General features: G+C 75.6%; 52 protein-coding genes and 2 tRNA genes (1 of these 54 running past the window's edge). 25 read left to right on the forward strand and 29 right to left on the reverse strand.

Annotation, left to right across the window (positions count from 1 at the left end):
* Window positions 1-484, reverse strand: partial view of a bifunctional UDP-N-acetylglucosamine diphosphorylase/glucosamine-1-phosphate N-acetyltransferase GlmU gene (gene glmU / locus AB0J00_RS17330; protein ID WP_357746951.1) — the 5' portion only. Its footprint begins 1,037 nt before the window's first position; the window shows 484 of its 1,521 coding nt (coding positions 1-484); it begins with the start codon at window positions 482-484; its stop codon lies beyond the left edge, outside the window.
* 33 nt (window positions 485-517) lie between these two features.
* Window positions 518-593 (reverse strand) — tRNA-Gln (locus AB0J00_RS17335).
* A 291-nt stretch (window positions 594-884) separates the two neighbouring features.
* Here AB0J00_RS17335 and AB0J00_RS17340 point away from each other — a divergent pair.
* Entirely contained in the window at window positions 885-1,904 is a 1,020-nt protein-coding gene (locus AB0J00_RS17340; protein WP_357746953.1) for an acyl-CoA desaturase, read from the forward strand.
* A 78-nt stretch (window positions 1,905-1,982) separates the two neighbouring features.
* On the forward strand, window positions 1,983-2,666 hold the full coding sequence (locus AB0J00_RS17345; protein WP_357746956.1) for a TetR/AcrR family transcriptional regulator: 684 nt from the start codon (window positions 1,983-1,985) through the stop codon (window positions 2,664-2,666).
* Window positions 2,667-2,690: 24 nt separating this feature from the next.
* Here the strand turns inward: AB0J00_RS17345 and AB0J00_RS17350 are convergent, their stop codons facing one another.
* From AB0J00_RS17350 to AB0J00_RS17385, 8 genes are all read right to left on the reverse strand, one after another.
* Window positions 2,691-3,656 (reverse strand): 4-(cytidine 5'-diphospho)-2-C-methyl-D-erythritol kinase, encoded by a 966-nt coding sequence (locus AB0J00_RS17350; RefSeq protein WP_357746959.1) that lies wholly within the window; start codon window positions 3,654-3,656, stop codon window positions 2,691-2,693.
* 99 nt (window positions 3,657-3,755) lie between these two features.
* Window positions 3,756-4,619: a 16S rRNA (adenine(1518)-N(6)/adenine(1519)-N(6))-dimethyltransferase RsmA gene (gene rsmA, locus AB0J00_RS17355; RefSeq protein ID WP_357747085.1), complete on the reverse strand. Its 864-nt coding sequence runs from the start codon at window positions 4,617-4,619 to the stop codon at window positions 3,756-3,758.
* A 13-nt stretch (window positions 4,620-4,632) separates the two neighbouring features.
* Complete coding sequence (locus tag AB0J00_RS17360) at window positions 4,633-5,721, reverse strand: ubiquitin-like domain-containing protein (RefSeq protein ID WP_357746961.1); 1,089 nt, start codon at window positions 5,719-5,721, stop codon at window positions 4,633-4,635.
* Between the two features lie 330 nt (window positions 5,722-6,051).
* Window positions 6,052-6,891: a hypothetical protein gene (locus AB0J00_RS17365; RefSeq protein ID WP_357746964.1), complete on the reverse strand. Its 840-nt coding sequence runs from the start codon at window positions 6,889-6,891 to the stop codon at window positions 6,052-6,054.
* A 44-nt stretch (window positions 6,892-6,935) separates the two neighbouring features.
* The gene (locus AB0J00_RS17370; RefSeq protein WP_357746967.1) at window positions 6,936-7,802 is read right to left on the reverse strand and encodes a TatD family hydrolase; all 867 of its coding nucleotides are present in this window, start codon (window positions 7,800-7,802) and stop codon (window positions 6,936-6,938) included.
* Window positions 7,799-9,616 carry a methionine--tRNA ligase gene (gene metG, locus AB0J00_RS17375; RefSeq protein ID WP_357746969.1) on the reverse strand — a complete coding sequence of 606 codons (1,818 nt, stop codon included), beginning with the start codon at window positions 9,614-9,616 and terminating at the stop codon, window positions 7,799-7,801. The genes AB0J00_RS17370 and metG overlap by 4 nt, the downstream gene beginning before the upstream one ends.
* A 45-nt stretch (window positions 9,617-9,661) precedes the next feature.
* Window positions 9,662-10,303, reverse strand: a complete 642-nt coding sequence (locus AB0J00_RS17380; protein ID WP_357746972.1) for a hypothetical protein — start codon at window positions 10,301-10,303, stop codon at window positions 9,662-9,664.
* 104 nt (window positions 10,304-10,407) lie between these two features.
* Window positions 10,408-11,919 carry an amino acid permease gene (locus AB0J00_RS17385; protein ID WP_357746975.1) on the reverse strand — a complete coding sequence of 504 codons (1,512 nt, stop codon included), beginning with the start codon at window positions 11,917-11,919 and terminating at the stop codon, window positions 10,408-10,410.
* Window positions 11,920-12,065: 146 nt separating this feature from the next.
* Between AB0J00_RS17385 and corA the strand changes: the two genes are divergently transcribed.
* Both corA and AB0J00_RS17395 read left to right on the forward strand, forming a co-directional pair.
* Complete coding sequence (corA, locus tag AB0J00_RS17390; RefSeq protein WP_357746978.1) at window positions 12,066-13,190, forward strand: magnesium/cobalt transporter CorA; 1,125 nt, start codon at window positions 12,066-12,068, stop codon at window positions 13,188-13,190.
* Between the two features lie 74 nt (window positions 13,191-13,264).
* Window positions 13,265-14,260: a DUF559 domain-containing protein gene (locus tag AB0J00_RS17395; RefSeq protein WP_357746980.1), complete on the forward strand. Its 996-nt coding sequence runs from the start codon at window positions 13,265-13,267 to the stop codon at window positions 14,258-14,260.
* A gap of 92 nt (window positions 14,261-14,352) precedes the next feature.
* Here the strand turns inward: AB0J00_RS17395 and rsmI are convergent, their stop codons facing one another.
* Complete coding sequence (gene rsmI / locus AB0J00_RS17400) at window positions 14,353-15,186, reverse strand: 16S rRNA (cytidine(1402)-2'-O)-methyltransferase (RefSeq protein ID WP_357746982.1); 834 nt, start codon at window positions 15,184-15,186, stop codon at window positions 14,353-14,355.
* Window positions 15,187-15,240: 54 nt separating this feature from the next.
* Here rsmI and AB0J00_RS17405 point away from each other — a divergent pair, with 54 nt between their 5' ends.
* The 5 genes from AB0J00_RS17405 to AB0J00_RS17425 all read left to right on the forward strand — a co-directional run bounded on the left by AB0J00_RS17405 (window position 15,241) and on the right by AB0J00_RS17425 (window position 20,846).
* Window positions 15,241-16,755, forward strand: coding sequence for a phospholipid carrier-dependent glycosyltransferase (locus AB0J00_RS17405; protein WP_357746985.1), 1,515 nt, complete (start codon window positions 15,241-15,243; stop codon window positions 16,753-16,755).
* A gap of 111 nt (window positions 16,756-16,866) precedes the next feature.
* Entirely contained in the window at window positions 16,867-17,310 is a 444-nt protein-coding gene (locus tag AB0J00_RS17410) for a MarR family transcriptional regulator (RefSeq protein ID WP_357746988.1), read from the forward strand.
* 26 nt (window positions 17,311-17,336) lie between these two features.
* Window positions 17,337-18,596, forward strand: coding sequence for an MFS transporter (locus AB0J00_RS17415; RefSeq protein WP_357746992.1), 1,260 nt, complete (start codon window positions 17,337-17,339; stop codon window positions 18,594-18,596).
* A gap of 82 nt (window positions 18,597-18,678) precedes the next feature.
* Complete coding sequence (locus tag AB0J00_RS17420; RefSeq protein WP_357746995.1) at window positions 18,679-19,473, forward strand: enoyl-CoA hydratase-related protein; 795 nt, start codon at window positions 18,679-18,681, stop codon at window positions 19,471-19,473.
* The gene (locus tag AB0J00_RS17425) at window positions 19,470-20,846 is read left to right on the forward strand and encodes a GH1 family beta-glucosidase (RefSeq protein WP_357746997.1); all 1,377 of its coding nucleotides are present in this window, start codon (window positions 19,470-19,472) and stop codon (window positions 20,844-20,846) included. Before AB0J00_RS17420 ends, AB0J00_RS17425 begins: the two co-directional genes overlap by 4 nt.
* A gap of 48 nt (window positions 20,847-20,894) precedes the next feature.
* Here the strand turns inward: AB0J00_RS17425 and AB0J00_RS17430 are convergent.
* The 5 genes from AB0J00_RS17430 to AB0J00_RS17450 form a co-directional block, all read right to left on the reverse strand.
* A tRNA-Ala gene (locus tag AB0J00_RS17430) sits at window positions 20,895-20,968 on the reverse strand.
* 70 nt (window positions 20,969-21,038) lie between these two features.
* Entirely contained in the window at window positions 21,039-21,788 is a 750-nt protein-coding gene (locus AB0J00_RS17435) for a hypothetical protein (protein WP_357747000.1), read from the reverse strand.
* A 228-nt stretch (window positions 21,789-22,016) separates the two neighbouring features.
* Window positions 22,017-22,634 (reverse strand): GNAT family protein, encoded by a 618-nt coding sequence (locus AB0J00_RS17440; protein ID WP_357747087.1) that lies wholly within the window; start codon window positions 22,632-22,634, stop codon window positions 22,017-22,019.
* A 1-nt stretch (window position 22,635) separates the two neighbouring features.
* Complete coding sequence (glp, locus tag AB0J00_RS17445) at window positions 22,636-24,162, reverse strand: gephyrin-like molybdotransferase Glp (protein WP_357747002.1); 1,527 nt, start codon at window positions 24,160-24,162, stop codon at window positions 22,636-22,638.
* A 133-nt stretch (window positions 24,163-24,295) separates the two neighbouring features.
* Window positions 24,296-25,231 carry a UTP--glucose-1-phosphate uridylyltransferase gene (locus AB0J00_RS17450; protein ID WP_357747005.1) on the reverse strand — a complete coding sequence of 312 codons (936 nt, stop codon included), beginning with the start codon at window positions 25,229-25,231 and terminating at the stop codon, window positions 24,296-24,298.
* Between the two features lie 27 nt (window positions 25,232-25,258).
* On the opposite strand from AB0J00_RS17450, the gene AB0J00_RS17455 reads away from it, so the two are divergent.
* The 5 genes from AB0J00_RS17455 (at window position 25,259) to AB0J00_RS17475 (ending at window position 30,907) form a co-directional block, all read left to right on the forward strand.
* Window positions 25,259-25,852, forward strand: coding sequence for a 5-formyltetrahydrofolate cyclo-ligase (locus tag AB0J00_RS17455; protein ID WP_357747007.1), 594 nt, complete (start codon window positions 25,259-25,261; stop codon window positions 25,850-25,852).
* Window positions 25,853-25,910: 58 nt separating this feature from the next.
* On the forward strand, window positions 25,911-27,242 hold the full coding sequence (locus AB0J00_RS17460) for an SLC13 family permease (protein WP_357747010.1): 1,332 nt from the start codon (window positions 25,911-25,913) through the stop codon (window positions 27,240-27,242).
* A gap of 108 nt (window positions 27,243-27,350) precedes the next feature.
* Window positions 27,351-28,535: a CoA transferase gene (locus AB0J00_RS17465; protein ID WP_357747013.1), complete on the forward strand. Its 1,185-nt coding sequence runs from the start codon at window positions 27,351-27,353 to the stop codon at window positions 28,533-28,535.
* A complete protein-coding gene (locus AB0J00_RS17470; RefSeq protein WP_357747016.1) occupies window positions 28,532-30,052 on the forward strand; it encodes a carboxyl transferase domain-containing protein in 1,521 nt (506 codons plus the stop codon). Before AB0J00_RS17465 ends, AB0J00_RS17470 begins: the two co-directional genes overlap by 4 nt.
* 141 nt (window positions 30,053-30,193) lie before the next feature.
* Entirely contained in the window at window positions 30,194-30,907 is a 714-nt protein-coding gene (locus tag AB0J00_RS17475; protein ID WP_357747019.1) for an AAA family ATPase, read from the forward strand.
* On the opposite strand, the gene AB0J00_RS17480 is transcribed toward AB0J00_RS17475, so the two are convergent.
* The 4 genes from AB0J00_RS17480 to AB0J00_RS17495 are packed head-to-tail and all read right to left on the reverse strand — an operon-like array spanning window position 30,890 to window position 33,852.
* Complete coding sequence (locus AB0J00_RS17480) at window positions 30,890-31,918, reverse strand: LLM class flavin-dependent oxidoreductase (RefSeq protein WP_357747022.1); 1,029 nt, start codon at window positions 31,916-31,918, stop codon at window positions 30,890-30,892. The two genes, AB0J00_RS17475 and AB0J00_RS17480, sit on opposite strands and share 18 nt — an antisense overlap.
* A 44-nt stretch (window positions 31,919-31,962) precedes the next feature.
* Window positions 31,963-32,445 (reverse strand): MarR family winged helix-turn-helix transcriptional regulator, encoded by a 483-nt coding sequence (locus tag AB0J00_RS17485; RefSeq protein WP_357747025.1) that lies wholly within the window; start codon window positions 32,443-32,445, stop codon window positions 31,963-31,965.
* 43 nt (window positions 32,446-32,488) lie between these two features.
* Window positions 32,489-32,938: an NAD(+)--rifampin ADP-ribosyltransferase gene (gene arr, locus AB0J00_RS17490; protein WP_357747028.1), complete on the reverse strand. Its 450-nt coding sequence runs from the start codon at window positions 32,936-32,938 to the stop codon at window positions 32,489-32,491.
* Window positions 32,935-33,852 (reverse strand): helix-turn-helix domain-containing protein, encoded by a 918-nt coding sequence (locus AB0J00_RS17495; protein ID WP_357747031.1) that lies wholly within the window; start codon window positions 33,850-33,852, stop codon window positions 32,935-32,937. Before AB0J00_RS17495 ends, arr begins: the two co-directional genes overlap by 4 nt.
* Before the next feature lie 106 nt (window positions 33,853-33,958).
* Here AB0J00_RS17495 and AB0J00_RS17500 point away from each other — a divergent pair, with 106 nt between their 5' ends.
* The 7 genes from AB0J00_RS17500 (at window position 33,959) to mscL (ending at window position 39,305) form a co-directional block, all read left to right on the forward strand.
* Complete coding sequence (locus AB0J00_RS17500; protein WP_357747033.1) at window positions 33,959-34,807, forward strand: SDR family oxidoreductase; 849 nt, start codon at window positions 33,959-33,961, stop codon at window positions 34,805-34,807.
* A gap of 68 nt (window positions 34,808-34,875) precedes the next feature.
* Window positions 34,876-35,520 carry a GntR family transcriptional regulator gene (locus AB0J00_RS17505; RefSeq protein ID WP_357747036.1) on the forward strand — a complete coding sequence of 215 codons (645 nt, stop codon included), beginning with the start codon at window positions 34,876-34,878 and terminating at the stop codon, window positions 35,518-35,520.
* A gap of 33 nt (window positions 35,521-35,553) precedes the next feature.
* Entirely contained in the window at window positions 35,554-36,834 is a 1,281-nt protein-coding gene (locus tag AB0J00_RS17510; protein ID WP_357747039.1) for an MFS transporter, read from the forward strand.
* Window positions 36,831-37,583, forward strand: coding sequence for a GNAT family N-acetyltransferase (locus AB0J00_RS17515; protein ID WP_357747041.1), 753 nt, complete (start codon window positions 36,831-36,833; stop codon window positions 37,581-37,583). Before AB0J00_RS17510 ends, AB0J00_RS17515 begins: the two co-directional genes overlap by 4 nt.
* A 182-nt stretch (window positions 37,584-37,765) precedes the next feature.
* A complete protein-coding gene (locus AB0J00_RS17520; RefSeq protein ID WP_357747044.1) occupies window positions 37,766-38,092 on the forward strand; it encodes an FmdB family zinc ribbon protein in 327 nt (108 codons plus the stop codon).
* A 106-nt stretch (window positions 38,093-38,198) separates the two neighbouring features.
* Window positions 38,199-38,831 (forward strand): Flp pilus assembly protein CpaB, encoded by a 633-nt coding sequence (gene cpaB, locus AB0J00_RS17525; RefSeq protein ID WP_357747046.1) that lies wholly within the window; start codon window positions 38,199-38,201, stop codon window positions 38,829-38,831.
* A gap of 48 nt (window positions 38,832-38,879) precedes the next feature.
* Window positions 38,880-39,305 (forward strand): large conductance mechanosensitive channel protein MscL, encoded by a 426-nt coding sequence (gene mscL / locus AB0J00_RS17530; RefSeq protein WP_357747049.1) that lies wholly within the window; start codon window positions 38,880-38,882, stop codon window positions 39,303-39,305.
* Between the two features lie 5 nt (window positions 39,306-39,310).
* Here mscL and AB0J00_RS17535 read toward each other — a convergent pair whose 3' ends face one another.
* Complete coding sequence (locus AB0J00_RS17535) at window positions 39,311-39,466, reverse strand: hypothetical protein (RefSeq protein ID WP_357747052.1); 156 nt, start codon at window positions 39,464-39,466, stop codon at window positions 39,311-39,313.
* 24 nt (window positions 39,467-39,490) lie between these two features.
* A complete protein-coding gene (locus tag AB0J00_RS17540) occupies window positions 39,491-40,042 on the reverse strand; it encodes a YbaK/EbsC family protein (protein ID WP_357747056.1) in 552 nt (183 codons plus the stop codon).
* Between the two features lie 105 nt (window positions 40,043-40,147).
* Here AB0J00_RS17540 and AB0J00_RS17545 point away from each other — a divergent pair, with 105 nt between their 5' ends.
* Window positions 40,148-40,522: a VOC family protein gene (locus AB0J00_RS17545; RefSeq protein WP_357747059.1), complete on the forward strand. Its 375-nt coding sequence runs from the start codon at window positions 40,148-40,150 to the stop codon at window positions 40,520-40,522.
* 11 nt (window positions 40,523-40,533) lie between these two features.
* The gene (locus AB0J00_RS17550) at window positions 40,534-41,397 is read left to right on the forward strand and encodes a phosphotransferase (RefSeq protein WP_357747062.1); all 864 of its coding nucleotides are present in this window, start codon (window positions 40,534-40,536) and stop codon (window positions 41,395-41,397) included.
* A gap of 5 nt (window positions 41,398-41,402) precedes the next feature.
* Here AB0J00_RS17550 and AB0J00_RS17555 read toward each other — a convergent pair whose 3' ends face one another.
* The 7 genes from AB0J00_RS17555 to AB0J00_RS17585 all read right to left on the reverse strand — a co-directional run bounded on the left by AB0J00_RS17555 (window position 41,403) and on the right by AB0J00_RS17585 (window position 48,777).
* Entirely contained in the window at window positions 41,403-42,320 is a 918-nt protein-coding gene (locus AB0J00_RS17555) for an MSMEG_6728 family protein (protein ID WP_357747065.1), read from the reverse strand.
* 16 nt (window positions 42,321-42,336) lie between these two features.
* The gene (locus AB0J00_RS17560; RefSeq protein WP_357747068.1) at window positions 42,337-42,636 is read right to left on the reverse strand and encodes a biopolymer transporter Tol; all 300 of its coding nucleotides are present in this window, start codon (window positions 42,634-42,636) and stop codon (window positions 42,337-42,339) included.
* The gene (locus tag AB0J00_RS17565; RefSeq protein ID WP_357747071.1) at window positions 42,633-43,478 is read right to left on the reverse strand and encodes an NAD-dependent protein deacetylase; all 846 of its coding nucleotides are present in this window, start codon (window positions 43,476-43,478) and stop codon (window positions 42,633-42,635) included. The genes AB0J00_RS17560 and AB0J00_RS17565 overlap by 4 nt, the downstream gene beginning before the upstream one ends.
* Before the next feature lie 46 nt (window positions 43,479-43,524).
* The gene (locus AB0J00_RS17570; protein WP_357747072.1) at window positions 43,525-46,248 is read right to left on the reverse strand and encodes an EAL domain-containing protein; all 2,724 of its coding nucleotides are present in this window, start codon (window positions 46,246-46,248) and stop codon (window positions 43,525-43,527) included.
* The gene (locus tag AB0J00_RS17575) at window positions 46,245-47,414 is read right to left on the reverse strand and encodes an FIST N-terminal domain-containing protein (RefSeq protein ID WP_357747074.1); all 1,170 of its coding nucleotides are present in this window, start codon (window positions 47,412-47,414) and stop codon (window positions 46,245-46,247) included. The genes AB0J00_RS17570 and AB0J00_RS17575 overlap by 4 nt, the downstream gene beginning before the upstream one ends.
* A 66-nt stretch (window positions 47,415-47,480) precedes the next feature.
* On the reverse strand, window positions 47,481-47,930 hold the full coding sequence (locus AB0J00_RS17580) for an SRPBCC family protein (RefSeq protein WP_357747076.1): 450 nt from the start codon (window positions 47,928-47,930) through the stop codon (window positions 47,481-47,483).
* A 37-nt stretch (window positions 47,931-47,967) separates the two neighbouring features.
* The gene (locus tag AB0J00_RS17585; RefSeq protein WP_357747078.1) at window positions 47,968-48,777 is read right to left on the reverse strand and encodes a sulfotransferase; all 810 of its coding nucleotides are present in this window, start codon (window positions 48,775-48,777) and stop codon (window positions 47,968-47,970) included.
* A 127-nt stretch (window positions 48,778-48,904) separates the two neighbouring features.
* On the opposite strand from AB0J00_RS17585, the gene AB0J00_RS17590 reads away from it, so the two are divergent.
* A complete protein-coding gene (locus tag AB0J00_RS17590; protein ID WP_357747081.1) occupies window positions 48,905-49,777 on the forward strand; it encodes a DeoR/GlpR family DNA-binding transcription regulator in 873 nt (290 codons plus the stop codon).
* 146 nt (window positions 49,778-49,923) lie between these two features.
* Window positions 49,924-50,737: substrate-binding domain-containing protein (locus tag AB0J00_RS17595; protein WP_357747083.1), on the forward strand; the 814-nt coding region annotated here is incomplete at its 3' end.

The following is a 50,737-nucleotide window of genomic DNA, read 5'->3' on the forward strand; positions in this document are numbered from 1 at the left end:
CGCCCTCGGCGTCCCGGATGATCCGGCCCAGCCCCGTCGGGTCCTCGACGACGGCGGTGAGCACGGTGAGCGTGTTCCCGCGGTGCTGGTGCGACCCGACCAGCCCGGCGAGGGTGGCGGTGGTCAGCAGCGGCGCGTCGCCGTTGACGATGAGCACCGGCCCGGCGACCGCGCCGAGCGCGTCGAGGGCGACGGCGGCGGCGTGGCCGGACCCGTTCTGCTGCTCCTGGACCACCGGCAGCGCGCCCGGCGCGATGACGGCCAGGTGGGCGGTCACCTGCTCCCGGCCCGAGCCGACGACGACGGCGGTCTGCGCGGCGCCCAGCGGGGCGGCCGCGGCGAGCACGTGCCCGAGCATCGACCGCCCGCCCAGCTCGTGCAGCACCTTCGGCCGGCTGGACCGCATCCGGGTGCCCTGCCCGGCGGCCAGCACCACCACCGCCCCCACGGTCGCGGGGTCCGGTGCTGCGTGCTGGCTGCTCATGGGGCTCCTCGTGCTCGGGCGGGCAGGCGGTGCTGGCTGGGGGACTCGGACTCGAACCGAGACTTCCCGGCTCCAAAGGCCGGCGGGCTGCCGATTACCCCATCCCCCACGGGCGGGCCGCGGCGACCGAGGACGCGCGCCGGCCCGCGACCGGGCGGGCGCCGGGGAGCCGGCGACCCGCCCGTGAGCCTAGGGCCCGCACCCGGCACCGAGCACGCGGCTGGGGGTGCGCCCGGGGCTACGGTCGCGTAGGTTACGGCCACGTAGCCCCGGTGCCGGCGTCCTCGCCCGCCGGGACGACGTCCTCTCCCGAACCGACCGTGGACGACTTCGTCCACGAACGACGCTGTCCCACGAGACCGCTCGGCGACGACGACGTCTCGACCGCCCTGGAGGCCCTGTGTCCGCTCCCCCGCTCGACGGCCGTTCGCCGTCCACCCGCCCCGCCCGGCCCACGCGCCCGGCCGTGCTCGCCGAGCCCACGGCCGGCCTGCCGGCCAACGCGCTCGGCCGCACCCGCGGCGGCATCGAGCAGCTGGCCATCTACGCGTTCGTCGTGCTGCCGTTCGTGGCGCTGGCCATCGCGGTGCCCTCGCTGTGGGGCTGGGGCCTGTCGTGGACCGACGTGGTGCTGTTCGGCGTCTTCTACGCGATCACCGGCCTGGGCATCACCGTCGGCTACCACCGGCACTTCACCCACGGCTCGTTCAAGGCGAAGACCCCGCTGCGGGTGGCCCTGGCCATCGCCGGCTGCATGGCCGCGCAGGGCCCGGTCGTGCAGTGGGTCGCCGACCACCGCCGGCACCACGCCTTCAGCGACCGCGAGGGCGACCCGCACTCGCCGTGGCGCTACGGCACCGACCTGCGCGCGCTGACCAAGGGCATGTTCCACGCCCACGTCGGCTGGCTGTTCGACCGCCGCCAGACCAACCCGCAGCGCTACGCCCCCGACCTGCTCAAGGACGCGACGCTCAACCGCACCAGCGACCTGTTCGGCCTGTGGCTGGTGCTGGGCCTGGTGCTGCCGACCGCCATCGGCGGCCTGGTCACCATGAGCTGGACCGGCGCCTGGACGGCGTTCTTCTGGGCCGGCCTGGTGCGCATCGCCCTGCTGCACCACGTCACCTGGTCGGTGAACTCGATCTGCCACACCATCGGCAACCGGCCGTTCGCCGCCCGCGACAAGTCGACCAACTTCTGGCCGCTCGCGCTGCTGAGCTTCGGCGAGTCCTGGCACAACCTGCACCACGCCGACCCGACGTGCGCCCGGCACGGCGCGCTGCGCGGCCAGGTCGACATCAGCGCCCGCACCATCTGGGTGTTCGAGAAGCTGGGCTGGGCCCGCGACGTGAAGTGGCCCGACCCGGTCCGGCTGGCCGCCAAGCGCCGCCGGCCCGGAGCGGCCGAGGCCGCCGCCTGACCATCCCCCCCGACCCGCCCGGGTCACCGCGCCCGCCGCGGTGGCCCGGGCGTCGTCGTCCCAGGGCACGATGAGGGCATGAGCACCGCGGGCAGCCCGACCGACCGCACTGGGTCCACCCGCGCCCGGGTGCGGATGACCGGCGCCCAGCGCCGCCAGCAGCTGCTCGACGTCGGCCGCGAGCTGTTCGCCCAGCGCGGCTACGAGGCGACCTCGATCGAGGAGATCGCGGCGCGGGCCGACGTCTCCAAGCCCGTGGTCTACGAGCACTTCGGCGGCAAGGAGGGGCTGTACGCGGTCGTCGTCGACCGGGAGATGCAGCGGCTGCTGGAGCGCTTCACCTCGGCGTTCTCCATCGGCGGCCACCCGCGGGAGCTCGTCGAGCGGGCTGCGCTGGTGCTGCTGGACTACATCGAGGACTCCACCGACGGCTTCCAGGTGCTGGTCCGCGACTCCCCCGCCACCGGCACCGAGGGCGGGTTCAACTCGCTGATCAGCGAGGTGGCCAGCAAGGTCGAGCACATCCTCGGCGAGCACTTCCGGCTCGCCGGGTACGACCCGCGGATGGCCGAGCTGTACAGCCAGGCGCTGGTCGGCATGGTCGCGCTGGTCGGCCAGTGGTGGCTGGAGACCCGCACCCCCGACAAGCGGACGGTCGCCGCGCACCTGGTGAACCTGGCCTACAACGGCCTGTCGCACCTGGAGAAGCAGCCGGGGCTGGTCGGCCCGGTGCGGCTGTTCCCGCCCACGCCCCCGGCCTGAGACCGGCGCCGGGGCCCCCGCGCGTCAGCCGACGAGCCGGGCCCCCGGCACCGGCCCGTGCACGGCCCGCACCGCCCGGAACACGCCCGTCCCGGTCAGCTCGCCGGCCAGCCGCTGCGCGGTCTCCGCGTCGTCCACCAGCCCGGCCACGGTGGGCCCCGAGCCGCTGACCAGCGCCGCCCGGGCGCCCGCCGCGGTCATCGTCTGCAGCGCGCGGTCCAGGTCGGGCCGCAGCCGCAGCGCGGGCGCCTGCAGGTCGTTGGCCAGCACCGCGGCCAGCGCGGAGGTCTCCCCGGCGGTGAGCGCCGCGATCACCGGCTCGCTGCTGGAGTCCTCACCCGGCGGCAGCAGGCCCGCGCCGCGCATCACGTCGAGCTCGCGGTACACCGACGGGGTCGACAGCCCCTCCCCCGCGATGCCCAGCAGCCAGTCGCTGCGCCGGCGGGCGAGCACCGGCGACAGCTGCTCGCCGCGGCCGGTGCCCAGCGCGACGCCGCCGTGCAGGCTGAACGGCACGTCGCTGCCCAGCCGGGCCGCCAGCGCCGAGAGGTCGCCGCGGGTCGCCCGGGTGCCCCACAGCGCGTCCAGCGCCACCAGCGCGGCGGCCGCGTCGGCGCTGCCGCCGGCCAGACCGGCGGCGGCCGGGATCGACTTGTCGATCTCCAGGTGCGCGTCGGCGGCCACCCCCGCGTGCCGGGCCAGCAGCTCGGCGGCCCGCCACACCAGGTTGCGCTGGTCGGTGGGCACGCTGGCCGGGCCGCGGCCGGCGGCGGCGCCCTCGCCGCGCACCGCGATGGACAGCCCGGACGACGGCCGCACCGTCACCGTGTCGAACAGCGACACCGCGAGGTAGACCGTCTGCAGCTCGTGGAAGCCGTCGTCGCGCAGCGGCCCCACACCCAGGTGGACGTTGACCTTGGCCGGGGCGCGGGCCACCACGGCGCCGTTGCCGGCGATCCGGCCGGGCCCACCCGAGGTCGCGTGTGTCACGTGGCCACACTGCCATTGCGCGACCGCGGAGCCCGGACCGGCCTGCTCGCAGGGGCCCGCCGCGAGCGTGCGAGTGGTGGGGGGCGAGGAGGTCCTTCGTCAGGCCTCCGCGGGAGTCGCCGCCAGCCGCGCGAAGTCGGTGACCGACAGCTGCTCGCCGCGGGCCGTGGGGTCGATGCCGGCCGCGCGCAGGCGCGCCTCGGCGGCGGCCGGGCTGCCGGCCCAGCGGGCCAGCGCCGCCCGCAGCCCCTTGCGGCGGGTGGCGAACGCGGCGTCGACGACGGCGAACGTGGCGACCCGGTCACCGGCCGGCGGCTCGCGCCGGTCGAGCGCGACCAGACCGGAGTCGACGTTGGGCACCGGCCAGAACACCGGCCGCGGCACGTTGCCCGCCCGGCGCACGTCGCCGTACCAGGCGGCCTTGACGCTGGGCACCCCGTACGCCGGGGTGCCGGGGCGCGCGGCCAGCCGGTCGGCCACCTCGGCCTGGACCAGCACCAGGCACCGGCGCACGGTCGGCAGCAGCTCCAGCAGGTGCAGCAGCACCGGGACGGCGATGTTGTAGGGCAGGTTGGCCACCAGCGCGGTCGGCGGCGGACCGGGCAGCTCGGCGACCCGCAGCGCGTCGGCGGTGACCACGGTCAGCCGGTCGGCCAGCCCGGGGGCGCGCTGGGCGACCGTGCGGGGCAGCTGCTCGGCCAGCCGCGGGTCGATCTCCACCGCGGTCACCCGCCGTGCTGCGGGCAGCAGGCCGAGGGTGAGGGAGCCCAGGCCGGGGCCCACCTCGCACACCACGTCGTCCGGGCGCAGCTCCGCCGTCCGGACGATCTTGCGGATGGTGTTCGGGTCGTGCAGGAAGTTCTGACCGAGGGTCTTGGTCGGGCGCAGGTCGAGCTGCTGGGCCAGCTCGCGGATGACCGCGGGGCCCAGCAGCCCGTCGCCCTGCTCGGGGTCGCCGCTCAGTTGAGGCCCCGGATCAGTCGAACAGGTGGGAGCCGCAGCCCCACTGGCCGGCGCCGCTGCGGGCGTACAGCATCTGCGCGCGCATCGTCTGCTCCTCGGCCGAGGCCGCCGCCGGGTCGCCGCTGCCGCCGACCGAGGCCCAGGTGGACCGGGAGAACTGGTACATGCCGCGGTAGGTGCCGCTGGAGCTGACCGCGTTCGGCCGGCCACCGGACTCGCACTTGGCGAGTGCACCCCAGTTGAGGCCGTCGGCGGCGACGGTGGCGGCCGGCTTCGGCTTGGTGCCGACGCTGACCTGCTCGTCGACCGGCGCCTTGGTGACCGCCTGGCCGAGCTTCTCCCGGGCGGTCTCGACGCCGTCGGTGACGGTCACCCGGTAGGTGACGGTCTGCTGGCCCTTCACGCCCTTGGTGGTCACCGTGCGCGTGCCCTCGGTCGCGGCGTCGTCCTTGGTCTCCACCGACGCGTAGTCGATCGGCTCGGTGACCGTGACCTCGGAGACCTGCACCCGGTGCACCTGCAGCGTCATCGCGTTCATCAGCGGCTGGGTCAGCGCCAGGCTGGTCGTGTCGGTCGGCGCCAGGGTCACCTGCTGCTCGGCGAGCAGGTCGGCCGCGGTGGCCGCGGTGGTGCTCACGACCCGGGTCTGGCCGTCGACGAGGAGCGTGACGTTCTTCGGGGTGTCGATCGACAGGTCCATGCCCTGCAGCGGCAGGCGCTCGCTGCGGCTGGCCGACAGCACCAGGTCCTGGCCGCGGTAGCCGAGCTGGTCGAGCGCGTCGTCCACGGACCGCGCGGTCGTGTACAGGTCGCGCCGGACGCCGTCCACGGTCAGCGAGAGCGGCCGGGCGCGGTTGAGCACGATCGTGTCGCCGTCGGCGACCTCCGCGGAGGTGCCGGGCAGGACGACGTCGTGCGCGGCCGGGGTCAGCCCCTCGTCAGCGAGCACCTCGCCGGTGGTGCCGGCGTAGGTGTGCACGTCGCGGGACTGGCCGTCGACGGTGAGGGTCACCGTCTTCTGGGCGACGAAGTAGGCGGCGCAGCCGCCCACCAGGCCCAGCAGGACCAGGGCGAACAGGCTGACTCGAAGCGATCGGCGCACAACACATCCAAGGTCACAGGACCCGAGCAGGGGAACCGGGCAGCCGCGACCGGACCCCACCCCTCGGTGGCGCCCGTTCTGCTGCGACCCGCCGTCGCCGGACCAGGGGTCACCTGGACCGGACGAGCGCCTGGGTGTTCCCCACCCCGGCCGTCGGTCACGACACGATAACGAACGAGTTCCTTGAGACAACCGTGCTGGGACAGCAGATCACCACGTCGACAAGTCGCTGCGCAGGCGCGCCGGCACCGAGGGTGAGGACTGGACGGCGTGTCGGCGCGTCGTCCAACCGTGCCGGCGTGCGCAAGCCCACAGGGTGAACCGGTTTCCTCAGGCGAGGGCGCTGACCCCCGACCGCACCGGCCGCAGCCAGGTGAGCAGGAAGACCGCGACCGCCAGCCCCGCGGCCAGCGACGCGAAGCCGCCCGCCACCAGCGCCACCGGCAGCAGCCCGGCGCCGTCCCGGGTCACCTCGTCGCCCAGGTCGATGCCGGCCACCAGCAGCAGCACGCCCAGCGGCAGCAGCGCCAGCACGGTGCCCGCAGCGGCCACCAGGTGCGCCGTCCAGGTGCGCTGCGCCTCGTCGACGGGCACGTCCGCGCCGTCCGCCGGCACGGGGCGCAGCCAGGTGCGCAGCAGCGCCGCCTCGGCGAGCAGCCAGCCCACGGCCGGCACCACGACCAGCGCACCGGTCGCCGTCCCGCCCAGGTCACCCGCGGTGCCCAGCACCAGCGCGGTCACCAGCTGCCCGGCCATCGCGGCGCGCATCGTCCACAGCAGCGGCAGCGCGATCTGCTCCGCCCGGCGCGGCCGCCGGTACGGCCGGCCCGCCGCCCAGCGGGGCCGCGGCCGGGTCGCCTCGGCCAGCAGCACCCCGGCCAGCAGCCCGGCGCCCAGCGCCGGCACCCAGAGGAACACCGACCGCTCCGCGAACAGCACCACGGTGGTCACCACCGCCGCGATGCCCAGCAGCAGCCCCAGCCGGCGCAGCCGGCGCCCGTGGGCGCCCTGCCGGACCAGCTCGGCGCCCGCGACCGGGGTCAGCTCGACGAACTGCACGGCCGCCGCGGCGACCGCACGCCGGGCCGACGCGTGCGACCAGGCGCGCACGAGCAGCACCGCGGGCACCATCAGGGCGAGGAAGAGCACGACGGCGATGAGGCGGCCCACGCAGCCAGTGTCCCCCGTCCGGCCGTGGATGTGTCGTGCCCCAGCTACCAGCTGCCGAAGACCCGCTCCGCGTTGGCGGTCAGGGTGGCGCAGAGCTGGTCGAGCTCGGTGCCGGTGACCTCCGCGAGCGCGCGCACCGTCAGCGGCACCAGGCGGGCGGCGTTCGGCCGGCCGCGGTGCGGCATGGGCGTCAGGAACGGCGCGTCGGTCTCGGTCAGCAGCTGGTCCAGCGGCGTGATCGCCGCGGCCTCCCGCAGGTAGGCGGCGTTGGCGAACGTCAGCGTGCCGGCGAACGACAGCACGTAGCCCCGGTCGATGCACTGCCGGGCGAACGCCGCGTCACCGGAGAAGCAGTGGAAGACGACGTGCTCCGGCGCCCCCTCCTCCTCGAGCACGCGCAGGATCTCCTGGTGGGCGTCCCGGTCGTGGACCTGCAGCGCCAGCCCGTGCCGCTTGGCGATGTCGATGTGCGCCCGGAACGACGCCTCCTGCGCCGCCCAGCCGTCCTCGCCGGTGCGGTACCGGTCCAGGCCGGTCTCCCCCACCGCCCGGACCCGCGGCAGCGCCGCCAGCCGGTCGATCTCGGCCAGCGCCGCCTCGCTCGCCGCGCCCGCCCCCGCGTCGTTCGGGTGCAGCGCGACGGCGGCGAGCACCTCGGGACGCCGCTCGGCGAGCGCCGCCGACCACTGCGAGGAGGCGACGTCGACACCGGTCTGCACCAACCGCGGGACGCCCACCGCCACCGCGGCGTCGATGGCCGCGTCCACGTCGGCGTCCTCGGGCCGGCGGTCCTCCCCGCCGACGGCGAAGTCGAAGTGGGTGTGGCTGTCGACCGCCGGCGCCGGCAGCGGCTCCGGCGACGGGACCGGCTCGCCCCGCCGGTTGGCCCGCGCGGACGACGACCGGCTCATGCCTCCCCGTTCGACGGCTTCGTGCCGCTCTCCAGCCGGGCCAGCTCCTCGTCGACGATCGACTCGTCGAGCTTGCTGAACACCGGCTTCGGCGGCGCCAGCGGCGTGCCCGGCGGCGGCAGCGGCGTCGACGCCCACACGGCCTGGCCCTGGTCGTAGTCGCCGGTGATGATCGGGTAGGGCGAACCGTCGTCCAGGTCCGCGGTCTCCACGATCTCCGGCCGCGGCGACCACACCCCGGTGCCGCCCAGCAGCTCGTGCACGGTCTGCGACGAGTGCGGGAGGAACGGCGTCAGCAGCGCGTTGCAGTCCTTGATCGCCTGCAGCGCGGTGTGCAGCACGGTGTCCCGGCGGGCCGGGTCCTCCTTGAGCTTCCACGGCGCCTGGTCGGACAGGTACTTGTTCGCCTCGCCGACGATCCGCATGGCCTCGGTGGCCGCGGCCTTCTGCCGGTTGCGGCCCAGCAGCTCGCCGATCGGCCCGAATGCGCCGCTGGTCGTCGCCAGCAGCGCGCGGTCGGCGTCGGTCAGCTCACCGGGGGTCGGGACGGCGCCGACGTTCTTCGCCGCCATCGACACCGACCGGTTGACCAGGTTGCCCCAGCCGGCGACCAGCTCGTCGTTGTTGCGCCGGCGGAACTCCGACCAGGTGAAGTCGGTGTCCTGGGTCTCCGGGCCGGCGACCGCGATGAAGTAGCGCAGCGCGTCGGCGTCGTAGCGGGACAGGAAGTCGCGCACGTAGATGACCACGTTGCGGGAGGAGGAGAACTTCCGCCCCTCCATGGTCAGGAACTCGCTGGAGACGACCTCGGTGGGGAGGTTCAGCCGGCCGTAGGAGCCCGGCGTGCCGCCCTTGTCACCCTCGCCGTTGTAGCCCTGCAGCTGCGCAGGCCAGATCTCGGCGTGGAAGACGATGTTGTCCTTGCCCATGAAGTAGTAGGCGTCGGAGTCCGGCGCCTGCCACCACTGCCGCCACGCCTCCGGGTCACCGGACCGGCGGGCCCACTCGATGGACGCCGACAGGTAGCCGACCACCGCGTCGAACCAGACGTAGATCCGCTTGTCCGGCCGGTCCCGCCAGCCGTCGAGCGGGATCGGCACGCCCCAGTCGATGTCGCGGGTGTAGCTGCGCGGCTTGAGGTCCTCGAGCAGGTTGGTGGCGAAGTTGTGCACGTTCGGCCGCCACCCCTTGCGGCCGGCCAGCCAGTCGCCGAGCGACCGGGTGAACGCCGGCAGGTCGAGGAAGTAGTGCTCGCTCTCGACGAACTTCGGCGTCTCGCCGTTGATCCGGCTGACCGGGTTGATCAGGTCGGTGGGGTCGAGCTGGTTGCCGCAGTTGTCGCACTGGTCGCCGCGGGCGCCGTCGTAGCCGCAGATCGGGCAGGTGCCCTCGATGTAGCGGTCGGGCAGGGTGCGGCCGGTCGACGGGCTGATCGCGCCGAGCGTCGTCTGCGGGAAGACGTACCCGTTCTTCAGCAGGCCGAGGAAGATCTCCTGGCTGACCTGGGCGTGGTTGACCGTGGTGGTGCGGGTGAACAGGTCGTAGGACAGCCCGAGGCTGGCCAGGTCGTCCACGATCACCCGGTTGTTGCGGTCGGCGATCTCCCGGGGCGTGATCCCCTCGGCGTCCGCGGCGACCGTGATCGGGGTGCCGTGCTCGTCGGTGCCGCTGACCATCAGCACCTTGTCGCCGCTCATCCGGTGGAACCGGCTGAACACGTCCGAGGGGACACCGAAGCCGGAGACGTGGCCGATGTGCCGCGGGCCGTTGGCGTAGGGCCACGCGACGGCGGTCAGGATGTGGCGATCACTCACGGTGCGAGGGTACGGAGCCGCGTCCAGCGGCTTCCGGCGAGCCGGTCAGGGGACGTCGCTGACCGGCGCGGTGTCCGTCGGGACGCCGGCCGGCGCGGGCGCGCCGAACGCGGCCAGCGCGGTGAGCGCCAGGCCGATGCCTGCCACCGTGGCCAGCCGCAGCCGGCGCCGCTCGGGGGCGACGGTGGGGGCCGGCCGGGCGGGCGCGGGGCCCGCGGCGAGCCAGGCCGCCGCGGCCGGCGAGCCGGCCAGCAGCAGCTTCCCCGCCGGGACGGCGAGGCACAGCAGCGCGAGCGCGGGCAGCGGGACCGCGCCCACGGAGCCGACCGGCACCAGCGCGACGCCGGACGGGGCCAGCAGCCCGGCGCCGCCCAGGACCAGCAGCAGCACGATCTCCCCCACCGCCACGGTGACCAGCAGCAGCCGGCCCGCGCCGTCCACCAGGCTGGCGCCGCCGCCGGCGCAGCAGACCACCCACGCCGCGAGCAGCAGCAGCCCGACCGCGAGCAGCGCACCCGACGGCCGGGCGGCGGAGCCGAGCAGCCCGTCCAGCCCGGTCAGCGCCAGCGCGAGCAGCGCCAGGGACTCCAGCACCGCGATCCCCGCCGCCGCGACCACCGGGAACGGTGCCCGGCGTCGCGGCGGACGCGCCAGGGCCGGCGCTGCGGGTAGGACGGTGCTGGACACGGAGGACTCCCTGACCGGTGGTGGCTGTCACCGGTTCCGTCGTCCTGCCGCGTCTCCCTCTCCAGGGTGGGCGGCCCCGGGTCACCCCAAGGGGGTGCGGGAGGTCAGCGGGTGCCGCCGGCCGCCTGCCCGGCCTCCCTGCGCTCGGCGGCGCCCTTGGTGCCGAACCGCGACCGCGAGCGGGAGTAGCCGAAGTAGATGACCACCCCGAGCGCCATCCAGACCGCGAACCGGATCCACGTCTCGGTGGGCAGGTTGAGCATCAGGTACAGGCTGGCCAGGGCCGACAGCACCGGGATCAACGGGACCAGCGGCACGCGGAAGGACCGCTCCAGCTCCGGCCGGGTGCGGCGCAGCACGATCACCGCGATCGAGACGAGCACGAAGGCGAACAGCGTGCCGATGTTGACCAGCTCGGCCAGCGTGCTCAGCGGGATGAACCCGGCCAGCACGGCCGTGACCACGCCGGTGATGATCGTGATCTTGTACGGGGTGCCGTACTTCGGGTGCACCGTGCCGAGCGCCGGCGGCAGCAGGTGGTCGCGGCTCATCGCGAACAGCACGCGCGACTGGCCGAGCATCAGGATCATCACCACGGAGGTGAGCCCGGCCAGCGCGCCGACCGAGATGATGCTGGACATGAACGACAGGCCGACCGACTTGAACGCGCCGGCCAGCGGGGCGTCGGTCGACAGGTCGGTGTAGTGCTGCATGCCCACGACGACCAGCGAGACCAGCACGTAGAGCACGGTGCAGATGATCAGCGAGCCGAAGATCCCTCGCGGCAGGTCGCGCTGCGGCTCCTTGGTCTCCTCCGCGGCGGTCGCCACGATGTCGAAGCCGATGAACGCGAAGAACACGATCGAGGCGCCGGCGATGATGCCGCCCCAGCCGAAGTCGCTGAAGGTCAGGCCGAACAGCACCTGGACGAACGGCGCGGACAGCCCGCTGCCCGCCTCACCGGGCTGCGCCGGGGGCACGAACGGCGTGTAGTTGCCGGACTTGAGGTAGAACGCGCCGACCACGATGACCAGCAGGACGATGACCAGCTTGATCGCCACGATGACCGTGGTCACCCGGCTGGAGAGCTTGATGCCGAGCACCAGGACGCCGGTCATCAGCAGCGCGATGAAGATCGCCGGGATGTTGACCGTCGCGGTCTCACCGGCGATCGAGTCCGGCAGCGGGATGCCGATGTCCCCCAGCAGCTGGTTCAGGTAGCCCGACCAGCCCACCGAGACGGTCGCCGCGCCCAGCGCCAGTTCCAGCACCAGGTCCCAGCCGATGATCCAGGCGACGAACTCGCCCATCGTGGCGTAGGAGAACGTGTAGGCCGACCCCGCGACCGGCACGGTGGAGGCGAACTCCGCGTAGCAGAGCGCGGCCAGGCCGCAGACGATGCCGGCGATCACGAAGCTGATCGCCACGGCCGGCCCGGAGTCGGTCTTGGCCACCTCGCCGGTCAGCACGAAGATGCCGGTGCCGATGATGACGCCGACCCCGAACACGGTCAGGTCGAGCGCGGAGAGATTGCGCTTGAGCTGGTGTTCGGGCTCTTCGGTGTCGCGGATCGACTCCTCGACGCTCTTCACCCGGGCCTTGTTGCTCGTGGCCACGGCTCCCCCTCTCGGGCGGACGGCGTGCGCGTCGCCGTCCGGCTGGTGATCATGGTCGGAGAGAGAGTCCCACGGGCCTGGACGTCCCGCATGTGCACGCTGTGCGGGCTGCTCCTCCCCCACGAACAGGCCCCCCAGGAGGTCCGGTGAGCGACACCCGGCAGGCAGCCGATCCGGCCAGCCACGCCACGACGACGCCCGAGCAGCAGCGCGTTCCGCGCAACCCCCGTCCCCGGCCCGCCGGGCCCGCGCGGAGCGCCGGCGCCAGCCGGCGCGGCGACTCCGACCCGGTGATGGCCTGCGGGGTCTACGTGGGCGGCAAGCTGGTCGAGGCGAGCCCGGACGACGCGCTGCAGGTGGCCCGCGACCAGGGCGGCTTCGTCTGGCTCGGGCTGTACGAGCCCAGCGAGGCGCAGCTGACCCGGATCGGCGAGCAGTACGGCCTGCACCCGCTGGCGATGGAGGACGCGGTCGAGGCGCACCAGCGCCCCAAGCTGGAGCGCTACGACGACGGCGTGTTCATGGTGCTCAAGACGGCGCGGTACGTGGAGCACGAGCAGCTGACCGCCACCAGCGAGGTGGTGATCACCGGGGAGATCATGGCGTTCGTCGGCGCCGACCACATCATCACCGTCCGGCACGGGGCCCACGGCGAGCTCGGTGAGCTGCGCCGGGAGCTCGAGCAGCAGCCGGACCTGCTCTGCCACGGGCCCGCCGCCGTCCTCTACGCCATCGCCGACCACGTCGTCGACGACTTCGTCGAGGTCGCTCAGGACGTCGAGGACGACGTGGAGGAGCTGGAGACCTCGGTGTTCAGCCCGTCGCGCGCCGACGAGACCGCGCGGATCTACCAGCTCAAGCGGGAGCTGATGGCGCTGCGCAAGGCGGTGTCGCCGCTGGAGGTGCCGCTGTCGACGCTCGCGGAGCGGCCGCTGGACCTGGTGCCGGAGTCGATGCGGTCGTACTTCCGCGACGTCCAGGACCACGCCCTGCGGGTGCGCGACCAGGTGGCCGGCCTCGACGAGCTGCTGTCGAACATCCTGCAGGCCGCGCTGGCCCGGGTGTCGGTGGCGCAGAACGAGGACATGCGGAAGATCTCCGCGTACGCCGGCCTCATCGCCGTCCCGACCGGGATCGCCGGCATCTACGGGATGAACTTCACGCACATGCCCGAGCTGAGCTGGCGGTTCGGCTACCCGCTGGCGCTGCTGCTGATGGCGGCGCTGTGCTACCTGCTGTACCGCAACTTCAAGCGCAGCGGCTGGCTCTGACCCCAGGCATAGGAGGCTTCGCACCCGGTTGAGGGCCCGATAGCAGGTGCAGAGCTTCCTCTGCCTCGACCGCTGTGGGCGGCGGGCTGCCTTGCACAGATCGCGCTCGGCCCTCGGCTGACGCGTACGGCACCCCGACGCTCCAGGGCGTGACGTGGAAGAAGGTCTTCGAGCAGCAACTGGCGGCGCGTGGCGGGGTCGCGAGCCGAGCCGAACTGCTGCGCATCGCCCCTCGGACGGTGCTGGACGGTCAGGTCGGCCGGGGTGCGCTGCAGCGCGTCTTCCCCCACGTCTACGCGTCCCGCGACGCCGTGCTGACCGATCAGCTCGTCCTCTGCGCAGCGCTGCGGCACGCCGGCTCCGGGGCCGCGATCAGCCACGTGTCCGCACTGCACCTGTGGGGCGTCCGGCGGCTGACTCGGCCGGTGCACCTGACCGTCGACCAGAGCATGCGACGAGCCGGCGCCCAGGGTCTCGTCGTCCACCGGCGCAATGGCTTCGAGGTCGAACGGGACACCTGCGTGGTGAGCGGCCTCCCTGTCACCACTCTGCCCCGCTCGGTGGTCGACGCGTGGCCACTCCTCCCCCTGGCGGACAGGCGTCCGCTGCTGCTCGACCTGGTCCGGGAGAAGCGGGTCAGCACCCGAGCACTTCGCGCGTCGCTCGCCGAGCGCCCCAACGTCGGCGGCCACCGTGCGCTGGCCCAGACCGTCGACCTCGCCGAGGACGGGTGCCACAGCGAGCTCGAGGCGATGGGGGTGCTCAACGTCTTCCGGCACCACTCGCTGCCGCGCAGCGTCGGGCAGCTACGCATGCAGTTGGACAGCGGCCGCATCTGGCTGGACCGCGCCTGGCCCGAGGTGAAGCTGGCCGTGGAACTCGACGGGGCACGGTTCCACACCGACCCGGAGGCGAGGCGTCGCGATCTCGCGCGCGACTCCTCCCTGGCCGCCCTGGGATGGGTGGTCCTGCGGTTCACCTACGCCGACGTGCTGCGGGACCCCGACGGCGTCCGGGCGCGCGTCCTGGCCGTCTACCAGGCCCGCGCCCGTCAGCTGGCCCACGGCTGACCGGAAGCCCGAGGCGAAGGAAGCTCCGCACCCGCTTTCCAGCCCGAAAGTGGGTGCAGAGCTTCCTATGCCCGGGACAACGGGTGGAGAGGTCAGGAGCCCTTGGCGGCGACGACCGCGTCGTAGACCACCCGGCGCGGCTGGCCGGTGCGCTCGACGACGGCCCGGATCGCGTCCTTCCGCGTCGCCCCGGCCGCCTCCTCGGCGGCGACCTCGGCGGCCAGCTCGTCCGGCGACAGGTCGACCGGCCCGGCCGGGGCGCCGGCGACGACCAGGGTGATCTCGCCGCGCACCCCGTCGGCGGCCCACGCGGCCAGCTCCGACAGCGGCCCGCGGCGGACCTCCTCGTGCGTCTTGGTCAGCTCCCGGCAGACCGCGGCCCCCCGGTCGTCGCCGAAGACGGCGGCCAGGTCGGTGAGCGCGTCGGCCAGCCGGTGCGGCGATTCGAAGAACACCATCGTCCGGCGCTCGGTGGCCAGCGGCGCCAGCGCGGTGCGCCGTCCGCGCCGGGGCAGGAACCCCTCGAAGCTGAACCGGTCGCACGGCAGCCCGGACACCGCCAGCGCGGTGGTGACGGCGGAGGGCCCGGGCACCGAGGTGACCTCGACGCCGGCCTCGATCGCCGCCCGCACCAGCGTGTACCCGGGGTCGGAGACCGACGGCATGCCGGCGTCGGTGAGCAGCAGCACCGTCCTGCCCTCGGTGAGCGCGGCGACCAGCCCGGGCAGCCGCTGGCGCTCCACCGACTCGTGGAAGGTCACCACCTTGCCGGTGAGCGTGACCTCGAGGTCGTGCGCGAGCCGGTGCAGCCGCCGGGTGTCCTCGCACGCCAGGACGTCGGCCTCCGCCATCGCCCGCCGCAGCCGCGGCCCGACGTCCCCGGGCTGCCCGAGCGGCGCGCCCCCCAGCACCAGTCGACCAGTCACGTGCACGAGCCTGTCACGCCAGGCCGGACAGCCGGGCCACATACCCTGACGGCCATGGCGGTGCTGGCTCCGGAGGAGACCCGGGCTCCGGAGCAGGCACCCCGGCGCCGCCCCGCACCCCGCCGCCGGCTGGACCGCACTCCCCCGCTGCCCACCGACCGCCGGCTGGCCTGGCTGCTCACCGGGCTGCTGGGCGTCGCGACGCTGGTCGTGCGGCTGATCGGCATCAGCTACCCGAAGGACCTGGTCTTCGACGAGGCGTACTACCCGCCCGAGGCGCAGGACGTCCTGGTCTGGGGCCACGAGTACAACCGCGGCTACACGTTCATCGTCCACCCGCCGCTGGGCAAGGTCCTGATCGCGGCCGCCGAGTGGGTGTTCGGCGACAACAGCCTCGGCTGGCGGGTACCCAGCGCGATCGCCGGCACGATCGCGGTCGTCGTCCTGGTGCGGCTGGCCCGCCGGCTCACCGGCTCGACCCTGCTCGGCGTGCTCGCCGGGCTGCTGCTCGCGCTGGACGGCTTCTCCTTCACCCTCGCCCGGATCGGCCTGCTCGACGTCTTCCTGCAGGTGTTCGTGGTGTCCGCGGTCGCCTGCCTGGTCGTCGACCGGGACGTCGTGCGCGCGCGGGTGCGCGCCGGCGCGGACCGGGTGACCGCCACCGGCTTCCGGTTGGGCCCGCGCGGCTGGCGGATCGCCGCGGGCGTGCTGTTCGGCTGCGCGTGCGCGGTGAAGTGGAGCGGCGTGTACTTCCTCGCCGTCTTCGCGGTGGTCTCGCTGGTGTGGGACCGGATGGCCTGGCGCGAGGCGGGCGCCGCCCGGCCGACGGCGGCGGCGCTCCGGCGCGGGCTGCCCGGCGCGGCCTGGGCGCTGGCCGCGCTGCCCGTGCTCACCTACGTCGCGAGCTTCACCGGCTGGTTCCGCGGCGAGTCGGCGCAGGACCGGTTCTGGGCCGCCCAGCACCCGGACACCCGCTGGCCGTGGGTCCCCGACGCGCTGCGCTCGCTGTGGCACATGCACGCCAAGTGGCTGGCCTTCCACGACGGGCTGTCCTCGCCGCACCCGTGGGAGTCCAACCCGTGGTCGTGGCTGGTCGACGGCCGGCCGATCCTGCTGTGGAACCCGCAGGGCCTCACCGACTCCGCCGGCGACCAGGTGATCCGCTACATCCTGATGGTCGGGACGCCGACGCTGTGGTTCGCGTTCGTGCCGGCGGTGCTGTGGATGCTGTGGCGGCTGGTGGCCCGCCGGGACCAGGCCGCGCTGGTCGTGCTCGGCGCGTTCGTCGCGGGCTGGGCGACGTGGCTGGTCAACCTCGACCGGACGATGTTCATCTTCTACCTCGCCCCCGCCCTCCCCTTCCTGGTGCTCGGGGTGACGCTGGTGCTGCAGGACGTGCTGGGCCCGCGCACCGCCTCGCCGTTCCGCCGGCAGCTCGGGCTGGGTGCGGTGTGCCTGTACGTCGCGGTCGTCGCGGTCACGTTCGCGTTCTTCTACCCCGTCCTGGTCGGGCACCCGCTGTCCTACGGCGAGTGGGTCCAACGGATGTGGTTTCCCTCCTGGTTCTAGAAGGACCCCCCCACCACTCGCACGCTCGCGGCGGGTCCCTGCAGAGCGGCCGTTCCAGCACCTCACGGGTCGGCTTGCACGAATACATAGTTGAGCAGTACAACGGAGCGCGTGGACGTCGACCGCTCCCTGCTCGCCGGGCGGCTGGACGACGCGGTCACCGCGCTGCGCCGGCTCAGCCTGCGCCGTGACGGCCTGAGCCTCACCGCCCTGGCCACGCTGGCCACGCTGCGCCGGCAGGGCCCGACCCGGCTCACCGACCTGGCCACCGCCGAGGGCGTGACCCAGCCGTCGATGACGACGCTGGTCGCCCGGCTCACCGGCCAGGGGCTCGTGCAGCGGCGGGCCGACCCGACCGACCGCCGGGCGGTGCTCCTGTCGCTCACCGACGCCGGCGCCGAGCTGCTCGACCGGCACCGCGCCGACCGGACGGCCCGGCTGCGCGGCCCGCTGGCCGACCTCAGCGACGACGACGTCCGCCGCATCACCGACGCGCTGCCCGCTCTCACCCGGCTGGCCGGCGTCCTCACCGACAGCACCGGAGGAAGACAGTGAGCGCTCACGGCACGAGCGGCACCAGCATGTTCTCCCAGCCCAAAGCGGTCTTCGCGGTCGCCTTCGCCTGCGTGGTCAGCTTCATGGGCATCGGCCTGGTCGACCCGATCCTCCCGGCCCTGTCCGAGCAGCTGGACGCCACGCCCAGCCAGGTCAGCCTGCTGTTCACCAGCTACCTGGTGGTCACCGCCGTGGCGATGCTCGGGGTGACCGCGGTGTCCAGCCGGATCGGCGCCAAGAAGACGCTGATCGCCGGGCTGGTGGTCATCGTCGTGTTCTCGGCGCTGGCGGGGCTGTCGGGCTCGATCAACGGCATCGTCGGGTTCCGCGCCGGCTGGGGCCTGGGCAACGCGATGTTCATCGCCACCTCGCTGGCGGTCATCGTCGCCTCGGCGTCCGGCGGGTTCGCCGGCGCGATCGTGCTCTACGAGGCGGCGCTCGGCCTGGGCATCGCCGCCGGCCCGCTGATCGGCGGGCTGCTCGGCGAGGTCAGCTGGCGCGGGCCGTTCTTCGGCGTCGCCGTCCTGATGGCGATCGCGCTGCTGGCCACCGTCGTGCTCCTCGACGAGACGCCGAAGCCCGCCCGCCGGGTCGGGCTCGGCGAGCCGCTGCGGGCGCTGGGCCACCGCAGCCTGCTGACCATGAGCATCACCGCGCTGCTCTACAACTGGGGCTTCTTCACGATGCTGGGCTACGCGCCCTACCCGATGGAGCTCTCCGCGATCCAGCTCGGCTTCGTGTTCTTCGGCTGGGGCCTGCTGGTGGCGTTCTTCTCCATCACCGGCGCCCCGCGGCTGCAGGCCCGGTTTGGCACCGCCCCCTCCCTGTACGGGGCGCTGGGCTTCTTCGCCGTCCTGCTGCTGCTCATCGGGCTGTTCACCGGGACCCGCTGGGCGCTGATCGCGTGCGTGGTCGCCTCGGGCATCGTCGTCGGCATCAACAACACGCTGACCACCCAGGCGGTCATGCTGGTCTCGCCGGTCGACCGGCCGGTCGCGTCGTCGGCCTACGGCTTCGTCCGGTTCCTCGGCGGCGGCCTGGCGCCCTACGCGGCCGGCAAGCTCGCCGAGCACTGGGGCATCCACGTGCCGTTCGTGGTGGGCGCGGTCGCCGTCGTGCTCGGCGTCGCGGTGCTCACCTCCGGGCACCGCATGCTGGCGGCCGCCGACGCCCGGATGGGCCACGGCGAGCCGGAGCCGGACGTCTCCGGCGAGGTCGCCGACGAGTTCGGCGGCGCACCGGCGGCCGTCGACCAGGAGGTCGAGCGGGGCCTGCCCCGGCGCTGAGCGCGGCCCGGGTTCGCCCGGCGGGGCCGCCGGCCCTAGCGTCCCCGGGGGGCCGGCGGACGCCGGCCCAGGGAGGACGACGATGACCGAGCCGCGACCCCACCGGGTGACCACCGCCCTGGACGGCGACGTGTGGCGGGTGACCCTCGACCACCCCGAGACGGGCAACGCGCTGGACCTGCCGATGGCCGACCAGCTGGCCACCGCGCTGGCCGACCGGCCGGACGAGGCCCGGGCGGTGCTGCTGCTGGCCACCGGTGAGCACTTCTGCGCCGGCACCGACGTGCGCTCCTACGCGGCCGCCGAGGACCTGCCGGCGCTGCTGGCCGCGCTGGCCGACCGCTGGCACGAGGTGATCCGGGGCGCGCTGTACACCCCGGTGCCGGTGGTGGCCGGGGTGCACGGCACCGTCGCCGGCGCCGGCGTCGGCCTGCTGGGCGCCTGCGACGTCGTGGTCTGCGCCCGCTCGACCAAGCTGCGCCCCGGCTACGCCGGGCTGGGCCTGAGCCCGGACGGCGGCACGTCGTGGGCGCTCACCCGCGCGCTGGGCGCCCCCCGGGCGCTGGAGCTGCTGCTCACCGACGGCACGCTGAGCGCCGCGGACGCGCACCACTTCGGCCTGGTCGGCCGGCTGGTCGACGACGACCGCGCAGCGCAGGCCGCCGTCGACCTGGCCGCCGAGGTCGCGGCCGGGCCGGTGCGGGCGATGGTGCGCACCCGCGCGCTGGTGCGCCGCGCGGCGACCCGGATGCTCGACGAGCAGCTGGACGAGGAGGCCCGGCTGATCGCCGAGTCGGCGACCGACCCGGAGGGCCGGGAGGGCATCGGCGCCGCCGACGCCGGCCGGCGTCCGGACTTCCGGTCCACCCGGTCGTGAGCGGCCTGCCGGCGTTCCCGGCCGGGTTCACCTGGGGCACGGCGACCGCCGCGTTCCAGATCGAGGGCGCGGCCGGCGAGGACGGCCGCGGCCGGTCGATCTGGGACACCTTCTGCGCCGAGCCCGGGCGGGTGAAGGCCGGCGACACCGGCGACGTCGCCTGCGACCACTACCACCGGTACCGCGAGGACGTCGCCCTGCTGGCCGAGCTCGGCGTCGACTCCTACCGCTTCTCCGTGGCGTGGCCGCGGGTGCAGCCCGACGGCCGGGGGCCGGTGAACACCGCCGGCCTGGACTTCTACGCCCGGCTGGTCGACGAGCTGCTCGGCGCGGGGATCGCGCCCTGCCTGACGCTCTACCACTGGGACCTGCCGCAGGCGCTGGAAGACGACGGCGGCTGGCGCTCCCGTGACACCGCCGCGCGGTTCGCCGACTACGCGCAGGTGGTGCACGCCTCGCTGGGCGACCGGGTGCCGCTGTGGACCACGCTCAACGAGCCGTTCTGCTCCGCGATCGTGGGCCACGCGCAGGGCCGGCACGCCCCGGGCATGCGCACCGGCGAGCCCGCGCTGGCTGCCGTCCACCACCTGCTGCTCGGCCACGGGCTGGCCGTGCAGGCGATGCGCGCCCAGCGGCACGGCGACGAGCAGTTCGGCATCACGCTGAACCTCAACGCGGTCAGCCCGCGCACCGGCTCGGCGGAGGACCGGGCCGCGGCGTGCCGGGTGGAGGTCCTGCAGAACCGGTCGTTCACCGACCCGCTGCTGGCCGGCCGCTACCCGGCGGCCGAGGCCGAGGTGTGGGGCGACCTGACCGGCTTCGGCTTCCGGGAGGACGACGACCTGGCGGTCATCGCCCAGCCGCTGGACTTCCTGGGCGTGAACACCTACTTCCCGCAGTACGTGCGGGCCGCGCCGTACACCGAGCCCGACCCGGCCCGGCGCACCGCGAGCGACGTGGCCGCCGTCGACGACCCGCCGCCGCACCTGCCCCGCTCGGCGATGGGCTGGCCGGTCGAGCCGGCCACCATGGGCCGGCTGATGCGCTGGCTGCGGGACACCTACCCCGGGCTGCCGCCGGTCCACGTCACCGAGAACGGCACCAGCTTCCCGGACGTCGTCCGGCACGACGGCTCGGTGCCCGACCCGGACCGGATCGCCTACCTCGACGGGCACCTGCGGGAGCTGGCCGGCGCGATCGCCGACGGCGTGGACGTCCGCGGCTACTACGTGTGGTCGCTGCTGGACAACTTCGAGTGGGCGCACGGGTACAGCCAGCGCTTCGGCCTGGTGCACGTCGACTACCCGACCCAGCGCCGCACGCCCAAGGCCAGCTTCGGCTGGTACCGGGACGTCATCGCGGCCAGCCGCTGAGACGAGTCAGGCCGGGCCCTGGTGGGCCCGGCCTGACTGCGTCACGGGTGGAGCTGAGGGGATTCGAACCCCTGACCCCCTCGATGCGAACGAGGTGCGCTACCGGACTGCGCTACAGCCCCGTGGAACGTGGACGAGCTTACCGCCCGGTCCCGCCGGTGCCGCAGGGGGGTGCGGCACCGGCGGGTCGGATCAGCCGTTCGCGACCCGACGGGGCTGGTAGACGTCGATCTCGGCGAAACCGATGTCGTCGTCGTCCAGACCCACGACCGCGCTGTTCTGCCAGCCCGCCGGGGTCGGCGTGCGGGCGGCGACCACCCGGCCGGGGCGCAGCGGGCGGACGTCGGCCAGCGGCACGCTCGGGTGCGCGCTCGACGCCGCCGACGCCCCCAGCTGCTCCGGCACGCGGGCGGCCACCGTCGCCTCGGTGCGGGCGTCGGTGCGGACCCCCGTGCGCGGCGCGGGCCGCTCGGCCGGCCGCTCGGCGGACGCGCGCACCGGTGCGCGCAGCGCGTCGCGGACCTGCCGGCGGGCGGCGGCACGGCGCTCGCGCTTGGCCGCGGCGCTGGTGGTCACGAGGTAGCCGACGACCGCGAGGTCGAGGGCCACCTGCGGCACCCACAGCACCGAGCGCCAGGCGACGGCACCCACGAGGGCGACCAGGGCGAGCGTGACCAGCCCGGCCAGCACCCGCCGGCGCAGGGCGTGCACGTCGCGCTTGAGCTCGCCGCTGGTGCGCAGGGCGGCCCGGTCGATGGCCACCCGCTCGGTCTCGGCGTGCACCACCGGGTCGACCGGCCGGCGGCGCTTGAGGGTGCGGCCGGACCCGGCCGCCGCCTCGGGACGACCGTCGGCGCGGGCGTCGCCCCGGGTGACCACCATCGGCACCAGGACCACGAACCACAGCACGACGAGAGCGGCGAGCAGAACGCCAGACCCCATCCGAACACCCCATCCCTGGTACCGCGCGCCATCCCTGTCCCTGGGACAACACGAGTCACACGAGTCACTCGCGGATCAACTTAGGGAGGTGTCCTGCCGATGACCCGGATGTCCTCCGGTGTGTCGCGAGGCGATTGGACGCGACTCCGGCGTGTCGTCCTGCGTGGACGGGCGCCGCGGCGGTACGCCAGCGCTCGGTGACGCGCTGTGAGCAACGTCGGGGGCGGCTCAGCGCGGGGCGCGGGCCTGCCAGCGGGCGAGCAGGCCACCGGGGACGTCGGTCGACAGCAGGGCGTAACCGAGGTGGTCCCGCCAGGCGCCGTCGATGTCCAGGTAGCCGCGGAACAGCCCCTCCTGGCGGAAGCCCAGCCGCTCCACCAGCCGTCGGCTCGGGCGGTTCTCCGGCCGGATGTCGGCCTGCACGCGGTGCAGCCCCACCGGCCCGAACGCGTGGTCGCACACCAGCGCCACGGCCAGCGACCCGATCCCCCGGCCGGCGACCGCGGAGTCGATCCAGTAGCCGAGGTGCCCGGAGCGCAGCGCGCCGCGGACGACGTTGTCCAGCGTCACCTGGCCGGCCAGCCGCCCGTCGACCCGGACGGCGAACGGCAGCGACGTCCCCGTCCGCGCCCGGCGGCCGGCGGCGCGGCGCATCGCCCGGTACGCCGCCGGGGTGTGCCGCTGCGCCCACGGCACCGGGGCGGAGGGCTCCCAGGGGCTCAGCCACGCCTCGTTGCCCCGCCGGACCCGGGCCCACTCGGCGGCGTCCCCCCGGCGCAGCGGGTGCAGCTCGACCGGGCCCCAGCCCAGCCGGACCGGCCACCCGGGGTGGACCGACGGGTCCAGCTCAGCCGCCCAGCAGCATCGGCATGACGGTCACCAGACCGCCCGCCGAGACCTCGGTGACGTCCTCGTCGACCACGATCAGGCAGTTCGCCTTGGCCATCCGGGCGAGCATCGCCTGGTCGCCGTCGCCGATCGGCTCGACGACGTACCCGCCGTCGGGGTGCCGCATGACCTGGCCGTGCAGGTACTGCCGGTAGCCCAGCGGCGAGAGCAGCCGCTGCGCGGAGACCGCCTGCACGGTGCGGCGGAACAGCTGCTTCTTGCCCAGCATCAGCCGGATCACCGGGCGGACGAACACCTCGAAGGCCACCAGCGCGGCCACCGGCTCACCGGGGATGCAGATGACCGGCACCTGCTCGGGGCCCAGCAGGCCGAACGCGTGCAGCGGCCCGGGGTGCATGGCCACCTGGGTGAACGACATGTCACCGAGCTCCGCCAGCGCCTGCTGCAGGAGGTCGTCGCCGCCGCTGGCGAACGTGCCGGCGATGAGGACGACGTCGCTGCGCAGCAGCTGGCTCTCCAGCAGCTCGACCATCCGCCGCTCCTCGTTGGGCAGGATGCCCGAGCGGTAGGCCTCGGCGCCGGCGTCGCGGGCCGCGGCGGCCAGCGCGTAGCTGTTGATGTCGACCACCTGGCCGGGGCCGGGCACGGTGCCGGCGTCGACCAGCTCGGCGCCGGCGCTCAGCACCGACACCCGCGGGCGCGGCCGGACGGCGACGCGCTGGCGGCCGACCGCGGCCAGCAGGCTGATCTGGGCCGGGCCGATCGGGGTGCCCACCTGCACCGCGGTGTCGCCGGGCGCCACGTCGTCGCCGGTGCGGCGCACGTAGCTGCCGGGCGCGAGCGAGGCGTAGACCTGCACGGACGCCAGCCCCTGGTCGGTCCACGCCGCCGGGACGACGACGTCGGTGCCGGCCGGCAGCATCGCGCCGACGGCGACCTTGCGGGCCAGGCCCGGGCCGATCGACGTCGGCTCGCCGCGGCCGGCCGGGGTGTCGCCGACGACGGCCAGCACGACCGGCTGCTCGACGGTGGCGCCGGCGATGTCCTCGGCCCGCACCGCGTAGCCGTCCAGCCCGGCCTGGTCGAACGCCGGCAGCGCGCGGTCGCTGGTCACCAGCTCCGCGCACAGCAGGCCCTGCGCGTCCAGCACCGCGATCTCGATCGGCGCGGGCTGGTGCACGTGCCCGAGCACCTCGTCGAGGTGGTTCTCCACGGTGCGCATCCGGATGACCGAGACGTCGACCGAGCCGCTGTCGCCGCTGGGGTCCGGCGTCCGGTCACCGGTGGAGATCGCCGGCGCGGCGACCCGCTCCGCGGCGAACAGCGACCGGTCGACCGACACCGTGTCGGTCGAGGGCGCCGCCGTCGCCACCGGGCTGGTCGCCGGGCCCGCCGTCCGCGCGGCCGCCCCGGCCAGCGCCGGCTCGGGGGTGCGCGCCGCGGGCACCAGCGGTCCGCCGGGGAGGTCGATCTGGGTCGTCTCCCGGTTCCGGGTGAACCACCCGCCTGCGTTGTCCGCGCTCATCCCCACCACCGTCGTCGTGCCGCTGTGCCGGCCCGCCCGCGGGCCCCGGCCCCCGCCGGCAGAGGCGGACCGGGGGCCGGAGCCGCAGCGAAGCAGGCTCTCGACCCCCGATGGTGCCCTCTCGGACCCGCCGTCAGGCCCCCGACGCGCCCTCGGCGGGCAGGTCGGTGACGAAACTCCGCAGCCACGGGGTGAAGGCCGGGCCCAGGTCGTCGCGCTCCACGGCCAGCCGGACGACCGCCTTGAGGTAGTCCAGCTTGTCGCCGGTGTCGTACCGGCGGCCGGAGAAGACGACACCGTGCACCGGCACGCCGTCGTCGACCAGCTTCAGCAGCGCGTCGGTGAGCTGGAGCTCGCCGCCGCGGCCGGGCGGGGTCACCTTGATCGCGGCGAACACCTCCGCCGGCAGCACGTAGCGGCCGATGATCGCCAGCGAGCTCGGCGCCTCGTCGGCCGGCGGCTTCTCGACCAGGCCGGTGATGCGCACGACGTCGCCGTCGGGGTCTTCGACCGCGACCGCGCCGTACTTGTCGATGTTCTCCATGCCGACGTCCAGCAGCGCGATGACCGCGCCGCCGTGCTCGGCCTGCACCTCGAGCATCTGCTCGAGCAGGTGGTCGCGGGCGTCGATGAGGTCGTCGCCGAGCAGCACGGCGAACGCCTCGTCGCCGACGAACGCCTCCGCCTGCAGCACCGCGTGGCCCAGGCCCTTGGCCTCGCCCTGGCGGACGAAGAAGACCTGCGCGACGTCGGTGGACTCGGCGACCGCGTCCAGCCGGGCCTGGTCGCCCTTCTTCTCCAGCGCCGCCTCGAGCTCCGGCGTCCGGTCGAAGAAGTCCTCGATGGCGCCCTTGTTGCGGCCGGTGACCATCAGCACCTCGGCGAGGCCGGCGCGGGCGGCCTCCTCGACGATGTACTGCAGGGCCGGCCGGTCCACGACGGGCAGCAGCTCCTTGGGCACCGCCTTGGTGGCGGGCAGGAACCGGGTGCCCAGCCCCGCGACCGGGATGACGGCCTTCGTCGTCCGAGGTGCAGCGGCGTCCGGACGTCCGGGGTCAGGGCTCGACATGCCGCGCAGCCTAACTAGCCTGCGGGCGTGGCTGACTCCCCCGACGTGGTGAACGGCAAGGCGATGCTGCGCACATCGCTGCTGGCCGGCCGGTCCGCGCGCTCCGCGGCCGACCGCGCCGCGGCGGCCGACGCGCTGTGCGCGGCGCTGCTCGCGCAACTGGTGGGCGTCCCGGTGGTCGCGGCCACCGTGCCGCTGGAGGACGAGCCCGGTGCCGGCCGGCTGCCCGCCGCGCTGCGGCCCACGGTCGGCCGGGTGCTGCTGCCGGTCGTCCCGGAGACGGGGCGCGAGCTGCTCTGGGCAGAGGACGACGGCACGCTGGCCACCGGTCGGTTCGGGCTGCTCGAGCCCACCGGCCCACGGCAGCCCCCGACCACGCTCGCCGACGCCGACGTGATCCTGGTGCCGGCGCTCGCCGTGGCCCGGGACGGCACCCGGCTGGGGCGCGGCGGCGGCTACTACGACCGGGCGCTGCCGCACGCCCGCCCGGACGCCGTCCTGGTGGCCCTGGTCTACGACGACGAGCTCATCGACGTGCTGCCCGCCGGGGAGCACGACCGGCCGGTGTCCGCGGTGGTCACCCCCGGCGGCGGCTGGCGGGACCTGCGTCCCCCCAGGTGAGCCGGGTCCCCCGCCAGTAGGGTCGGCCGGGCCACCCCCGACGCCGTGGGAGCCGTCCGTGTCACCTGAGGTCATCTCGATCCTCGCGCTGGTGGCGATCTTCGCGATCGCCACGGCGCTGCCGATCAACATGGGCGCGCTCGCGTTCGTCGCCGCGTTCCTGGTGGGCACGCTGTCGGTGGGCCTGTCGACCGACGACATCATCGCCGGCTTCCCCGGCGAGCTGGTGCTGACGCTGATCGGCGTCACCTACCTGTTCGCGATCGCGCAGAACAACGGCACCGTCGACCTGCTGGTGCGCGGCGCGGTGAGGCTGGTCGCCGGCCGGGTGGCGTTCATCCCGTGGGTGATGTTCGCCGTCACCGCGGTGCTGACCGCGATCGGCGCCCTCTCCCCCGCCGCCGTCGCGATCGTCGCGCCGATCGCGCTGGGGTTCGCCGCCCGGCACCGGATCAACCCGCTGCTGATGGGGATGATGGTCGTGCACGGGGCGCAGGGCGGCGGGTTCTCCCCGATCAGCGTCTACGGCGTCACGGTCAACGAGATCGTCGAGGAGAACGACCTCACCAGCAGCCCGGTCACCGTCTTCCTGGCCAGCCTGTTCTTCAACCTCGCCATCGCCGCGGTGCTGTTCGTGCTGTTCGGCGGGCGGCAGCTGATCGGCCGGCGCATCGGCGACGACCTGGACGCCGAGGAGCGCGAGCTGGCCGCGGCCGGCGGCCACCCGGCGCCGCTGCGCGACCACGGCACCGACGTCGGTGGCAGCACGAGCACGACCGCCACCCGCCCCCGGGTCGACACCGAGCAGGTGCTCACCCTCGTCGGCCTGGTCACGCTCGCCGTGCTGGCGCTGGCGTTCGACCTGGACATCGGCTTCGTCTCGATCACCGTGGCCACCGTGCTGGCGCTGTTCTCCGCCGCCCGGCACAAGGGCGCGGTCATGCAGATCAGCTGGTCGACCGTGCTCCTCATCGCCGGCGTGCTGACCTTCGTGTTCGTGCTGCAGGAGGCCGGCACCATCGAGTACGTCGGCCGCGGTGTCACCGCGCTGGGCAGCCCGCTGCTGGTGGCGCTGCTGCTGGCCTACATCGGCGCCGTGGTCTCGGCGTTCGCGTCGTCGACGGCGATCATCGGCGTGGCCATCTCGCTGGCCGTGCCGTTCCTGTCCGCCGGGGAGATCGGCGCGGTCGGGGTGGTCGCCGCGCTGTCGGTGGCCTCGACCATCGTCGACGTCAGCCCGTTCTCCACCAACGGGGCGCTGGTGCTCGCCAACACCCAGGACGTCGACCGGGACCGCTTCTACAAGCAGATGCTCGGCTACTCCGGCGCGGTCGTGGTCGCCGGCCCGCTGATCGCCTGGCTGGTGTTCGTGGTGCCCGGCTGGCTGTGAGCCGCCCGCTCGTGACCCAGGCCTGCCGCTCGATGGCAGACGCCCCCTCCCCGGCCCCGCGCCGGTGAGAGGGTGACCCGACCCCCGATGGAAGGAACCCCCGCTGCCGTGAGTGGCCCCCTGGACGGCGTGCTCGTCGTCGACCTGACCCGCGCCCTGGCCGGCCCGCACGCCGGGATGATGCTCGGCGACCTCGGCGCCCGCGTGATCAAGGTGGAGAACCCCGGCAGCGGCGACGACAGCCGCGGGTGGGGGCCGCCGTTCGTCACCCCCGAGGGGGCCGAGCGGGAGTCGACGTACTTCTTCTCCGCGAACCGGAACAAGGAGTCGATCACCCTCGACCTCAAGGACGACGGCGACAAGGCGGTGCTGCGGCAGCTGCTCACCCGCGCCGACGTGCTGCTGGAGAACTTCCGCCCCGGCACGCTGGCCCGGCTGGGCTTCGGCACCGACGTGCTGGCCGAGCTCAACCCGCGGCTGGTCCAGCTGTCGATCTCCGGGTTCGGGCACGACGGGCCGGAGGGGCAGCGCGCCGGCTACGACCAGATCGCCCAGGGCGAGGCCGGGCTGATGTCGCTGACCGGGTCGGGCCCGGACGACCCGCAGAAGGTCGGCGTCCCGATCGGTGACCTGCTGGCCGGCATGTACGGCGCGTACGGGGTGCTCGCCGCGCTGTTCGAGCGGGAGCGCACCGGCCGCGGCCAGGTGGTCCGCACGTCGCTGCTCGCCTCGGTCGTCGGCGTGCACGCCTTCCAGGGGACGGCGCACACCGTGGCCGGCCGGGTGCCCCGCGCCCAGGGCAACCACCACCCCTCGATCGCCCCCTACGGCCTGTTCCACTGCGCCGGCGGGTTCGTCCAGCTCTCCTGCGGCAGCGAGGGCCTGTGGCGGCGGCTGTGCGCCGAGTTCGGCCTGGACCCGGAGGCGCCCGGCTTCGCCACCAACGGCGAGCGGGTCGAGCACCGTGCCGAGCTGATCGAGCTGCTGGAGCGCACCTTCGCCGACATCCCGGCCGCCGACCTGCTCGCCCGGCTCGACGCCGCGGGCGTGCCGGCGGGCAAGGTCCGCACCCTCGACGAGGTGTACGCCTGGGACCAGGTGCGGTCGCAGGGTCTGGCGATCACCGTCGAGCACCCGACCGCCGGCCCGCTGACGCTGCCCGGCCCGCCGCTGCGGTTCTTCGCGCCCGGCCCGGAGGGCGAGACGGAGACCACCCGCCGCGAGCACACCCCGCCGCCGGTGCTCGGTGCCGACGGCGAGGCGATCCGCGCGTGGCTGGCCGACGGCGCGTGACCGAGCGGCTGGACGCCCGGGGGCTGCGCGACCTCGTCCTCGACCCCGGCTCCTGGCAGTCCTGGGACACCCCCGTGCCGCCGCGCGCGGTCGACGACGACTACGCCCGGGAGCTGGCCCGGGCGACGGAGCGGACCCAGCAGGACGAGGCCCTCGTCACGGGCGAGGGCACGCTGCAGGGGCGGCGGGTGGCCGTCGTCGCCGGGGAGTTCGGCTTCCTGGCCGGCTCGATCGGGGTGGCCGCAGCCGAGCGGCTGATGACCGCCGTGGAGCGGGCCACCGCCGAGGGGCTGCCCCTGCTGGCCTCCCCGGTGTCCGGCGGCACCCGGATGCAGGAGGGCACCGTCGCGTTCCTCCAGATGGTCGGCATCACCCACGCGATCGCCCGGCACAAGGAGGCCGGGCTGCCGTACCTGGTCTACCTGCGCGGCCCGACGTTCGGCGGGGTGCTCGCCTCCTGGGGCTCGCTCGGCCACGTGACGATCGCCGAGCCCGGCGCGGCCATCGGCTTCCTGGGGCCGCGGGTCTACCAGGCGCTGTACGGGGAGCCGTTCCCCGAGGGCGTGCAGACCTCGGAGAACCTGGCCGCGCGCGGGCTGATCGACGCGGTCGTGCCACCGCGGCAGATCGCCGACGTCGCCGACCGGGCGCTCCGGGTGCTCGCCGCCCGCCGCACCTGGCACCGGCACGCCCCGGTCGAGGGACCGGTGCCCGGCGACGGCACCGACGCCGACGACCCCGAGGACGGGCGCACCGCCTGGCAGGTGGTCACCGCCTCGCGGCGCACCGACCGCCCCGGCGTCCGGCGGCTGCTGCGCACCGCGGCGACCGACGTGGTCACGCTGAACGGCACCGGCGCCGGCGAGTCCGACCCCGGGCTGCTGCTGGCGCTGGCGCGCTTCGGCGGGGCGCCGTGCGTGGTGCTCGGCCAGGACCGGCGCGGCCAGTCGCTGTCGGCGCCGCTGGGGCCGGCCGCGCTGCGCGAGGCCCGGCGCGGCATGCGGCTGGCCGCGGAGCTCCGGCTGCCGCTGGTCACGCTGATCGACACCCCGGGGGCTGCCCTGTCGGCGGCCGCCGAGGAGGGCGGCCTGGCCGGGGAGATCGCCCGCTGCCTGTCCGACCTGGTCACCCTGCCGGCGCCCACGCTGGCCGTCCTGCTCGGCCAGGGCACCGGCGGCGGGGCGCTGGCCCTCGTGCCGGCCGACCGGGTGCTGGCCGCGGCGAACGGCTGGCTCGGCCCGCTGCCGCCGGAGGGTGCCTCGGCGATCGTGCACCGCGATCTCGACCACGCCGACGTCATGGCGCAGCAGCAGGGCGTGCGGGCCACCGACCTCTGGCGTGCCGGCATCGTCGACCGGGTGGTGCCCGAGCGGCCGGACGCCGCCGACGAGCCGGACGCGTTCTGCCGGCGGCTGGGCCGGGTGCTGGCCGAGGAGCTCGCCGGCCTGCTCAGCCGGGACGACGGCGAGCGGCGGCAGACCCGCGCCCGCCGCTGGCGCCACCTCGGCCGCAGCTGACGCCGTCCCCAGCGGTGATCAGGTGACCTGATCACCGGCTGTCCCCCCCGCACCAACGCTGGTGCGGGCGGTCAGCCGGTGGTGCAGGGGGACGGCGGGCGGGTGCGGGCGGACGTCGTACCCGGCCGCCAGGATGGCCGCGTGGACGACCGCCCGATCCGCCGCATCACGCCCGATCCCGGCGCCCCGCCACCGACCCGCGAGCAGCGGGGGCGCTGGCCGCTGACCGTTCCCGCGGTCGCCCAGCTCGCCGAGCAGGGGCTGGAGCTCCCCGCCGGCGCGCTGGTGCTGGTCGGCGAGAACGGCTCGGGCAAGTCGACGGTGCTGGAGCTGCTCGCCGTCACCCTCGGCCTCAACCCCGAGGGCGGCTCGGTGAACACCCGGCTGGCCACCCGGCGCACCGAACCGGAGTCGCTGGGCCTGGTCGTCGAGCGCAGCCCCGGCGCCGCCCGCTGGGGCTACTTCCTCCGCGACGAGACGATGCACGGGCTGTACAGCTACCTGGAGTCGACCGGCGAGGGCGGTTTCCACGAGCTGTCGCACGGCGAGGGCTTCCTGTCCGTGCTGGGCAGCCGGGCCACCGGCCGGGGGGTCTACCTGCTCGACGAGCCGGACGCCGCCCTCTCCTTCGGCGGCTCGCTGGCGCTGGTCGCCCACCTGCTGGACCTGGTGTCCGCCGGCGCCCAGGTCGTCGTCGCGACCCACTCCCCCGTCGTCGCCGCGCTGCCGGGCGCGACGATCCTGGAGGTCGGCGACTGGGGTCTGCGCCCGGCGCGCTGGGACGAGCTGGAGCTGACCGTCAGCTGGCGGCAGTTCCTCGACGCGCCGCAGGCCTTCCTACGCCACCTGCGCTGACGCCGCCGTCCCGACGCCCCAGGCGTCGGCCAGCAGCTCCAGGCTGTGCACCCGCTCGGCGACCCCGTGGGTGGAGGCGGTGACCGTCAGCTCGTCGGCGCCGGTGTCGGCGGCCAGCCGGCGCAGCTCGGCGACCGCCTGCCGCGGGTCGCCGATCACCGCGTTGCTCGGCATCGCCTCGGCGGCGGCCCGCTCCGGGTCGACCTGGGCGTCGGCCACCGAGGGCACCGGGCGCAGCCGGTTGGTGCGGATCGCCAGCCGCATCAGCTGGCCGGGCAGCGCCAGCCGGCGGGCGTCGTCCTCGGTCTCGGCGACCAGGGTGTTGGCGGTGACGACCGTGTACGGCCGGTCGAGCAGCGGCCCGGGCCGGAAGCTGTCCCGGTAGAGCTGGACGGCGGCCAGCGTGTTGGGGCTGCCGAAGTGGTGGGCGAAGGTGAACGGCAGCCCGAGCTGGCCGGCCAGCTGCGCGGAGAAGCCGCTGGAGCCCAGCAGCACCACCCGCGGCGCCGAGGCGGCGGCCGGTGTCGCGGCGAACCGCTCGCTGAGCCCGCCCTCGACCCGCTCGTCGCCGAACAGGCCCAGCAGGTCGAGCAGGTCCTGCGGGAACTGCTCGGCCGCCAGCAGCTTCGGGTCGCGGCGCAGCGCGAGCGCGGTGGGCTGGTCGGTGCCGGGCGCGCGGCCGATGCCCAGGTCGATCCGCCCGGGGTGCAGCGCCTCGAGCAGGGCGAACTGCTCGGCGACCACCAGCGGCGCGTGGTTGGGCAGCATGACCCCGCCCGAGCCGACGGCGATCCGCTCGGTGACCGCGGCGAGGTGGGCGATCAGCACCGGCGGGTTGGTGCTCGCGACCGCCGGCATGTTGTGGTGCTCGGCGACCCAGATGCGGGTGTAGCCGAGCCGGTCGGCGGCCTGCGCGACCTGCACGGTGGCGGCCAGGGCGTCCGCGGTGGTCTGCCCGGTGCCGACCGTGGCCAGCTCGAGCACGGACAGGGGCAGCGGGTTCTCGCTCATCACCGGCGGCAACACCGGCCGGGCGGCGCGGCTTCCCGGTCCGCTCAGTCCGGGGCGTCCACCCGCAGGGTGTGGTCGGGGTCCAGCCGCTCGAGGACGGCGGACAGCGCCTCCCGCAGCGCGGTGGTCTGCTCGGCCGTGAGCGCGGCGAAGACCGACTCGCGCACCGCGTCGACGTGCCCGGGGGCGACCCGGACGACGACGTCCCAGCCGGCGTCGGTGAGGACGGCGACGTTGCCCCGGCGGTCCTCGGTGGCCTTCACCCGGCGGACCCAGCCGCGCTCCTCCAGCCGGGCGACGGTGTGCGACAGCCGGCTCTGCGACTGGTTGGCCACCCGGGCCAGGTCGCTCATCCGGCGGCTGCGGTCGGGCGCCTCGGACAGCATGGCGAGCACCACGTAGGCGGCGTGGGTGAGGCCCGCGTCCCGCTGCAGCTGCGCGTCCAGCGTGCGGGGCAGCAGCTCGGAGACCGCCAGCCAGGTGCGCCACGTCTCCTGCTGCTGGTCGTCGAGCCACCGAGGCGTCACGCGCGGCACCGTACCGGCCCGTCGCCGCGGCAGCGGCCGGCCGTCAGTCCTCGATGACGTCGCGGCCCTGCTCCCGCAGCCGCGCCAGCCCGTCGAGCATCGCCTGCAGGACGTCGGGCGGGTGCCCCTCCCAGTCGACGACCTCGCGGACGACGCGCAACGGGGAGCGGGACCGGTAGGACTGCGTGGGGTTGCCCGGGAACCGCCTGTCGGTCACGTTCGGGTCGTCCTCGAACGGACCGAGCGGCTCCACGACGTAGACGTGCCCGCGCTCCCCGGTCCCGGCGAGCGCGGTCGCGAGCTCGGCGCCCCAGACGGCGGTCTCCACCGCCCCGGCGAAGTAGACGTGGTCCATCACCCGGCCGGCCTGGTAGTTGGAGCCGTACCCGGGCACCAGCTCGTCGCCCGGCGCGAGCAGCGCCTTCGTCCCGTGGAAGAACGGCCCGCGCACGTGCGCGCAGTGCTCGTAGGTCACCGGGCCGGGCGTGGTCACGGCCGCGATGACGCCGGACCGCCCGGGACGGACCCGCGGACCCGCGCGCGGAAGGCCAGCGGGCTGGTCCCCACCCGTCGGGCGAAGAACGCGCCGAACTGGGTGGCGCTGGCGAAGCCCAGCTGGACGGCCACCTGGGCGGCCGACCGGTCGCTGTGCGCCAGCAGCCGCTTGGCCTCCAGCACCACCCGCCGGTCGAGGTACTCCTTGGCACCGACCCCCACGGCCCGCGTCGTGGCCCGGGACAGCGTGCGCGGCGACCAGCCCAGCGCACGGGCGTGGTCCTCGACCCGGCGCACGCGGGTGACGTCCCGCTCGACGGCGTCCCGGTAGGCCAGGAAGACGTCCGAGAGCGGCCCGGCCGGGGTGCCGCCTGCGCCGGCGAGGTGGGCCAGCCGCAGCACCAGGACGGCCAGCAGGTGGCGCAGCACCACCACCTGGACGTCCGGCGGCAGCGTCCGGGGCTGGTCGAACGCGTGCTGCAGGTGCCGGACGGCCTCGCGCACCACCGCCTCGTCGTCGGCCGGCGGGACCAGCAGCGCGGGAGCGTGCGGATCGCCCAGCGCCGCCGCCTCGGTGGTGGCCGGGTCCAGGAAGTCCGGTTCGAAGAGCACGAGGACCCCCTCGGCGCGCGCGAGGTCGTGCCACTGCTGCACCTGCCCGGGGCGCACCCACAGCCACTCCCCCGCCGCGACGCCGTGGCGGGTGAAGTCCACCGTGTGCTGCAGCTCGCCGGACGTGACGGAGACCAGGTGGTGGAAGGCGGGCCGCTGCGGAGCCGCCAGGACGGACGCGTCGACCCGCGTCCGCAGCTCGGCGAGCGGGAGGACCTCGACCCCGGGCGGGCTGCCGGCGGGCGCGGCGAAGCCGACCTCCGGGATGACCGGAGCGGCTCGCTGTCCGTTTCTGTCCATCACCGGACCCGAGCGCACCTCGGCGGCCGGCTGTTCCCTCCCTAGCGTCGGACGGGCGGGGAGTCCGCGTCCCACCCCGACCCAGCAGCCCGAGGAGCCGTTCCGCATGCCGCCGTCCGCCCCGCCCGTCGCCGTCACCGGAGCCACCGGCCGGCTCGGCGGCCGCATCGCCCGGCGGCTGGCCGCCGCCGGGGTCCCGCAGCGGCTGCTGGCCCGCGACCCCGCCCGCGCGCCGCGGCTGCCCGGGGCGGTCGCCGTCCCGGCGTCCTACGCGGACGCGCCGGCGGTCGAGGCCGCGCTGGCCGGCGTCGGGACGGTGCTGATGGTGTCGGCGTCGGAGGCGCCCGACCGGGTCGCGCAGCACCGCACGTTCGTCGACGCGGCGGTGGCCGCCGGCGTCCGGCACCTGGTCTACGTGTCCTTCGCCGGCGCAGCACCGGACGCCACGTTCACCCTGGCCCGCGACCACTGGGCCACCGAGCAGCACGTCGCCGACAGGGGGCTCACGGCCACGTTCCTCCGCGACAACCTGTACGCCGACTTCGTGCCCGCCCTGGTCGGCGCGGACGGCGTCCTCCGCGGCCCCGCCGGCGACGGCCGGGTCGCCCTCGTCGCCCAGGACGACATCGCCGACGCGGCGGCCGCCGTCCTGCAGGACCCGGCCGCGCACGCCGACCGGGTGTACGAGCTCACCGGTCCGGCGCCGCTGACCCTGGCCGAGGTCGCCGCCACGCTCACCGCCGTCCGCGGACGTCCGGTCAGCTACGTGCCGGAGACCGTCGAGGAGGCGTACGCCTCCCGCTCGGGCCTCGGCGCACCCGACTGGCAGCTGGACGCCTGGGTGTCGACCTACACCGCCATCGCCGACGGGTCGCTGGCCACCGTCACGACCGACGTGCCGGAGCTGACCGGCCACCCGGCCACCCCACTCGAGCAGGTGCTGCGCGCCGGGTGAGCCGCGGCGGGGGCGCACGTCCGGGGCGGCCTGACTAGGACCCCAGTCGTGTCCATGACGGGAGCGGGATGACGACCGAGGACGAGACCGCGGCGCAGCGCGCGCACCGCGTCATCCGCGACCAGATCGTCGACGGCACCCACCCCGGTGGGTCGATGCTCAGCGAGAACGCCCTCGCCGCCGCGCTCGGCACCAGCCGGACCCCGGTCCGCGCGGCGCTGCTGCGCCTGGCCGAGGAGGACTGGGTGACGATCTACCCCAAGCGCGGCGCGCTGGTCCGGACGTTCACCGCCGAGGACGGTCAGGAGCTGGCCGGAGCCCGGCACCTGCTCGAGACCGGTGGCGTGCGCGCCGCCTCGGCCGAGGCCCTCGCGCGGACGTGCACCCGGCTGGACGCGCTGGTCGACGCGCAGGAGGCCGCGGTCCGGGAGGCCGACCGCGACGGTTTCGTGGAGCTGTGCACGGCCTTCCACCGCGCGTTCGTCGAGGTCGGCGGGAACCGCCTGCTGCTGGACGTCGCCGACCGGTTGCGGAACCGGCAGGCGGCGATGCTGCACCGGAGCCTGGCGACCATCGACGCGCACGCCCGGGAGATCGTCGACGACCACCGCGCGCTGGTCGACTCGGCCCGGCACGGCGACCTCGACCGCTTCGCCGGCCTGCTGCACGCCCACCTGACCCACGAGCCCGCGCCGCGCTACGGGCTGGCCTGAGGTGCGGGCGCTGCCCGGAGAGGAGCCCGGCGCATGACCACCCCCTCGTCCCCGCCCGTCACCTCCGCGGCGGACGTCGCGGCGCTCCAGCGGCGCACGCTGCGGGTGCTGCTGGTCTCCCAGGTGCTCGCCGGCGCCGGGCTGGCCGCCGGCGTCACCGTCGGCGCCCTGATCGCCGAGGACATGCTCGGCTCGACCGGGCTGTCCGGGTTGCCCTCCGCGCTGCTGACCCTCGGCTCCGCCGCGGCCGCGCTGGGCGTCGGCCGGCTGTCCCAGCGGTCCGGTCGGCGGCCCGGCCTGGCCGCCGGCTACTTCGTCGGTGCCGTCGGCGGCGCCGGGGTGGTGCTGGCCGCCGTCGTGGACAGCGTGCCGCTGCTGATGGTCGCACTGCTGCTGTACGGCTCCGGCACGGCCACCAACCTGCAGGCCCGCTACGCCGGCGCCGACCTGGCGTCCCCCGCCCGGCGCGGCCGCGCGGTGAGCACCGTGCTGGTCGCGACCACCCTGGGCGCGGTCGCCGGCCCGAACCTGGTCGGGCCGATGGGGTCGGTGGCCGCCGCGGTGGGCGTCCCCGAGCTGGCCGGCCCGTTCCTCCTGGCCACCGCGGCGTACGCGCTGGCGGGCGTCGTCGTCAGCGTCCGGCTGCGGCCGGATCCGCTGCTGACCGCCCGGGCCGTCGCCGCGGAGGCCGCGCGGGCCGCGACCGCCGGCGGCGCGGCCGGGGCGCACGCGACGACGGACGCGGTGCTGCTGCGGCTCGGCGCCACCGCGATGGTCGTCACCCAGCTGGTGATGGTCGCGATCATGACCATGACCCCGGTCCACATGCTCGCCCACGGCCACGGCCTGGGGGCCGCCGGGCTCGTCATCGCCCTGCACATCGCGGCGATGTACCTGCCCTCCCCGCTCACCGGCGCGCTCGTCGACCGCGTGGGTGGACGGCCGGTCATCGCCGCCGCCGGTCTCACGCTGCTCGCCGCCGGCCTGCTCGCCGCCACCGCACCCGACGACTCGGTCGCCCTCCTCGCGGTCGCCCTCGTGCTGCTCGGCCTGGGCTGGAACCTGGGTCTGCTCGCCGGCACCGCGCTGCTGACCGCCGCCGTGCCGCTGGAGCACCGGGCCCGCACCGCGGGGACCGTCGACCTGTGCGTCGCCCTGGCCGGTGCCACCGGCGGCATCGGCAGCGGCGTCGTCGTCGCCGCGAGCAGCTTCGCCGCGCTCGGCCTGGCCGGCGGGCTGGTGGCCCTCGCGCTCGTGCCCAGCCTGCTGCTCAGCCGGCCGAAGGGCGCGGCCACCGCCGGGGAGCCCGCATGACCGGCGGGGACACCAGCGCGGTCGGCACCTCCGGGCCGTCGCTCGAGGACCTGCCCACGGCCGACGCCGCCGTCCTCGACGACCCCGTCGGGGAGTCGCTGCGGGGCCACCACGCCCACCTCGCGCGGCGGCTCGGGCGCACCGCGACCTACCTCCCCGACGTCGCCACGTTCGCGGCCGTGCCGGGCGACCCGACCCCCGCCGACTGGGCCGACCTGGCCGCGCTGGTCGGCCCGGGCGGGCTGGCCGACCTGTTCACCGCGCCCGCGACGCCGCCGGCGGGGTGGACGCCGGTGTTCGGCCTGGCAGGCCTGCAGATGGTGGCCGGCCGGCACGCCGCCGCGGTCCCGGCCCGGCCCGACGTGGACGTCGTCCGGCTGGGCGAGGCCGACGTCCCGGAGATGCTCGACCTCACCGCCCGCACGCGCCCGGGCCCGTTCTGGCCCCGGACCGTGGCCCTCGGTGCCTACTGGGGTGTCCGGGAGGACGGTGCGCTGGTGGCGATGGCCGGCGAGCGGCTGCGGCCGCCCGGCTGGACCGAGATCAGCGCGGTGTGCACCGCACCGGAGGCCCGGGGGCGCGGCCACGCCGCGCTGCTGGTGCAGACCGCGGTGCGGCACGTCGTCGACCGCGGCGACCGGCCCTTCCTGCACGTGGTCGCCGGCAACGACGGCGCCCGCCGCCTCTACGAACGTCTCGGCTTCCGGGTCCGCCGCACCGTGCGCTTCTCCGGCCACCGCGTCCCGTAGGCGGGCACCGGCGGCGCCACCGCTGGCGCGTACCCGACAGCCGTGCCGGTCCGACCGCCGTGCGACGCGAACGTGACGCTCGCCGGCAGGCGTGGACGAATGCATGCCCCACGGCGCATGATTGGCAGTCGCCGGGTGCGAGTGCCAGCCCGGTGACCACCCGGACGAGGAGTTCTGCCGCCGTGCCCACGTACCAGTACGCCTGCACCAACCCCGAGGGCAAGCACGAGTTCGAGCGCGTGCAGTCGTTCACCGACCCCGCGGTGACCGAGTGCCCCGAGTGCGGCGCCCCGGTGCGCAAGGTCTACGGCTCGGTGGGCGTCGTGTTCAAGGGCTCCGGCTTCTACCGCACCGACAGCCGCAAGTCCGAGACCAGCTCGACGGCGGCGACCACCGGCTCGTCGTCCAGCAGCAGCAGCAAGGACGCCGGTTCGTCGTCGTCCACCAGCACCTCCTCGAGCACCACCTCGAGCAGCTCGTCCAGCGGCAGCAAGGCCGCCGACGCCTGAGCACGGACGCCGGACCGTGCGCGCCCGGCCGTCCACACCGGGCGGCCGGGTCCACAGGTCCGGTCGCGGTCTGGTCCCGACGGGCTGACCGGCCGAGGGTGGGTGCATGCCCCGGCTGCGCCGCCCCCGCTCCCCGGTCCTCGCCCTGCGCCGCGCCGCGGCGGCCCTGCTCGCCTGCTGCGCGCTGCTGCTGGCCCTGCGCCCACCGGCACGGGAGGCCGCGGCCGGCCCGCCGCCGACCGCCCCGGTCGTGGTCGCCACCGGTGACCTGAGCCCGGGCGCCCCGCTGCGCGCCGCCGACCTGGCCGTCGCCCGCTGGCCGCGCAGCGCGCTGCCCGACGGCACCGCCGCCGCACCCGACCGGCTCACCGGCCAGGTGCTCGCCGCGCCGGTGCGCCGGGGCGAGCCGGTCACCGACGTGCGCGTGGTCGGCCCGCGGTTGTGGTCGCAGGTGCCACCGGGTCAGGTGGCGGCGCCCGTGCGGCTGGCCGACCTCGCCGTGAGCACGCTGCTGCGCGAAGGCGACCGGGTCGACGTGCTGGCCACCGGGTCCGACCCGGGCGCCCGGGTGGTGGCGGCCGGCGCGCTGGTGCTCGCCGCCGCGGCGCCCGGCACGGACGGCTCCCCGGGCGCGGGCGACGGCGGGCTGCTGGTGCTCGCGGTCGACCCGGACACCGCCGCGGGTCTCGCGGCCGCCGCGGCGACCGGCACGCTCACCGTTACCCTCGGCCGACCGTGATCACCGGGTGCGCCCAGCGCGTGACCCACCGCCACCGAGGAGTCAGGCGTGCTGAAGGGCTTCAAGGACTTCCTGCTGCGCGGGAACGTCGTCGACCTGGCGGTCGCCGTGGTCATCGGCGCCGCGTTCAGCGCGGTGGTCCAGCAGTTCACCGAGTCGTTCCTGAACCCGCTCATCGCGGTCTTCACCGGCACGGACGAGGGCAGGAGCGGCGCCTCGTTCTCGGTCGCCGGCCAGGACTTCGCCTACGGCGACTTCATCGGGCAGGTGATCCGCTTCGCGATCACCGCCGCGGTCGTCTACTTCCTGGTCGTGCTGCCGATGCGCCGGCTGGTGCACCGGCGGGCGACGAACCAGGAGCCGGGCCCCTCCGGCCCGAGCGAGGTGGAGCTGCTGGTCGAGATCCGCGACCTGCTGCGCGGCGAGCAGGGCCGGCCGCCGGCTCCCGAGCCCGAGGCGCGCCACCGCGCCTGAGCCGGTCAGTCGCTGCCCCAGTGCGGGGGCCGGTCCTCCAGGTAGCGGCGCTCGTCGTCGTCCGGGTCGGTCACCCGCTCGCCCCAGCCCACGTCGCTGTCGTCGGGGGCCCGCTCGGGGCGGGCCGGCGCCGGGCGGGGGTCGGTCGGCTGTTCGGACACGCCCCCGAGGGTAGGACGCGGCGGTCAGTCCAGCGGCTGGCCCAGCCCGTCGAGCACCTCGGCACCGGGCAGCGCCGCGAGCACCGACCCCGGAACCAGCAGCTTGCTGCCCCGGGTGCCCGAGCCGATGACCAGCAGCTCGCTGTCGGCGACGGCCCGGTCGACCAGCACCGGCCAGCCGGCCGGCAGCCCGACCGGCGTAATGCCGCCGTAGGCCATGCCGCTCTCGGCGACCGCGACGTCCTGCGGCGCGAACGACGCCTTCCGGGCACCCAGGTGCCGGCGGACCAGGCCGTTCACGTCGGCCCGGGTGGTGGCCAGCACCAGGCAGGCGGCGAGCGTCGTGGCCCCGGACCGGCGGGCGGCGACGACCACGCAGTTGGCCGAGGCGGCCGCCGGCACCCCGTAGGCCTCGGTGAACGCCCCGGTGTCGGCGAGCTCGTCGTCGACGGGTGCGACCCACGCGGGGCCGGTCAGCGCCGGCAGGGCCGCGGCCACCGGGGCGGCCAGCAGGTCGGTCCGCGCGGCGACCGGCTCCCAGGTGAGCGTGCCGAGCGTTGGGGCGGGGTCGGTCATGACCTGATCGAAGCCCATCCCCGCGCCGGCCCCCGGCCGGGGTGCTGCGGTCCGTGGCAGGGATCCCGGTGGTGCGCGGCGCCACCGCGCCGCGAGGATGGCGGCATGATCGGCCAGCTGCACTCCATCGTGATCGACGCGCCCGACCCGCACGCCCTGGCCACCTTCTACGCCGGGCTGCTCGGCATGGAGGTCAAGGGCGACCCGGGCGACGACTGGGTCACCATCACCGGCGCGGGCTACCGCATCTCCTTCCAGGGCGCCCCCGACCTGGTGCCGCCGGACTGGCCCGACCCGGCCCGCCCGCAGCAGTTCCACCTCGACGTCCGCGTCGCCGACGTCGACGAGGCCGAGCCGCAGGTGCTCGCGCTGGGCGCGCGGCGGCTGCCCGGGGGCGGCGGCGACTTCCGCGTCTACGCCGACCCGGTCGGCCACCCGTTCTGCCTGGTCTGGGACGTCCCGCCGCCGCCGCCGGAGTGACGGATCGGCCAGTGCGGGCGGTGGCCGCCGCGGTGGCCACCGCCCGCCGGCACGGCCTGCGGGTCGAGGACCCGGTGCTGCTCTCCGACCGGGTCAACGCCGTCGTGCACCTGGCGCCGGCCCCGGTCGTGGCGCGGGTGGCCACCTGGACGCCGCTGCTGCGCCCGGACGCCGCCCGCCCGCAGCGCCGTGACCTCGCGCTGGCCACCGCGCTGGGCGCGGCGGGCGCCCCCGTGCTCGCACCCACGGACCTGCTCCCGCCGGGTCCGCACCAGCACGACGGGTCCAGCCTGACGTTCTGGCGGTACGCCGAGCTGCGCCCCGAGCAGCCGACGCCGGAGGTCGCCGGCCGCACCCTCGCCGACCTGCTCGCCGTGCTGGCCGACGTCGACCCGGGCTGGACCGGCTCGCCGCTGGACACCCCGCTCGACGACCTCGCCGCGTTCGCCACGGCCGGGGTGGGCCTGGGCGCCGACCCCAGCCTGGTCGCCGAGACCGGCGCGCTCGTCGACGCGTTGCGCCCGCTGCTGACCGGCCCGGTCCAGCCGCTGCACGGCGACGCGCACCCGGGCAACCTGCTGGCCACCGCGGACGGCTGGGTCTGGGCCGACCTGGAGGACACCTGCCGGGGCCCGGTCGGCTGGGACCTCGCCTGCCTGCGCCTCACCACCCGGCTCGACGGCCGGGCGGCGCTGGACGCGCTGGCCGCGCCGGGCGACGACGAGCTGGCCCCGTTCCTGCACCTGCGGCGACTGCACGCGGCGGCCTGGTGGTTCGTGCACGCAGCGCGCGAGCCCGCCGACCTGCCGGTCGCCCGGGAGCGCCTCGCGGCCGCGGTCGCCCAGGTGGGCACCGGCCTCGCCCGGGCGGGCTGACCGGGTCAGCGGCGGAGCCCCCCGGGCACGACGGCCGGGTCGAGCACCACCTGGAACAGCGCCCGGGGGTCCTGCAGCGTCGCCGGCGGCCGGGCCGCCGCGCGCGGCACCACCCGGTCGAAGCGGGCTGGCCGGCGGTGCGGCAGCAGCTCCCGGCCGGCGAACAGGTAGCCGCCGACCGCCTCCCCCAGCAGCAGCCCGGCGCCGTGCTCGACCGGCAGCCCCACCAGGTCGCCGGGGCGCACCTCGTCGAGGAACGTCGACAGCTGCCGCAGGTCCTTGCTCGGCCGCTTGTCCGACAGCTCCTTGGCCAGCGCCCGCAGCTCGGCCGGCGAGAGCCCGGTCGCGTCGACGTCCACCCCGGCCTGGGTGCCCAGCCCCACGATCCCGGTGGCCAGGGCCGCACCGAGTTCGTTGTGCGCCCGCGGCCGGAAGACCCACACCCGCACGCCCTCCGGCGCGGCTGCGGGCGGGACGTCGTCCGGGCCCGGCCACTTGTAGGGCAGGTCGTCGGGGTCGCCGGGGAACAGCGGGCGGTAGAAGCCGGGGTCCTTGGCGAGCAGGTTCGACCGGTGCGAGAGGTGCAGCTCCTCGTCGCCGACCCAGCTGGGCAGCAGCCCGGCGGCGGCCGCCTCGGCCTGGGTCATCCGCGCGGCGTCCGGCGCGAACTCGCTGATCAGCGTCTCGGTGGTGTCGGCGAACCCGCGCTCCCGCCAGACCCGCACCATCGCCAGGGAGTAGACGACCAGCCCGGCGGTGTACCCGCGCCACATGGCGACCACCGGGTGGTTGGCCCAGCCGTAGTCGGGCAGCTCGAGCGCCCGCAGCACCTGGAGGCACTCCACCCGCTGCTTGCCGAGGCGGGGGTTGTCGAGGAGCCGGGCGGTCTCGGTGAAGTCCGCGACCGGGAGGAAGGTCTGCATCAGCGACCATCCTGGTTCAGTCGCCGAGCTCCCGCAGGGCAGCCGTCCAGCGCTCCCGGCGCTCCTCGTCGTCCTGCTCCCACCAGGGGGTGCCCCGCTCCCCCAGCCCGGTCTTCGCCAGCTGCACCCGGGCCCGGTGCGCGGCGACCGCCGCGTCGTCGCCCCGCGCGGCGCGCACCCCGGACCGCGCGACGCCGAGGTGGTGCAGCAGGTGGGCCCGGACGTCGTCGGGCAGCGCCGGGTCGGCGGTCCGCCAGCGCCGGCCGTCGACGACGATCCAGCGACCGTCGTCGGTGTGCTCGACCTCGCGGCTCACGCGAGCCGGCGGGCCAGCTCGGGCAGCACCCGGCCCAGCGGCGCGTCGACCTTCACGTCGGCCTTCGCGTCCCCCCGGGTGGTGCCGGAGTTGACGATGGCGACCGGGATGCCGCGCTTGGCCGCGGCGATGACGAACCGGTAGCCGCTCATCACCGTCAACGAGGAGCCGAGCACCAGCAGCGAGCGGGCCTGCTCGACCAGCGCGAAGCAGTGGTCGACCCGGTCGCGGGGCACGGTCTCGCCGAAGAAGACGACGTCGGGCTTGAGCGGCCCACCGCCGCAGGCCAGGCAGTCGACCATCACGAACCCGTCGAGCACCTCGTCGGGCAGCTCCACGTCGCCGTCGGGGTTTACCTCGTCGCCGGCGTCCGGGCGGAAGCCGGGGTTGACCGCGCGCAGCCGGGCGTCGAGCCCCGCGCGGGAGCCGACGTCGCCGCAGCCCAGGCAGACGGTGCGGTCCAGGCCGCCGTGCAGCTCGACCACGCCGGTCGCGCCGCCGGCCTGGTGCAGGCCGTCGACGTTCTGGGTGATCACGTCGCCGACCGCGCCGGCCCGCTGCAGCGCCGCGACGGCGCGGTGCCCGTCGTTCGGCCGCGCCTGGGCGATCTGCCGCCAGCCGACGTGGCTGCGCGCCCAGTAGCGGTGCCGGCCGCGCGGGTCGCGGGTGAACGTCTGCCAGGTCATCGGCGTGTGCCGGCGCAGGGAACCGGTGGCACCGCGGTAGTCGGGGATGCCGGAGTCGGTCGAGAGCCCGGCGCCGGAGAGCACGAGCGCGCCGCCGTCGACGAGCAGGTCGGCGAGCGCCGGAACGCCCTCGACGGTGGGAGGTGCTGCGGTCACCGGCCCATCGTCCCCGCCGATCGCCCGGCGCGCCCGTGCCGGGCGGTCAGACGGTCGCGGCGTCCGCGCCGAGCACCCCGCCGGTCACCAGCAGCCCGGTGACGTCGTCGGCCACCAGCCCCGGGGCGAACAGCCAGCCCTGCCCCCGGCGGCAGCCGAGGGACAGCAGCGTGGCCCGCTGCTCCTCGGTCTCCACGCCCTCGGCGACGACGTCCAGGCCGGCGGCCTCCGACAGCGCGAGCACCGCGCGGACGATCCCCCGCCCGATGCCGCGCCGCTGGTCGGCGGGCTCGTCGCCGAGCGCGGCGACGAACGACCGGTCGATCTTCAGCGCGTCGACCGGCAGGTCGCGCAGGTGCGCGAGGTTGGAGTACGAGACGCCGAAGTCGTCGACGACCAGGCTGACGCCGGCCCCGCGGAGCCGGTGCAGCTGGGCGAGCTGGGCGGCGGTCTTCTCCAGGTTCTCGGTGACCTCCAGCCGCAGCCGCCCGGGCGGCACCCGGTGGGCGGCCAGGGTGGCGAGCACCCGGTCGACGCAGCCGGGGTCGTCGAGCTGCACGGCCGAGAGGTTGACCGACACGGTCAGCGCGTCGGAACCGGTCAGCCGGTGCCAGCCGGCCAGCCGGGAGCACGCCTCCCGCACCACCCAGTCGCCGATGGGGCCGATCGCGCCGGTCTCCTCGGCCAGCGGCACGAACACGTCCGGCGGGACGTCGCCGTGGACGGGGTGCCGCCACCGCAGCAGCGCCTCGAAGCCCTCGACCCGGCCGGAGGCCAGCGCGACGATCGGCTGGTGGACGACGCGCAGCTCCCCGCGCTGCAGCGCCCCCTGCACCTCCTGGCGCAGCGAGAGCCGCTCGACCGACCGGGCCGCGGCCGGGGCGTCGAAGACCTGCACCCGCCCGCGGCCGGCCCGCTTCGCCTCGTACATCGCCGCGTCGGCGTCCCGGAGCAGGTCGGTGACCGCGTCGCCGGGGCGGCCCAGCACGCCGCCGACGCTGGCACCGACCCGGACGGTCTCCCTGCCCAGGTGGAAGGGCCGGTGCAGCGCGGCGAGCACCCGCTCGCCGACCGCGGCGAGCGCGCGGTCGCCGGTGACGTCGGGCAGCACGACGACGAACTCGTCGCCGCCGAGGCGGGCGAGCAGGTCGCCGGGGCGGACGCACTCGCGCAGCCGGTCGGCGACCTGGCGCAGCAGGTCGTCGCCGGCCTCGTGCCCGAGCCGGTCGTTGACCGCCTTGAACTCGTCGAGGTCGCAGAACAGCACGCCCACCGGGTCCGCGCGGTGGCCCGGGGCGACGAGCTCGGCCAGGGTCTGCCGCACCAGCGCGCGGTTGGCCAGTCCGGTCAGCGAGTCGTGCGTCGCCTGGCGGCGCAGCTCCGCCTCCAGCGCCCGCCGGTCACCCACGAAGCGGGAGGACAGCACCACCCCGTCGTCGCCGGGGGTGGGCGCCAGGGTGGTCTCCACCCAGGCCCAGCCGCCGGTGCCGAGGGCCACCCGGTGCTCGACGCTGGTCACCTGCGGGCAGCGGGCGAGCGCGTCGCGCACGAGTGCCTCGTCGTCGGGGTGCACCGCGTCCGGCCAGCACCGGCCCACCAGCGCGGCCGGCTCCTGGCCCAGCCCGCGCCGGTAGGACGGCGAGGCCCAGCCGACGGTCCCGTCCGGGGTGACGACGGCGACCATGTCGCTGATCGCGTCGGTGAGCACCCGCAGGCGCTGCTCGCTGTCCGACAGCGCGCGGTAGAGGCGGCCGTTGACCAGCGCCGCCGCCACGTAGCCGGCCAGCAGCTGGGCGGCGTCGGCCGCCGCGGAGCTGAACACCCCCGGCCGCGGGTGCATCGCGTACAGCAGGGCGACGGGCTCACCGTCGACGAGGACCGGCGCGGCCAGCAGCGAGCGCGCCGCGCCGCGCAGGTCGACCGCCAGCGCCCCGGCGACGTCGTCGGTCACGTGCACGGCGCCGCGGCAGGCGTCGGCCCAGGCGCTCAGCTCCTCGACCGGCCGCGGCCAGCGGGTCGTGTCGTCGTCCGGCCGGAGGCCCTTGGTCTCCAGGTGGGCGCGGCCGTCGGTGACCGCGACGACGCTGGTCCACGCCGCGCCGGTGACGTCGGCGAGGATGCGCACCGTCTCCTGGAACAGCGGCGCCCGGTCCAGCTGCCGGGCGAGCACGGGTCCCTCGGCGGCGAGGTGCTCGACCGCGCCACGGCGCTCGGCGTCCTCCAGCGAGGAGCGCAGCCGCTCGGCCACCGACTGCAGCAGCGGCAGGTCGCTGCCGTCGAACCCGGACCCGCCGGACAGCAGCAGCACGAGGGCGGCGGCCCGGTCCGGGCCCACGCGCACCGGCACGTGCACCACCGACTGCACCGGCACGCCCGCGACCACGGTCGGCGGCTGCCCCGCGGGCGCCGTCCACACCCGGGCGGCGGGCGAGGCGAACAGCCCGTCGGCCCCGGGCAGGTCGGGCAGCCGCGGCTCGTGCGCGTCGCCGAAGCCGCACGAGGAGACGACGTCGAGCTCGTCGCCGGTGGCGCGCACCCACAGCACCAGGTCGGCGGAGAAGACCTCCGAGACGGCCTCGAGCGCCCGGGCGGCCAGCTCGGCCGGGGCGCCGCCCTGGCCGATGACGTCGAGCATCCGGATGAGCCCCGCGGTGCTGCGGTAGGCGTCGCGGACCTCGAGCCGGGCGGCCAGGAGCTGGCCGCGGAGCTCGTCGGCGTCCTGCGCGGGCGCGGAGGGCGGCACCCAGCCCCCCGGCCGGACGCCGGTCACAACGCCAGCGCGGTGAGGGTCGCGTTGTGCACGCCCCCCGCACCCCGGGACCGGGCGAACTCGCCGTACGTGTAGAAGCCGAAGCAGGTCGCGGCGCCGGCGGCGGCCTGCAGCCGGGCGACCTCCTCCTCGATGCGGTCGCCGATGATGACCTGCCGGGCGGCGCAGTTGAAGGTGAGCAGCACCCGCTCCTCGCCGGTCACCAGCGCCGACGCGGCCACCTCGTCGACGACCTCGAGCAGGGTCTGGCGCTCGGCGGTCATCAGCTGCACCGCGGAGAAGGTGGCGACCGGCTCGAAGCTGCTGATCTCCCCGTCGGGGCGGACGTAGATGGCCCGGACCAGGTGCGACCCGTCCGGCTCGATCACGCCCAGCGCGTAGGAGCTCGCCTCCATGGCCACGTCCGGGACCGGCCCGCGGCGGGCGGCCTCCTCGACGTCCACGGCGCCGGCGTACACCTCGGCCGCGGGACGCCCGCCGATCTCGTGGATGACGTCGCCCTCGGCGCGGGTGACCAGCTGCGGCGGGCCGACGGGTGCCCAGCCGTGCGCGGTGGCGACGGTCAGCGGTCGCGGGGAGGCGATCCAGACGCCGACGACGGCGTCGGTGAGCACCTGGTCGCCGACCAGCACGCTGGTGCGGGTGAGCTGCCAGTCGTCGCCGGCGGCACCGCCCACGATCGGGACGCTCGCCCCGGCGGCCCGGTGGGCGCCGGCGATCATCTGCTGCTGCCCGGGCACCAGCCCGTCGGCGAGCAGCAGCACGGCCGCGTACGGCAGGTCCTCGCCGCCGGCGGCCTGCCGGGCGGTGCGCACGACCTCCGCGCCGGCCTCGCGGGGTGCGGCGCCCAGGCCGGTGGCCGAGCCGACGCCGAACCGGTGGTCGCCGCCGGCCAGGGCCAGCACGGCCACGCCCGAGCCCGGCCGGCCGTACTCCGCACCGGCGAAGTGGCCGCTGCTGGTCGACCCCACCAGCGGGGCGTCACCGGTGACCGACCGGATCCCGGCCAGCAGCTCACCGAGGTCGTAGCGGACCGAGGCGAAGACGACCACCAGCGCGGGCGGGGTGCCCTGCAGGGTCGCGACAGCGGCCGCGGCCGCCTCGCGGCCCGCGTCCGAGGCCGCCGGGAGCTCGCTGGTGCCGGTACCGGAGAGGAGAGTCGTCACACCCCGGTTGTCGACCGGAGCGGCGCGGCACCTGATGGGTGCTCACCCTCCGGGGGGACCGGCAGGTCAGCCGGTGACCAGCTCGCGGTCCAGCCGCTCGAGCACCTGGTCGTAGATCCGGCCCAGCCCCTTGGGCGCGAAGGCGCGCTCGAAGACCCCGCCGATGCCGCCCGCGCCGGTCCAGGTGCTGCGCACCCGGACGGTGGTCACGCCCGCGTCGGCGGGGTGCACCGTCCAGGTGGTCACCATGCTGGAGTTCTGGTCGGTCTCGACCAGCCCGCTGCCGTCGGGCGTCGCGGAGACGACGACGTCCTGGTCGCGCACCCGCTTGCTGGTGGCCGCCAGCCGCCACGACACCCGGGTGCCGGCACCCTGCCCGCCGGTCTCGACCCGGTACTCGGTGAACTGCTCGGGCAGGATCCGCGGGCGGGTGCCCAGGTAGTCGCCGAGGGCGACCAGCACCTGCTCCGCCGGGGCCCGCACGATCTTCTCCGCCGTGGTGACGACCTGAGCCATGGCCCCATCCTGCCGGGCCCGCCCGGCCGGCGCCGGGTCAGCCGGCCGGGACCGGCAGGGCGACGGCGGCGACCCGCTCCTCGACGTAGGCGCGGGTGGCGGCGTCGAAGACCTGCTCGAACCGCTCCCGCGGGCGGTAGACCAGCGGGCCGGTGTTGGCACCCTTCCAGCTCTCGAAGTCCTTGATCAGCGCCCGGGCGGCACCGGCCCGGCCGGTCACCATCTCCGGCGTGTACGGCAGCCCGACCTCGCCGCAGGCGGCGGCGAGGGCACGCTCGGGGTGCTGGGCGAGCTCCGCGTAGCCGATCACCGCGTGCCCCGGCCGGCCGCGGTGCGCGGCGGTGATCGCCACGCACTCCGCCCACAGGTCGACGGCCTGCTCGACGGTGTAGCTGCTCCCCCACCCGCCGGCCACCGCGCAGAGGCTGGCGACCACGTCGGCACCGTCCCGCACGATGTGCACGAACGCCGCGTCCGGCACCAGCGCCTCGATCCGGTCGATCGCGTACAGGTTCGCCGGGGTCTTCTCCAGCCAGGTGCGCCGGCCGCGCTCACGGGTCACCTCCTCCGCCGCGGCCAGGAACGCCGCGGCGGTGGCCCGCTCGGTGGGCGGGTCCGGCCAGGTCGTGCCGGGGCGGCCGAGGAAGCCGGCGATCTCCGGCAGGTCCCGCCGGAGCGCGTCGCCGACGGGCGCGTCCCCGGTGCCGGCGAGCCGGTAGAAGAAGTGCGTCTCCGGGAACGAGTTCACGTCCGGGTGGGCGGCGAGGAACGACTGCAGCAGCGTCGTGCCCGACCGCGGGCAGCCGACGACGAACAGCCGCGGCAGCTGTCCGGGACCGGGCGACACGAGCGGAAGGTAGCGCCCGGGCGACCTGCTGTCCTGGCGGGCCGGCGGCCGGACGGCGCTCCGCAGGGGGTGAGGAAGCGGGCCGGGAGGGGGTCCGGCGGCCCGGCGGGCGGCTACCTTGGCGGGCATGGACGCAGCCGGAGGCCACCGGGACGGCGCGCACCGGCCCTCGGCCGGCGACCCCGCGCGGTCGTCCCGCGGCGGGTCGGCGCTGATGCTCGCCCGCCAGCGGCAGGAGCACATCCTCGAGGCGGTGCGGGCCCACGGCGGTGCCCGGGTCAGCGAGCTGGTCACCCAGCTGGGCGTCTCGGAGATGACCGTCCGCCGGGACATCGCCACCCTCGCCGGGCGCGGGCTGGTCGCCCGGGTGCACGGCGGGGCGACCGCGCTCGACGGCCGGAGCACCGACGAGCCGGGGTTCGTCGCGAAGTCGGCGATGGCGCAGGCGGAGAAGGCCGCGATCGCCGAGCTGGCCGCCGCGCTGGTCGAGCCGGGCGACTCGGTGGCCCTGTCGGCGGGCACGACCACCTACGCGGTCGCCCAGGCCCTGCTCGGCGTCGCCGACCTGACCGTCGTCACCAACTCGCTGGCCGCCGCGCGGCTGCTGCACGAGGACGCCCGCGAGGACCGCACCGTCGTCCTCACGGGAGGCGTGCGCACCCCGTCGGACGCACTGGTCGGCCCGGTCGCGGTCGGCGCGCTGCGCGGGCTGCACGTCGACTGGCTGTTCCTCGGCGTGCACGGCATCGACGAGCACGCCGGGCTGACCACGCCCAACCTGGTCGAGTGCGAGACCGACCGGGCGCTGATGGCCTCGGCCCGCCAGGTGGTGGTCGTGGCCGACTCGTCGAAGTGGCGGGTGGTCGGGCTGAGCACGATCGCCCCGCTCGGCGAGGTCGACGTCCTGGTCACCGACTCCGGCCTGCCCGAGCACGCCCGCAAGGAGCTCACCCACCGGGTCGGCCGGCTCGCCGTGGCCCCGGTGCCCGCCGCCGGCTGACGGCTCCCGCACGCCGTGGCAACGGTTGCGTGACCAGACCGTGATGTTCGGTTCCCTTGCGACCTCTTGTTCGATCCTGTTCGATCCTGAGACGCGGGACGTCGTGCCCGCACAAGGCAACGACGCCTCGCCCAGGGAGCAGACGCATGACTGGAAGCACCACCCTCCGACGCCGCGCACTGCGCCCGTCGGCCCTCCTCGCCGTCGCCGCCGCGGCCACGCTCGCCCTCAGCGGGTGCGCCAACAGCGGAGAGGACGACGACGCGGGCAGCAGCAGCTCGGGCGGTTCCGCCGCCGCGCAGCAGACCGCGAAGAGCTCCACCGCCGCCGCCGGCACCGGCTGCACGCTGGAGAAGTACGGCATGCAGAAGATCGACCTCAAGGGCGCCACCGTCGGGTTCTCGCAGTCCGAGCCCGACACCGCCGCCTTCCGCGCCGCCGAGACCCAGTCCATCAAGGACGAGGCCGCGAAGGTCGGCGTCGGCAAGCTGCTGGTCACCAACGCCAACGCGCAGCTCACCAAGCAGATCTCGGACATCCAGGACCTGCTCAACCAGGGCGCCCAGGCGCTGATCGTGGCGCCGGTGAACTCCGACGGCCTCGACCCGGCGCTCGCCGCGGCCAAGGCCAAGGGCGTGCCGGTGCTGACCATCGACCGCAAGGTCACCAACACCGCCTGCACCGACTACCTGGCCTTCATCGGCTCGGACTTCGAGGACCAGGGCAAGCGCGCCGCCGACGCCATGGACAAGGCGACCGACGGCAAGGCCAACGTCGCGATCCTGCTCGGCTCCTCGGGCAACAACGTGACCGACCTGCGCACCTCCGGCTTCCTGGACCAGGTCAAGGCCAAGTACTCCGGCATCAAGGTCGTCGCCCAGCAGACCGGTGACTTCGACCGGTCGAAGGGCCAGCAGGTCGCCGAGCAGCTGCTGCAGTCCAACCCGGACATCGACGCGA

Origin of the sequence: Modestobacter sp. NPDC049651 (assembly GCF_040659695.1) — a bacterium.
Taxonomy (GTDB): domain Bacteria; phylum Actinomycetota; class Actinomycetes; order Mycobacteriales; family Geodermatophilaceae; genus Modestobacter.

Coding starts and splice junctions, on each gene's coding strand:
- AB0J00_RS17580 (WP_357747076.1), bottom strand. CDS start 47,930: ATGGCTCAGGTCGTCACCACGGCGGAGAAGATCGTGCGGGCCCCGGCG.
- AB0J00_RS17435 (WP_357747000.1), bottom strand. CDS start 21,788: ATGGGGTCTGGCGTTCTGCTCGCCGCTCTCGTCGTGCTGTGGTTCGTG.
- AB0J00_RS17370 (WP_357746967.1), bottom strand. CDS start 7,802: ATGAGCCGGTCGTCGTCCGCGCGGGCCAACCGGCGGGGCGAGCCGGTC.
- AB0J00_RS17505 (WP_357747036.1), top strand. CDS start 34,876: ATGACGACCGAGGACGAGACCGCGGCGCAGCGCGCGCACCGCGTCATC.
- AB0J00_RS17540 (WP_357747056.1), bottom strand. CDS start 40,042: ATGACCGACCCCGCCCCAACGCTCGGCACGCTCACCTGGGAGCCGGTC.
- AB0J00_RS17515 (WP_357747041.1), top strand. CDS start 36,831: ATGACCGGCGGGGACACCAGCGCGGTCGGCACCTCCGGGCCGTCGCTC.
- AB0J00_RS17420 (WP_357746995.1), top strand. CDS start 18,679: ATGACCGAGCCGCGACCCCACCGGGTGACCACCGCCCTGGACGGCGAC.
- AB0J00_RS17415 (WP_357746992.1), top strand. CDS start 17,337: ATGTTCTCCCAGCCCAAAGCGGTCTTCGCGGTCGCCTTCGCCTGCGTG.
- AB0J00_RS17345 (WP_357746956.1), top strand. CDS start 1,983: ATGAGCACCGCGGGCAGCCCGACCGACCGCACTGGGTCCACCCGCGCC.
- AB0J00_RS17450 (WP_357747005.1), bottom strand. CDS start 25,231: ATGTCGAGCCCTGACCCCGGACGTCCGGACGCCGCTGCACCTCGGACG.
- AB0J00_RS17500 (WP_357747033.1), top strand. CDS start 33,959: ATGCCGCCGTCCGCCCCGCCCGTCGCCGTCACCGGAGCCACCGGCCGG.
- glp (WP_357747002.1), bottom strand. CDS start 24,162: ATGAGCGCGGACAACGCAGGCGGGTGGTTCACCCGGAACCGGGAGACG.
- AB0J00_RS17555 (WP_357747065.1), bottom strand. CDS start 42,320: ATGCAGACCTTCCTCCCGGTCGCGGACTTCACCGAGACCGCCCGGCTC.
- AB0J00_RS17590 (WP_357747081.1), top strand. CDS start 48,905: ATGGACGCAGCCGGAGGCCACCGGGACGGCGCGCACCGGCCCTCGGCC.
- AB0J00_RS17495 (WP_357747031.1), bottom strand. CDS start 33,852: ATGGACAGAAACGGACAGCGAGCCGCTCCGGTCATCCCGGAGGTCGGC.
- AB0J00_RS17510 (WP_357747039.1), top strand. CDS start 35,554: ATGACCACCCCCTCGTCCCCGCCCGTCACCTCCGCGGCGGACGTCGCG.
- cpaB (WP_357747046.1), top strand. CDS start 38,199: ATGCCCCGGCTGCGCCGCCCCCGCTCCCCGGTCCTCGCCCTGCGCCGC.
- AB0J00_RS17545 (WP_357747059.1), top strand. CDS start 40,148: ATGATCGGCCAGCTGCACTCCATCGTGATCGACGCGCCCGACCCGCAC.
- AB0J00_RS17405 (WP_357746985.1), top strand. CDS start 15,241: ATGGCGGTGCTGGCTCCGGAGGAGACCCGGGCTCCGGAGCAGGCACCC.
- AB0J00_RS17480 (WP_357747022.1), bottom strand. CDS start 31,918: ATGAGCGAGAACCCGCTGCCCCTGTCCGTGCTCGAGCTGGCCACGGTC.